The following is a 56,668-nucleotide window of genomic DNA, read 5'->3' as shown; positions in this document are numbered from 1 at the left end:
GGACCTGAGCACAGCAGGGCTGTGGCGGCCAGGGCCGCGAGCAGGGGGCGGGGGACGCGGGTTCGCATGTGGCTCTCCTTGCGGGGTGGAGGTGCACTGCTGGTCCATGACACAAGCCAATGTCACGTACATGACATAAATGGGGTTGCGCGGGCCGGTGGACACGGGCTCCCCGCTCGTGTCCACCGGCCGGCCGGGCCGGGCTCAGGCGGCCCGGCGGGTCTGGCCGCGGTGCACGCGGACGATGTCGGCGTACCGGCGGCCGCTGCCCTTGATCGTGCGGACCTGCGTGCGGTAGTCGACGTGGACCAGGCCGAACCGCTTGTCGTAGCCGTAGGCCCACTCGAAGTTGTCCAGCAGCGACCAGGCGAAGTAGCCGGCCAGCGGGGCTCCCCTGCGAACGGCCGAGGCACAGGCCGCGAGGTGGCGCTCCAGGTAGTCCTGGCGCTCGGGGTCCTCCACACTGCCGTCGGGGCGCACCACGTCCGGGAAGGCGGATCCGTTCTCGGTGACGTAGATCCTGCGGGCGCCGTACTCCTCGGTGAGCCGGAGCAGCAGCGTCTCGATGCCGGACGCGTCGATCTCCCAGTCCATCCCCGTACGCGGGACGCCCTCGCGCCGGATGGAACGGACGTACGGCGCGGGCCCCTCGGGGTCGTCGGCGACGTACGCCGGGAAGTAGTAGTTCAGGCCCAGCCAGTCGAGCGGGGCGGCGATGGTGGCCAAGTCCTTTTCGTCCAGCGGCAGTTCCACACCATAGGTCTCCACCATGTCGGCCGGGAAGCCGCGGCCGTGCACCGGGTCGAGCCACCAGCGGTTGACATGGCCGTCGTGCCGGCGGGCCGCCGCCACGTCCTCGGGGCGGTCGCTGGCCGGGTGCACGGTGGAGAGGTTGTTGACGATGCCGATCCGCGCGCCGGGAGCGGCCGCCCGGATCGCCTGGGTGGCGAGGCCGTGGCCCAGGAGCAGATGGCAGGAGGCGCGGACGGCCGCGGTGAGGTCGGTGAAGCCGGGGGCCATCTTGCCTTCCAGGTGGCCGATCCAGGCCGAGCACGAGGGCTCGTTGAGGGTGGCCCACAGGCCCACGCGGTCGCCGAGCCGGGTCGCGACGGCCTCCGCGTACTCGGCGAACGCCAGGGCGGTGTCCCGCTCCGGCCAGCCCCCGCGGTCCTGGAGCGCCTGCGGCAGATCCCAGTGGTAGAGGGTGACGGACGGGGTGATGCCCGCCTCCAGCAGGGCGTCCACCAACTCGTCGTAGAAGCCGAGCCCCTTGGGGTTCACCGGTCCGGTGCCGCCGGGGATCACGCGGGGCCAGGCCACGGACAACCGGTAGCCGTCGACACCGAGTTGCCGCATCAGGCCGATGTCCTCGCGCCAGCGGTGGTAGTGGTCGCAGGCGACGTCGCCGTTGTCATCGTTCGCGATCTTCCCGGGGGTGTGGGAGAAGGTGTCCCAGATCGAGGGCGAACGGCCGTCCTCGGCCACGGCTCCCTCGATCTGGTACGCCGCTGTGGCCGTGCCCCACAGGAAGTCGTGCGGGAAGGCGGCGAGGTCGATGCGTTCGGACACGGAAGTTCCTTCGTGATCAGGGGTGGTGGTCACTTGACCGCGCCCGCCGTCAGACCCGTGACGAGATAGCGCTGGAGCAGCAGGAAGCCGGCCACCACAGGCACGCTGACGACCAGCGAGGCGGCCATGATCTGGTTCCAGTAGACGTCGTTGAGGGTGGAGTAGCCCTGGAGGCCGACGGCGAGGGTGCGGGTGGTGTCGTTGGTCATGACGGACGCGAAGAGCACTTCGCCCCACGCGGTCATGAAGGCGTAGACGGCGACCGCGACGATGCCGGGGATCGCGGCCGGCACCACGATCCTGAGCAGGGCGCGGAGCGGGCCGCAGCCGTCCACCAGTGCCGCCTCGTCCAGGTCGCGCGGCACCGAGTCGAAGTAGCCGATCAGCATCCAGATGGAGAACGGCAGCGAGAAGGTGAGGTACGTGAGGATCAGGCCGCCGCGGGAGCCGAACAGGGCGATGCCGGTGGTGTTGCCGATGTTGACGTAGATCAGGAACAGCGGGAGGAGGAAGAGGATGCCGGGGAACATCTGCGTCGACAGCACCGTCACCGTGAAGACGCGCTTGCCCCGGAAGTCGTAGCGGCTGACGGCGTAGGCCGCGAACACGGCGATGACGACCGAGAGGACCGTCGCCGCGCCCGCCACGATCAGCGAGTTCATGAAGTACTCGGCGAGCGGGACCGTCGACCAGATGTCGATGTACGGGCGGGCGGTCAGACCGCTCGGCAGCCAGCGGAACCTGCCGGTGACGTCCGCGAGGGGCTTCAGCGAGCTGGAGACCATCACGTACACCGGGATCAGCACGAACCCGGTGAGCAGGGTGAGGAAGATCCGGCGCGACCACAGGAACGACCGTGGCGGTGCCATCGGCGAGCGGGTGCTAGACATCGGCGGCCCTCCGTCCGCGCGAGGTGAACAGCAGGTACACGCCGGTGACGACGAGCAGGAAGAACAGCAGCAGGACGGACATGGCGGACCCGGTGCCGAAGTTCCAGGTGACGAAGGACGCCTGGTAGATGTGGACCGAGATGAGGTCGGCGGCCTCGGGGGCGGACTTGCCGAACAGCACGTACGGCGTGTTGAAGTCGTTGAACGTCCACAGGAACAGCACCAGGACCAGGACCTGGTTGACCGGACGCAGCGAGGGCAGGGTGATGCGGCGGATCTGCTGCCACGTCCCGGCGCCGTCCAGCGCGGCGGCCTCGTACAGCTCCCGGGGGATGTTCTGCAGTCCGGCCATCACGATGAGGAAGGCGAACGGCCAGCCCTTCCATACCGACACGGTCAGCAGGGCGTAGAAACTGTTGTCACCGATGAGCCAGAAGGAGCGTTCGTCGGTGAGGTGCAGCTGGTCGTGCAGGACGTGGTTCACCAGGCCGTTGTCGTGCTGGAACATGAACACCCAGGTGATGACGGCCGCGTAGACGGGCAGCGCGTACGGCACCAGGAAAAGGGCTCGGAGCAGTCCGCGGCCGCGGAAGGTGTCCTGCATGAAGACCGCGGCGGCGGTGCCGATCAGCCAGCACAGGCCGACCGACAGCAGGGTGAAGCCGACGGTGACGAAGAAGGAGTGCAGCAGGGCCTCGCCGACGGGGGCGTCGAAGTCCACCGACACCTTGTAGTTGCCGAGACCGGACCAGGGGGCGGTGCCCCAGTCACGGATGTAGAACTGCGTGAGTTCCTTGAAGCTCATCACGATGCCGATGACCATCGGCACCAGGTGGACGAGGAGTTCGAGCAGCAGGGCGGGCAGGAGCAGCAGATACGGCAGGGAGACGCGGCGCAGCCGCCCGGGGCGGCGGCGTGTTTCGCGCGCCGCCCCGGGGACTGCCTGCCGCACCGGCTCCTTGAAGGCGGTGGTCGTCATCTTCTGGCTCACGCCGCCGGCATCTGCTGCTGGGCCTTCTCGAGCTTCGCCTTGACCGAGTCGGCGGTCACCGCGCGCCCGGCGGCGACGTCGGCGAACAGGTCCTTGACGGCGGTACCGACCGCCGTCTCGAACTGCGACTCGGACGCGACCTGCGGCAGGGCCGCCGCGCTGGTGGCGAGGGTGTTCTTCAGCACCGCGGTGGCCGGGGTGCTGAACGCGGCGTCCGACTGCGCGGACTTGACCGGCGGGATGGAGCTGTAGGCCGTGTTGAGGATCTTCTGCTCCGCGTCGGAGGTCATGAACTTCACGAACCGCGTGGCGCCGTCGACGTTGTCGGTGTTCTTGAAGACGGCCATGTTGATGCCCATGACCGCCGAGTTGACCTGTGTGCCGGAGCCGGGCGTACCGGAGATCACCGGTACCGGCGCGATGCCGTAGGCGTCCTCGCTCATGCCCTGGGACTTGAGGTTGGCGGCGGCCGACTGCCACAGCAGCATCGCCTGCTTGCCCTTGGCGAAGTCGCTCACCGACTGGTTCTGCGCGTACTCGGCGTCACCGGTCGGGATCGCCTTGTCCTTGGCCATCAGGTCGACGTAGCTCTTGACCGCCTCGACCACCTTGGGGCTGGTGAAGTCGGGCTTTCCGTCGGCGGTGAAGAACTCGGCGCCGTGCTGCTTGGCGAAGACGAAGACGTGGTGGATGTTCTCCGACAGGTTCGAGCCCTCGGCGCCGAGCGCGGACTTGCCCTTGGCCTGGATCTTCTTGCTGTCGGTCCGCAACTCGTCCCAGGTGGCCGGGGGCTTGGAGATGCCCGCGTCGGCGAAGATCTGCTTGTTGTAGTAAAGGGCGTACGCCATCGAGTACAGCGGGACCGCGGCGGGGTCCTTCCCCTCGGCGCCGGTCGAGCCGAGCGCGGTGTCGGCGAACCGGTCCCTGCCGCCGATCTTGGCGAAGTTCTTCGCGTCCCACGGCAGCAGCGCGCCGGTCGCCTGCAGGGAGGCGCTCCAGGTATTGCCGATGTTCAGCACGTCCGGCCCCTGGCCCGAGGTGGTCGCGGTCAGGATCCGGTTGAGCAGATCCGACCAGGGCACCACCTCCAGCTTCACCTTGATGCCGGTCTGCTTCTCGAACTTGTCGAGCTCGGGCTGGAGAACCTTCTTGTCCACCGCCACACTGGCACCCTGGTTGGAGGCCCAGTACGTCAGCGTCTTCGGGGAGTCGTTCGACCCGCCGCCGGCGGACGAGCCGCCCCCGCAGGCCGTGGCCGCGAGGGCGAGTGACAGGGTGACGGCCCCTACGGCCGCGGCTCGGATGCTGCGCATGGCTCCCGGTGTCCCTTCGGGGGTTGCACTCATGACTTAATTTAGGACGTGAGTTAATCCGCACGAGAGGCACTCGTCAAGGGATTCGACAGCCCGATCCGCTCCGGACCGGCCGCGGGCGCCCGTCCGTGGTCGGCGTCCAGCACGCCGAGGTCTTCCCGAGGAGACCTCTGCGCCCCTGCACGGCCTCCCGGTCTCAGCCATGTGCGCGCGGCGGGTCCGCCCCCGGGACGCTGTGGCCCCGGACGACGGCGTGAACGCTCGGAGGCCGCATGAACCGCGCTTGTGCGGCCGTCAATGGCACGCCGGTCGTCCGAGCGTGGGCGCATCCGCGATGGGTTCGCCGAGCAGGAGTGCGGCGACCGCCTCCGGGGCCTCGTGCATCGCGTCGTGGCCGGTCGGGAGGTCGTGGACCCGCCATTCGGGATCGGCCAGGAGCCGGGTGCGCAGTTCGGCGAACGGCGTCCGGGCCTCCCATCCCGAGCAGTAGACGAACTCCCGGCGGGGGACGTGGGCGAGCGTGCCGGTGAGCCGGATCGTCTGCAGGAACGAGGCCAGGGGATGGGGACGACGGCGGGGATCGCCGCCGTCCGGCGGTCGGACGGCATAGCCGGTGGTGGCGGCGCCGGCAGCGAACGCTTCCCGGTAGCGCTCGGTCGTTGACGACCAGCACGACTCGCCGTCGCGCGGTACGTAGGCGTCGAGATGCACCAGTCGCGAGATCCGGCCGTCAGCGCGATCGGCGGCGGCGGCGATCACCATCCCGCCGTAGCTGTGGCCGACCAGCGTCGCGCTGGTGACGCGGGAGCGGTCGAGGAGCCGCAATACGTCGTCGGCGTGCGTGTCGAGGTTGGCGGTCGCGACCGTCGCGTTGTCGTCGTCCGGCCGCAGACCGGTCAGGGTCAGGGCGTGAACGGCATGGCCGGCCCGCTCCAACAGCGGAACCACCGCCTCGAACGACCAGGAGCCGTGCCAACCGCCGGGCACGAGGACGAACGTCGCCATGCGTTTCTCCCTCTCTCGAACCGTGGCATCGAAGCACGCTGCCTCGACGACATGTGGTGCGGTCGGGCGCTTGGCGCGACTGAAGACCACTCCACATGGAGGCAGTGTCACCAGATCAAGGTGTGGCTTCCTACCGCTACGATGCCAACCGATGCCCGTTCGCCGCCAACCTCGCCGGACCGCCGGTGTGACGTCACACGTGTGGCCGTCCGGCGGCCGCCACCTCTGGCCGTCCGGCGAAACGAGCGCAGTGCAGTCGCATGCACGGGGCCACCTGGTATACGCAGCCGGCGGCGTCCTGACGGTTCACACCGAGCGCGGCACGTCGATCGTTCCCGCCGACCGGGTCGCCTGGACCCCCGCCGAGTTCACGCACTACCACCGCGCCCACGGCGACACCGACATGCGGATCGTCTTTCTCGCGCCGTCCCTCGCCCGGCTCCTATCGGACCATCCCGCCGTGTTCCATGCCTCCGGCCTCGCCCGCGAGGTCCTGCTCGCCCTGACCGGCCCCCGCAACCACGGCGGCGCCTCCCCTGACTACAGCCGCTCCGCGCGTTCGCGCCTGATTCGCGTCCTCGTCGAGGAACTCCGCGAAGCACACGAACAGCCACTGCACCTGCCGGAGCCACGGGACGACCGGCTGCAAGCCATTGCCCGGATGCTGTACGAGACGCCGGCGGACAACGCCACGCTGGCCGAACTCGGAAAGGCGATCGGAGCCAGCACCCGTACCCTCAGCCGACTGTTCCGCAACGAACTCGGCATGACCTTCTACGAGTGGCGCACGCAGCTACGCATCTACCACGCGCTCGTACTCCTCGCCGACGGCCACGACACCACCCGCACCGCCTATGCCTGCGGATGGGCGAACCCGAGCAGCTTCATCTCGGCGTTCACCGACATCATCGGAACGACCCCGGGCCGTTACCGGAACAGTCGCCGCACCACCGCCCCCGCGTCTCGACTCCCGACGGTGGTCAAGTCCTCGGGGTGATGCGGGCACTACCGGGCGGCCATGGCGGCACCCCCCGGAAGCGGCCCGCACCACGGGCCACGGCGGCTCGTGGTGCGGGCCGGCGCGAGGGTCTCACGCCTCACGGGACGCGGTCGCCGGAGCCGGCCCCGTACCGGACCGCAGCCGGCTCCTCACCGGACCGCAGCCGGCTCCTCACCGGACCGGTGCCGTGGCCGGTGCCTGCGCGTAGCCCGCGGGCCGGCTGGTGAAGGTGCCCCGGCCTTTGGTGCGCCCGCGCAACCGGGTGGCGTAGCCGAACAGTTCGGCCAGCGGCACCGTCGCGGTCAGGACGGACGCGCCACCGCGGGTCTGCGAACCGCCGACCCGGCCGCGCCGGGCCGCCAGGTCCCCGAGGACCCCGCCGACCGCGTCCTCCGGCACGGCCACCGTGACCTCGGCGACGGGTTCCAGCAGCACCACCGCGCACGCCCGCAGGGCCGCGCGGAGGCCGAGCCGGCCGGCGGTGCGGAACGCCGTGTCGGAGGAGTCCTTCACATGCGTGGAACCGTCGGTGAGCGTGACCCGCAGCCCGGTCACCGGGTGCCCGCCGAGCGGTCCCTCGGCCAGGGCGTCCCGGCACCCGGCCTCCACCGCGCGCACATACTCCTGCGGTACCCGCCCGCCGACCACGGCGGACCGGAACTCGAAGCCGGTGACGCCCGGTCCGGGGCCGAGCGGCTCCACGTCCAGGACGACATGCGCGAACTGCCCCGCTCCGCCGTCCTGTTTGACGTGACGGAACACGAAGCCGCGCACACCGCCGGTGACGGTCTCCCGGTAGGCGACCCTGGGACGGCCCACGGTGACCTCCGGCCCGCCGTCGCGGCGGACCTTCTCCACCGCGACCTCCAGGTGCAGTTCGCCCATCCCGGACAGCACGGTCTGCCCGGTCTCGGCATCGGTACGCACCACCAGCGAGGGGTCCTCCTCGGCGAGCCGGGCGAGGGCCGCCGCGAGCCGCCCGGTGTCCGTGCCGCGCCGCGCCTCGACCGCCACGGACACCACCGGTTCGGCGGTCACGGGTGGCTCCAGCAGCAGCGGGGCGCCGGGGTCGCACAAAGTGGTGCCGGTCCGGGCCGACTTCACGCCGACGAGCGCGACGATGTCCCCGGCGACCGCCCGGTCCAGCTGGACGTGCCGGTCCGCCATGACCCGCAGGATCCGCGCCACCCGCTCGGTGCGCCCGTTGCCCGGGTCTTGCACGGTGTCCCCCTTCTCGATCGTGCCCGAGTAGACGCGCACATGGGCCAGGCGCCCGGTGGAGTTCGCGCTCACCTTGAACACAAGCCCCGCGAAGGGCGCTTCGGGATCGGCGGCCCGCCGCTGTTCGGCGCCCTCGTGGACACCGCGCACGGCGGGTACGTCCAGCGGCGACGGCAGGTAGGCCACCACCGCGTCCAGCAGCGGTTCGATACCGCGGTTGCGGTAGGCGGAGCCGCACAGCACGACCACGCCGTCCCCGCTGCGGGTGAGGTCGCGCAGGGCCGCGGTGAGGGTGGCTGCCGAGAGCGTCTCGCGGTCGCAGAACTCCTCCAGGGCGGCCGGATGCCGTTCCGCCACCGCCTCTTCCAGTGCGCGCCGCCGCCGTACCGCCTCCTGGCGCAGTTCCTCGGGCACCGCGCCCGCCACGGCCGTGCTCTCCCCGTCACGCCACACCAGCGACCGCATCCGCACCAGGTCCACCACACCGATGAAGCCGTCCTCGGTGCCGATCGGCAACTGGACGACGAGCGGGGCGGGATGCAGCCGGTCACGGATCGAGGCGACGGCCCGGTCGAGGTCGGCGCCCGCGCGGTCGAGCTTGTTGACGAAGGCGATTCTCGGGACGCCGTACCGGTCGGCCTGGCGCCACACGGACTCGCTCTGCGGCTCGACCCCGGCGACGGCGTCGAACACGGCGACCGCCCCGTCGAGGACGCGCAGCGACCGCTCGACCTCGTCGGCGAAGTCGACGTGCCCGGGGGTGTCGATGAGGTTGATGCGATGGCCGTCCCAGGCACAGCTGACCGCGGCGGCGAAGATGGTGATGCCCCGGTCGCGTTCCTGCGGGTCGAAGTCGGTGACGGTGGTGCCGTCGTGCACCTCGCCCCGCTTGTGGGTGGTGCCCGTCGCGTACAGGATCCGTTCGGTGACGGTGGTCTTGCCGGCGTCGACGTGGGCGAGGATGCCGAGGTTGCGTATGACGGCGAGGGTGTCGATGCGGTTGCGCACGGCCCGGTGCCTTTCGGGAAGTGGTCCTGGAAGAGGGCAGCGCGATTCCCCGTGTGCCGAGCGGGGCGGACGGTACGGCGGCCGGGCCGGTGCCGGGCGGGCCGCAGGGGTCAGCGGGTCGTCACGGGTATCCGGTGCCGGCCGCGCAGCGGGCACCGGACGGACGAGGACACCAGGATCACCTCGGTCCGCGCGGGGGGAACGACGACGACGGTACGGTCACGCACGGTCCGGCTCCCCTCGCTTCGAACGGCTGACGAAGCGCGCCGTCATGGTGTCGGTACGGCGCGCGGTTGCGTGGCGAGTCTAGGAAACGGAGCGGCGGGACGCGTACCGAATTTCTCCGGCGCGCTCGTGCCGGCGGCAGGCGGGCGGGCAGGCCCTGTCGGAGGTGATCCCTCGCCCGATGCCCTGCCCGTTCCCGGCCGCTGTCGGTCAGGCACCGGATCGTGGCGCCGACCCGGTCCGGACAGCGCAGCGCCCCCGTCGTGCGCCACGGGGAGGGCACACGACGGGGGCGGACCGTGGACGCGGCGGCGCAGGCCCCGGTCCCTCACCCCTCAGGCCCGGTCCGGTATCCGGGCCAGGGTACGGATCGGGTGGGCGATCAGCAGGGCGGCGGCGGTGAGGAGGGCGACCACGATGCCCACTTCGAGGACCCGGTCGGTGCCGAACGCCCCGACGGCCGGACCGGCCAGCGCGCTGCCGACCGGGAACATGCCGACGGAACCCGCGACCTCGTAGGCGTGGACGCGGTTGAGCACCTCGCCCGGCACCTGGGTCTGCACGCTGGTGGCCCACATGACGCCCCAGAAGGTGATGCCGACGCCGACCACGACCTGGGCGACGGCCAGCAGCCAGACCGGCCAGTCGAGCACGATGCCCAGCGGGTAGAGCGGATAGGCCAGCATCGCCACGGCCCCGGCGGCGAGCGGACGTTCGGGCTTGTACCGGAGCGCCAGTACCCCGCCGGCCACGGTGCCCGCGCCGAACGCGCAGTTGAGCAGGCCGAAGGCGGTGGCACCGTGCGCGGGCACGATCACCCCGGCGGCGATCGACAGCTGCGGCCCCCAGGAGAGCACGGCGAAGAACATCCAGATGACGATCACGCCCCAGAGCCAGCTGCGGCCCCGGAACTCGTGCCAGCCGACCACGAGGTTGTGCCACAGGCTCTCACCGGCCGGCGGGGCGGGCACCACCCCGAGCCGGAGCGCGAACAGGCAGAACGCGCTGGTCCCGTAGGCGACGGCGGATATCACCATCACCCAGCCGGTGGCGGCGGCCCCCACCAGCACACCGGCAAGCGCCGGGCCGCCCAGCGCGGTGAGCGCCTCGGAGATGCGCAGCACCCCGTTGGCGCCCTGTACGTCCCGGGCCACCAGCGGGACGGTCGACGAGGCGCCCGGCTGGAACATGGCGTTGGCGATACCGGCCACCACCAACAACCCGTACAGCTGCCAGAGATGGTCGATGCCGTGCAGGAAGAGGAAGGCGAGCAGTACGTGGGTGGTGAGGTTGGCCAGGTCCGAGGCGATCATCATCCGGCGGGCGGTGAACCGGTCGGCGAGCACCCCGCCGAACAGCACCAGCCCGGCGAAGGGGCCCACCAGGAAGGCCATCGCGTACCCCGCGGTGCTCACGCCGTACCCGGCGCTGAGCAGCCCGGCCGCGACCGCGACCGGCAGCATGGCCCAGCCGAGCAGGCCCGCGCTGCGGGCGGTGAAGTAGTACTGGAAGTTACGGGACCAGATCGCCGGTTCCCCGGTCGGCGGCGCCTCGACGGGCCGGTCCCGGTTGGGCGAGGACGTCACCGCCGCGGTGTGGTCTGCCGAGCGATCCTTCATGTCTGTTCGATGCTCCAGCCGTAGATCGTGATCTTCGTGGTCGGGTGCTGATTGCCGTGGGGCCGGAAGGCGCGGACACGGTGTCCGCGCGGTCCATGCGGTGTGATGAGGCCACGGTTCGGGGGCTCGCGGTCCGTGACGGGTGATGCGGTCACGATCCGGGGGCTCGCGGTCCGTGACGGGTGATGCGGTCACGATCCGGGGGCTCGCGGCCCGTGACGGGTGACGTGGGATGCGGTGCCCGCGGTCCCTGATGGGGGGCCATGGGAACTCCTCGGCGCCGGCAGCCGGTCCGGGGCCGGGGTCAGGGCCGTTCAGCGGGGGCCGGCTGACGGCTGCTTTCGGTCCGGGCGGACGGCGCCGCGGACAGTTCGCCCACCGTGACCGGTTCCAGGCCGCGTTCGAGCAGGCCCTCGATGATCGACGGAAGGGCCCGTACGGTCTGGCCGCGATCGCCGGCGCCCTCGTGCAACAGCACCACCGAGCCTGGCCCGGCGGACTCCAGGACGGTCGCGGCGATCCGCTCCGGCCCCGGCCTCGACCAGTCGCGGGAGTCCACGTCCCACATCGTCATGGTGGTCGGGTGCCCCTCCAGGGTGGCCAGCACCTCCGGGGTCAGCGCGCCGTACGGCGGCCGGAACCAGGTCGGGGCCTCGCCGGTCACCCGGGCCACCGCCTCCGCCGTCCGGTCGATCTGCTCACGCAGTTGATCCGGTGTCAGGTCGGGCAGGAACGGGTGTGACCAGGAGTGGTTGCCCACTTCGTGGCCGGCCGCCACGATCCGGCGCACCTCGTCGGGCAGCGCCGCGACATGGTGACCGACGCAGAAGAAGGTCGCCCGGACGCCGTAGCGGTCCAGGATCTCCAGGATCCGGCGCGTGTACACCGGATCGGGGCCGTCGTCGAAGGTGAGCGCGACCTGCGGCGTGTCCCGGCGGCCGTGCTCGAAGCAGCGTCCGGCCGCCGTCAGCGCCGCCTGGATCGGCTCGCTGCGCCGCACGCCCTCGAAGTACTCTTCGGCGCGGCCGGTCAGGGTGCCCCCCTCGGCCGTCACCCGGGCCAGCTCCCCGGGCGTGCGCAGAGCCTGCTCCGCCAGCCGGTGGGCCGGCACGGAACCGAACCGCGGCCTGGGCGGCAGCAGCCAGGGGTCGGCACGACAGACCGCCAGACCGGCCGCCGTCATCGGCCCGTCGAGCAGGCCGTTGGTGCTGTCGAGCACCGCGGCCAGCGGATGTTCCTGGGCCAACTCCACGAGCCAGGCGATGAGTTCGGAAACCTGGGCGGCACCCCAGCTGCTCGGCTCCACCACCCGCCTCCCCGCGCCGTCGAGGACCTCGACCCGGTAGCCCGCGTCCGTCCAGGCGATTCCGGCGTACCGCATCGTCATCTCTCCTCCCCGGCGAGGGCCTCGGCGACGACCAGCCCCTCGACCCCTCGCAGGAACCGCTCCATCCCCTCGCGGCTGAGCACTGCGGGGTCGGCGGTCATGCAGAGTTCCAAGGCGCCGGGGGCGGTCAGCACGTCCACCGCCACGGAGACGTTCACCCGCGGCAGGAACTGTGTCGGCCAGCTCAGTTCGGTCCGGCCGATCAGCTCGCTGAGCGCGGACCGCGGTCGCTCGACGGTGTCGAACGGCCCCATGCCCGGGTCCCGTGTGTCGTTCCACCAGCACGAGTGGTCGGCCGCCTCGCCGCGCTCGACCAGCCGCGCCACCTCCCGGTCCAGCGCCCACTTGTCGTACCCCGCGTGGCGGAACGCGGTGAACGAGACGGACCGCGTCCGCCGTACCGCGTCCTCGAAGTCCTTGTCCGCGTCCGTGAGGAGGAACACGGCCTCCTGCGCCATCGTGCTGACCGACTCGGCGGCGGCCGGCTGGAAACGGTTGCTCACCACCACCTGGAACAGGACGTCGCTGCTTCCGGACATCCTGGCCAGCTGGTGGGAGGCCGCTCCGAGCAGCACCGCGGCATCGCTGACTCCCAGTTCCGCCGCCACCCGCTCGACGGCGACCGCCAGCGCGGGCGAGCGGAGCAGCGCATTGGGGAACAGCCGGCCCGGATCGGTCACCGCGAGTTCCGGCGCCGCCGGGTCCAGGAAGATCCGCCGGGGCCCGTCGGTCAGTCGCTCGCACCAGTAGCGCCGGGCCGCCTCGTCCCGGCGACGGCCGAGCGGCGACGCCTGGACCGCCGCCGCCTCCAGGGGCTGGGCGGCGGGACGTGCGCGGAGCAGCGACTCGGCGGACTCCCCCGACTCGATCAGCCGGAGGTCGCGGAGCATCCGGCCCTCCCCCCAGAGGTCCATCGCGGTGTGTGACGCCGCCAGCACCAGCCGGTGGGCCAGACCCCCGCACTCCACGAGGCCGACCCTGAAGGGCCACTCCCGCGCATGGTCGAAGGGGCGCCCCGCCAACTCCTCCATCAAAGCCTCCCCGACGGCCGGCGCCTCGGCCGCGGAGCACGTCCGGACCTCCACCGGGAGCTCGCCGGCCCCGTCCACGACCTGTTCCAGGCCGTCCTCGCCGTCCGGCAGGAGCCTGGTGTGCAGGCTGTCGTGCATCCGGAGCAGCTCCGCCAGGTCCGCGACTACCCGGGAGGCGGGGCGGGGCGGGCTCAGGGGGAGGTCGAGCCGCAGGTTGTACCTGGGGGCGTCGTCACCGAGCCGCGTGACGACACCCCAGATCGCCCGCTGTCCCCAGGTGGCCGGGCCTGTCCCGGCCCTCGCGGAGTGCAGTCTGATGGTCCGCTCCTCGACCGTGGTCATCGTGTTTCCGAACCTTCCCTTCGGTTGCCTCGTACGCCGCCTGCTGAGATCGGGCCGAACGCGCCGCAACGGCTAGTCCAGGCCCTGGGAGATGACCAGGCGCTGGATCTGGTTGGTGCCCTCCACGATCTGCAGCAGCTTGGCCTCGCGCATCCACCGCTCCACCGGGTGGTCGGAGACGTAGCCGGCACCGCCGAGCACCTGCACGGCGTCGGTGGTCACCTTCATCGCCACGTCGGTGGCGAACAACTTCGCCTTCGCCGCCTCCAGCGAGTACGGCCGGCCGGCGTCCTTCAGGCGGGCTGCCGCCAGGGTGAGCGCCCGTGCCGCGGCGATCTGCGTGGCCATGTCGGCCAGCATGAAGCCGACACCTTGGAAGGAGATGATCCGCTGCCCGAACTGGCGGCGTTCCTTCGCGTACCGCACGGCGTAGTCGGCGGCGGCCTGGGCGATGCCGACGGCGCAGGCCGCGATGCCCAGTCGGCCGCAGTCCAGTGCGCCCATCGCGATCAGGAAGCCCTTGCCCTCCCGGCCGATCAACCGCCCGGCCGGCACCCGGACGTCGTCGAAGCCGACCTGTGCGGTGGGGTTGGACCAGACGCCCAGCTTCCGCTCCGGTTCGTGCATCACCATGCCCGGCGTGCCACTGGGGACCACGAGACAGGACAGACCGCGGGCTCCGGGCCCGCCGGTGCGGCTGAACACGTTGTAGAAGTCCGCGTGACCGGCGTGGGTGACCCAGGACTTGGTGCCCGTGATGCGGTAGCCGTCGTCGTCCCGCACCGCCCGAGTGGCGAGCGAGGCCGCGTCCGAACCGGCCTCCGCCTCGGACAGGCAGTACGCGCCCAGGAGTTCCCCGCTCAGCATGCCGGGCAGCAGCTCCTCGCGCTGAGCCGGGGTGCCGTACGTGGCGGTGCCGAAGCAGGCGAGGTTGTGCACGTTGACCGCCTCGGCCACCCCGAACCAGTGGTAGGCGATCTCCTCCAGCGCCTGGAGGTAGACCTCGTACGGCTGTCCGCCACCGCCGAACTCCTCGGGGTACGGCAGGCTCAGCAGCCCCGCCCTGCCCAGGGTGCGCACGATTTCCCGGGGGAACTCGTGGGCCGCCTCGAACTTGTCGACGTTCGGCGCGAGTTCCCCGGCCGCTATCTCCCGGACCAGGCCGAGCAGATCGGCCGCCTCCTCCGTGGGCAGGATGCGCTGGACCTTCATCGGACGACCTCCGTGTGTGTCGGATTCGGTGAGCGGAGCAGGCGGTCCGGGTCCAGGTCCGGCGAGGGCGCGATGGCCCGCCTGCTCGGTGGCGACGGATTGTCCACCTGTGGAGACCGTTCGTCCGGCGCGGTCAGCGACGGTCCCAGTCGGCGGTCTCCGGCCAGTGCCGGCCCACCCGGCGCACGGCGTAGTCCCAGTACGAACGGACGGAGAGGTCGGCGTAGATGAAGTCCTGCTTGGCGGCCACGTCCTGCTCGGTGGACCAGGTGTAGGGGACGCCGGTGCTCTCGGCGGTCAGCTGGAGGCGGCAGGCCCGTTCCAGGACCTGGGCGAAGACGGAGGCGTGCCGCACGCTCTTGCCGACGATCACTCCGCCGTGGTTGCGCAGCAGGACGGCGGGGTGCTCGTCGAGGTCCTTGGCGATGTGCTCACCGGTCTCGATGTCCAGGACGGTGTTGCTGGTCTCGGTGAACAGGCCGATCCGGTCGCGGAAGTAGGCGCCGTCGTGCGAGACCGGACGCATCGGCAGGTCGGTGGCGCCGAACAGCAGGGTGTACGGCGCGTGGCTGTGGACGATGCCGTTGACGTCCGGGCGGGCCCGGTAGATGGCCTGGTGCAGCGGCAGTTCCGGCGGCGCCAGCGGCGGCGCGGGCAGCGTGTGGTCCACCGAGCAGCGGACCACGTCCGGTGGGGCGGCCTCGTCGAATCCGACCAGCGCGCCCTTGATGAAGAACTCGTCCCGGCCGGGCATCCGGGCGGAGATCTGGCCCTGGTTGAAGTCGTCGTGCCCGTCGAGGGAGAGCATCCGGGCGCCGATCGCCACCTGAACGACGAGCCGGCGTTCGGCCGGGTTCAGCGACTGCGCTTCGTCGGGGGTCATGTCCTGCTCCTAGCTGTCAGGTCGTCGTAGACGGTCCGCATGGTGACCATGCCGGGGGACGCGGTGCGGGCCCAGTCGGCGGCGGCCAGCGCACCCCACGCCGGCACCGTCCAACTGGCGACGTGATGCCGCACGTGCAACGACTCGCCGTCCCAGGTGTGGGTCACCTCGTGTTCGCTGACCGGTAGTCCGGCCCGCTCGTCGGAGATGTCGGCCACCGCTCGGCCGCTCGCCGCGGCCCAGGTGTCCGCCAGTGCCAGCGCGGTGGCGCTGGGACGGTGGGCCTTGCCGAGCGGGTGCCGCTCGCGGACGGTGGTGGTCGCGCCGAACCGGCCCGTGGTGAAGGCGGCGGTGAACTCGGCGATGCGTGCCTGGAGGTAGTGGGCGAAGGAGAGGTTGGTGGCCCGGACCACCGGCACCACGTCGGCCAGCGCTTCCAGTGCCTTCCACTGGGTGTCCGTCAGGTTGGAGACGCAGGCGACGAGTGCCACCCGGTGTGTGGCGCAGTAGTCGAGGACCTCGGTGTGCGCCTCGGGTGCGCTGGCGTCGACGAGCACGTCGGGCACCGTCTCGACGGACCAGCCGCCACGGCGGGACGCGGTGAGGGAGACCCTCGTGCCGTTGGCCCGGCAGACCGATCGCACTGCCGAGCCGAGCCGTCCGAGACCGACGATGCCGATCGTGGGGCCGTCGCTCACGGGTCTTTCAGGCATCGGCGCCTGTTCCGCCGGCGAGCACCAGGGCCGTGACGGAGTCGATGGTCTCGTAGTGCTCGATGGCGGCCTCCGGGTCCAGGTAGACACCGACCTCGTTCTCGATGCTGTCGATCAGGCGCATGTAGGAGAGCGAGGAGTAGCCGACGTCACGCAGCGAGTAGTTGGCGGCGGCGAAATCGTCGGCGGTGACGCTGCCGTCCCCCGCCGCGATGGCGAGGTCGAGGATCTTGCTGCGGAGAGCGCTGCTGTCCATGGAAAGTCCTGTGTCTCGAAGGAAAGTTCAGTGGGTCTCGGGGTCGCTGAGCAGGCGCCGCAGGCGTTCGATGGACGGCTTGCCGATCGAGTTCGCCGGTATCCGGTCCACCAGACGGAGGATTCCGGGCACTTTGAACGACGGGAGTGTCGCCGCGCAGTGCGTGCGCAGGGACTGCGCGGTCACGCCGGGTTCGACGGCGACGACGGCGGCCAAGGTCGGTTCACCATGCTGGTTCTCGGCCTCGAAGGCCACCGCGTCCAGCACCCCGGAGGCCGTGCGCAGCACGTCGGCGATCTCGATCGGGTCGATCTTGCGGCCGCCCACGTTGACGAGCCGGCTCGTGCGCCCGGTCAGGTGGAGCGTGCCGTCGACCAGATGGCCCTGGTCGCCGGTGTGGTAGTAGCCCTCGGCGTCGACGCGCTTCTCGAACAGGCCGGGAGCGTTGAGGTAGCGCGAGCCCATCGATTCGCTCTTGACCCGGATGCCTTGCTCCTCCGCGAGCAGGTGCACACCGGGCAGGGGCGCTCCGAGTCCGCTGCCGGCCCCGTCGGCGGCGTAAGTCAGCGGTCCGGTCTCGGCGACACCGTAGTAGTTGTGGACCGGTACGCCGGTGAGCCGGGTGAACTCCTCGCGGACGGTGTCGCGCAGCGGGGCACCGGAGGAGATCGCGGTCCGGACGGCGGCGAAGCCTTCCTTCGGGGAGCGCCGCACGATCGACTCGTACAACGCCGGGAATGCCACCAGCCGGGTGGCGGCGGTGCTCTCCAGGAGCCGCACGACCCGGGAGGCCGTGGGCAGACCGTGCGACAGGTGCAGTGCGGCGCCCGGCAGGAAGGCCGCCAGCAACGACGTGTTGAAGGCCAGGCCGTTGGAGAGTGCGGCGAAACAGGCGATGCGGTCCTCGGCCGACAGACCGGTGCCCTTCGCCCAGTTGGCGGCCGCCGCGGACACGGCCGCGCCGGAGAACTCGATGCAGTTGGGCCGGCCGGTGGAGCCGGACGTGAAACGGCACACCTCGGTGTCGTCCAGCAACCGGGGACGGGGAGCGTCGTGGCGACGTACCCGGCTGACCGTGAGGTAGCCGAACTCGCCGTCATCCGTGAGGGTTTCGTCCGCGACAGCCCGGACATCGGCGCTCGGGGCGTGGATCAGCAGATCCAGTCCGCAGTCCTCGGCGATCCGGGAGAGTTCGAACGGGCCGAAGGCCGAGTCGGTCAGGAAGGGCACCGCGCCGGCGAACAGCGTTGCCAGGTATGCGACCACGTATTCGACGGAGTTGGTGGCGTACAGGCCCACTCGCAGTGGCTCGTCCCCCAGGTTGTACCGGGTGAGCCTGTCCGCCGCGGCACGGGCCCGGTCGGCGAGCTCGGCGTATCCGAGCAGGCCGTCCGCGTCGGTGACCGCGACGCGGTCGCCGTGACGGGCGAGAACGTCGGTGAAGGCATCGGCAAGGACGGTGCGCATCGGGTTCACCGCTCGTTCTGGGCGTGCGCCATGGCAAGCCGGTCGAGTTTGATGCCCGCGTCGTCCGGGCAGCCGAGCAGCAGGGCGTACAGGATCTCGTCGTCCTTGGGCAGCCCCGCCAGCGTGCGCCACAGCGGCGTGTCGAAACCACCGATGGCGGTCACCCCGACCGTCGCGCGGTTCGCGCCCAGGTAGAGCAACTGCCCCAAGGCACCGCAGCGGAAGGCCAGTTCCCGCAGGTTCTCGGCATCGGCGGTCGAGCCGGGCCCGGCGAGCGAGGCCCGCGGCACGTGCAGCAGCAGGACGGCGGCGGCCCCGGCGAGGGCGCGCTGCTGCATGCAGGCGCGGGCCACCTCGTCGGTGGTCGGCAGGGGTCCCGGTTGCCGCTCGCCGGTGCGCAGCCGGTAGACCGCGTCCTGCTCGGGTTCCGTCGTCGACCGCAGGACCAGGGTCGCCGACAGCGGTGAGGCGTCGGGAAGGTCGGTCTCCAGCGGGGTCGACAGGGCCGAGACGGCCTGCCAGACCGCGGCGGCGGAGACGGGCTCACCCGTGAACGCCTTGCTGGAGACTCGCGTGCCGATCAGTTCCGACCATCCGGACGGGTCACCCAGGCCGCTCCGTCCTCCGAGCGCTTGTCCACCGGTGCGGACTCGTGCCAGCGGTGCGGGTGCGGTCTCGTCGGTCGGAGAGCCGGAGTGCCCGGTCCACCCGGTGAGGGAGTCCCAGCAGGTGCTTTCCAGCCAGGACCGCCAGACGGGCCCACGCGTCTCCCGGTCGGTGTCGTCATGTACGGTCCAGCGGGTCCACGACTCGTCGGCCGTGCCGGCCGGCACCACAATTGCGGAGTGAATCTCCCGGCAGTTCTCGCCCGCCTCCAGCAATTCCGAGAGGGATTCCCTCGGGAAACGCAGCCGTAGCACCCCCGCGGCGCCACGGCCGGCCGCGGCCAGCAGAAGATTCCCTGCCGCATGCCCGGCATCGAGTTGGGTATACAGGTATCCACGGTCGCCGTATTTACGCATGGAAAGCCAGGGGCGGGTCAATGTGACCACCAATGCCCCGCCGTCTTCCGGGATGGCCAGCACGGACGCGTCCAGTGCGGCGCTGACACGGGCGCCGGCGGCCAGCCGGGCGCAGGTACGGCGATCGGCGTCGACGCGGAATGCGGTCGGCACACCGTTCTCCATGGCGAGGACGGCGAACTCGTACGGGTACACGGCACCGGCCGACGGCACCGCCCGCGCCACGTACGAACCGCAGGAACGATTGGCACGGCTGGTCAACGCGCCTTCTTCCAGCAGGCACAGGGCAAGGCGGAGGCCGGGTGCGACAACGGGCTCGGCGGGCGGCTCGGGTGCCGCCGCCGGCAGGGCCACCCGGTCCCACAGATCGGCGACGCGTCCCGAGGATTCCCGCTCGGGCAATGCGGCCGATACGGTTCTTTGTGTGGTGAGATTTCCTTGCACGTCTGACGCAAACCTCCTGTTGCCCGACAGTCCGCGAAATGCGCACGAGGGCGACAATGACCTCTGCACCGATGGTGCGGACCTAATGCATCAACGTGGGGGGCACATCATTTGCTGTCGCAACGACTCTTGGACCGGACTTCCGATTGTCCGGAGTTCGGGACCAGCGCGATCCCGGATCGAAGGACGAGCGATTTGAGCTTCTGACGTCAAGACATGACACGCATCCGACGAATGATTCGCACTATGCGAACACATGATCGGTTGCGGCCATTTCCAGCATGCCAAGCACCCGAGTATTGGTCAAGACCAATGAAACAAGGCTGCTTAATTAATCCCGACGAACCGAATGAATGACGCGGATCGGGCATATGGCTCGGAATGCACAGGGCTCGGCGGGCCCCCGCGCGCAGGCCCGGCCGACGTCATCGAGCCGCGGATCCGATGCCGGCACACATCGGCCGGCGATCGCACGGGGAGCACGCGGCGGTCCGGAAAACGCGAAAGACCCCTGATGAACAGGGGTCTCAGCTGGTGTCCGAGGGGGGACTTGAACCCCCACGCCCGATAAAGGGCACTAGCACCTCAAGCTAGCGCGTCTGCCATTCCGCCACCCGGACCAGGTGTCTGCGGGGCGTTCCCCGCGGCGACATGGACAACAATACCAAGCTTTCGGAGTGCGTTTCACCTGCGTATCCGCCTCGTGGGTGGCGGCCCGGGCCGGGCCCGGACCGCCACATCGCCGACGGTGTACGGATGGCGAGAACCCGCGCACCTACCGTGAGGATCACGGCATGAGCTGGTACTCAGGGAAGTTCCCGGGCGGCCGCTCCCCCGCCGGGCCATGGGTGACGGCCCGTACCAGAAGGTCGCCGCCGACGAACGCGCCGCGCCAGGACGCCCCGAACCCGCCGAACAGCTCGTCCCGGTCACCGCGGGAGCGCGGAACGCCGTGGCCCGTCTCGAAGGCGCGGATCTGCGGGGCGAGCCGGTCGTAGGTGGCCCGGTCGTCCGTGGCGAGCGTGGCCACCAAGGCGCCGTTCGACGCGTTCATGGCAGCCAGCACTTCGGCCTCGATGTCCACCAGGACGATGGTGTCGACCGGTCCGAAGGGCTTCGCGTGATGCAGCGGAGAGGACGGCGGCGGGCTGAGCAGGGTGACCGGATGGACGTAGGCCGAGGTGTCCTGGCCGGGCAGGAAGCGCGCCTCCTCCGGCCGTCCCCGGTACAGCGGTACGGCGCCCCGGTCGACGGCCTCGGCCACCTGGTCGGTGAGCTCCTTGGCCTTCGCGGCGTTGATCAGCGGACCGAAGTCCAGCTCGGGAAGCGGATCGGCGGGGCTCGCCACGGCGAGCGGATGGCCCACGCGGACGGCCCGGACCGCCGGCAGATACGCGCCGAGGAACGCGTCGAACAGGGAGCGCCGGACGACGAAGCGCAGGTAGGCGGTGCAGCGCTGTTTGCCGTAGTCGAAGAGTCTGGGGATGACGGCGGCGAGCGCCGCCCAGTCCGAGAACGACGCTCGTGTTCGTTGCCTGTTCGGCGGTGGCCTCGGCTCGATGGTGGTCGGCGCCTGGGGGTACGACGGCGCCTACGCCCTGGCCGGCGGTGTGTCGATGATGGCCGCGGCGCTCGCCCTGCTGCTGGGCCAGCCGGGCCGGGCCGACGGAGGGCCGCTGCCGGCGGCGAAGCCGCAGCAAACATCCTGACGGCCCTGCTCCGGCTCCCCGCGCCCCGCTTGCCGTTGCCCCCTCCGCCGACCGGCCACCGGAGGGGGAACGTCGTGACACCGGTGGACGGCCGGCGTCGCTCAGGTCGCGTTGCGCTCGTGGTACGACCGCCGGGTGTGCTCGGTGTGCTCGCGCATCAGCCGGGTGGCACGCTGCTCGTCCTGGGCGGCGATCGCGGTGATCAGCGCTCGGTGCTCGATCCAGGACTGGTTGCCGCGCTGGCGGGCCACCGGCGTGTAGTACCAGCGCACGCGGCGGTCGACCTGGGCCGCGAGTTCGGCGAGGACGGTGTTGCCGGCCAGTTCCATCACCTTGGCGTGGAAGGCCGCGTTGAGGGCCACCGCGCGGTCCACGTCCTCGGCGGCGACCGCCTTCTCGCCCTCGGCGCACAGCTCCTCGAGGACGGCGATGCCGGCGCTGTCCGCGTGTGCCGCGGCCAGCCGGGCCGCCTCCGCCTCCAGCAGGGTGCGGACCGTGAGCAGCTGGTCGGCCTCCTCCTCGGTCGGCTCGTGCACGAACGCGCCCTGCGCGGGCCGCAGATCGACCCAGCCCTCGGTGTTGAGCCGCTGCAACGCCTCGCGCACGGGCTGCCGGGAGACGCCGAGGTGCCCGGCGAGTTCGCTCTCCACGAGGTGCTGACCGGGCTTCAGGGCGCGGGTGGTGATGAGTTCCAGCAGAGCGTCGTACACCCGCTCGCGCAGCGGGCCGGGCCGTTCCAGCTTGGGTACCGCCCCCTGCGGCAGTCCGGTCGACAACATCGCGGTCCCTCCTGGGCAGGTCTGAACGCATGCGCGCTGGAGGCTCAGTATCGATTGCTTTTCGTCTACAGCCTACGGTGCACAGGATCCAGGCGAGGGGCGCGGGGAAGCCCGGGACACCCGCGGGACTCCGCGGTCGAGCGCCCTGGGGCGGCTCAGGGCCTCGCGCGTCTCAGGGCCTGGCGCGTCTCAGGGGCAGCGTACGACCTGCCCGGCGTACGACAGGTTGCCGCCGAAACCGAAGAGGAGCACGGGGTCGCCGGTGCTGAGCGCTCCCTGTTCGACCAGCTTGGAGAAGGCGAGCGGGACGCTGGCGGCCGAGGTGTTGCCGGACTCCGCGACATCGCGGGCGATCACCGCGTTGACGGCGCCGAGCTTCTCGGCCAGCGGCTCGATGATCCGCAGGTTGGCCTGGTGCAGGACGACGCCGGCGAGGTCCTCGGGTGCCGCCCCGGCCTTCTCGCAGGTCCGGCGGGCGATGGCCGGCAGCTGGGTGGTGGCCCAGCGGTAGACGCTCTGCCCCTCCTGCGCGAACCGTGGCGGGGTGCCCTCGATCCGCACCGCGTGCCCCATCTCCGGCACCGATCCCCACAGCACCGGCCCGATGCCGGGCTCCTCCCCCGGGCGGCACGCCTCGACCACGGCGGCCCCGGCCCCGTCGCCGACCAGGACGCAGGTGCTGCGGTCGGTCCAGTCGGCGACGTCGGACATCTTGTCGGCGCCGATGACCAGGGCGCGGGTGGCCGCGCCGGCCCGGAGGGTGTGGTCGGCCGTCGCGAGCGCGTGGGTGAACCCGGCGCAGACCACGTTGATGTCCATCGCGGCGGGCCGCGGGACGCCGAGCCGGGCCGCGACCCGGGCGGCGGTGTTCGGGGAGCGGTCGATGGCGGTGGAGGTGGCGACGAGGACGAGGTCGATGTCACCGGGGGTCAGACCGGCCGCGGCGAGGGCCTTGGCCGCCGCGTGCGCGGCCAGCTCGTCGACGGGTTCGTCGGGGCCGGCGATGTGCCGGGTCCGGATGCCCACCCGGCTGCGGATCCACGCGTCGCTGGTGTCGACCATGCCCGCCAGGTCGTCGTTGGTGAGCACCTGGGCGGGCTGGTAGTGACCGATGGCGGCGATGCGCGAGCCGTTCATGCCGGGAGTCCCTCGTTGGCGTGGGTTGCGGGAGCCACCAGTCTGGTCAGTGACCGGCGGGTACGGCGGCAGGTGAAGCCACAGGAATCCCGCGCCGTGGTTGTCGGCTCCGGTCAGACCGTCGGACGTCCGAGTACCGCCCGAATGTCCGGGTACCACCCGGCCCTCCGGGAACCGCCCGGGCCCGGCCGTCGTGGGCAGGCGGACGCGGCCCGCGACAGGGCGGACTTTCGTCGGCACCCTTGTCGGCCCCTTCCATACTGTAGACAATATTTCGTCGACAGGATTCGGCGAGCGTCCGGCGGATCCTGGTCCCCTCCGCGGTATCCCTCAAACCGGACGGAGTGCCCCCGTGAAAGTCGCAGTCCTCGGCGCCGGTGCCATCGGCGCTCCATGTGCAGGACAATGAGATCGTCAAGGTCACCTCTCCGCACGACAACCCGGTGACCCACGGCAACCTCTGCATCAAGGGCCGTTTCGGCTACCAGCACGTACAGAACCGGGGCTGATCAGGACATGGGACGAGTCACGGAACGACGCAAGGTCCTGCGTATCCGGGACGGGGCGGTCTCCACCCGGCCGGACACGCTCGTCGCCGAGGAACCCCTGGAGATCCGGCTGAACGGCAAGCCGCTCGCGATCACCATGCGCACCCCCGGCGACGACTTCGCGCTGGCGGCCGGCTTCCTGGTGAGCGAGGGCGTCCTGGCCACGGCCTCCGATCTGCGGAACATCGTCTACTGCGCGGGCGCCACGGTGGACGGCTCGAACACCTACAACGTGGTCGACGTGCAGACCACGCCCGGCGTCCGCCTCCCGGACTTCACCCTGGAGCGCAACGTCTACACCTCCTCCTCGTGCGGACTGTGCGGCAAGGCCAGCCTGGACGCCGTACGGACGACCGCGCGCTGGCCGATCGCCGACACTCCCCCGCTCCGGCTCACGCCCGAGCTGCTGGCGGACCTCCCCGACCGGCTGCGCGGCGCCCAGCCGGTCTTCGAGCGGACCGGTGGCCTGCACGCGGCGGCCCTGTTCGGCGAGGACGGCGAGCTGCTGGACACCCGGGAGGACGTGGGCCGGCACAACGCGGTCGACAAGCTGGTCGGACGCGCGCTCCAGAACGACGCGCTGCCGCTGTCCCGGACGATCCTCATGGTCTCCGGCCGGGCCTCCTTCGAGCTGGCGCAGAAGGCGGTCATGGCGGGCATCCCGGTGCTCGCGGCCGTGTCGGCGCCGTCGTCGCTGGCGGTGGACCTGGCGACGGAGACCGGTCTGACCCTGGTGGGCTTCCTGCGGGGCAGCTCGATGAACGTGTACGCGGGCCAGGACCGGATCGCCCTGCGGGAGGCGGCCGCCCAGGGCTGACCGGTCCCCCGCGGCACGGCGGGGACCCCGACCGGCGGGGAGCGCCCCCTGCGCCGCGGGGCCCCGTCTCGGTACGCCCCGCCGTATCCGGCCCGGCCCACCCCCTCCCTCAGTCAGCGGCGAGGCGCACCTGGGAGGCGGTCACGACCGTCCCGAGTCTGGGGAAGTCGAGCCGGACGGATGCCTCGTGCTCGGCCGCGGTGAGCGCGGCCATGGCGTCCTCGGCGAAGACGAGGTCGTAGCCGAGGTCGGCGGCGGCGCGGGCGGTGGACTCGACGCCGAGGTTGGTCGCGATGCCGCCGAACACCAGGGTGGTGATGCCGCGATCGCGCAGCCGCCCGTCCAGACCGGTGCCCTGGAAGGCGCCGAGTGTCCGCTTGACCACCTCCAGGTCGCCGTCCCGGAGCAGGCCGGCCACCAGTCCGCTGCCGGGCGGCTGCTCGGCGACGGCGGGGCGCTCGACCCGCACGAGCACGACGAGGGCGCCGGCGCGGCGGAAGGCGGTCGCCAACTCCTCGGCGCAGGCCAGCACTTCGCTGCCCTTGCGGGGTTCCAGGGGCAGCGCGACGACGCGGTCCATCAGGTCGACGAGGACGAGGGCGGTGCGCTGCGGATCGAGCACGGGAGCTGCGGTCATGACGGAACGTTAGCCGCCGTCAGCCGTCCGTGCCGGAAATCCGGATCAACAGGCTCATGAACTGATCGCGTTCGGCGGCCGACAGCGGGCCGAGCAGCCTGTCGTTGGCCTCGCGGGCCGCCTCTTCGCAGCGCAGGAGGAGACGGGCGCCGTCGTCGGTGAGGGAGACGGCGTTCTTGCGCCGGTCGCGGGGGTCGGGGGCGCGGTCGACCAGGCCGGCGGACTGCAGGTCGTTCAGGACGCCGACCACGTCCTTGGGGTCGAGACCCACGCCGCGGCCGAGGTCGGCCTGCGCGACGGGGGCGAGGTCGCGGACGGCGGAGAGGACGACGTGGTGCCACATCTTCAGCCCTTCGACCGCGAGGGCCTCGGCGACCAGGGCGCGGCCCCGCGCGGCGGCCCGGCCGAGGAGCCAGCTGGGCAGGGAACGGATAGCGGGCAGGGGTGCTTCGGCCATGACGGCAGACTATCCGAAGAATCGTTGGACTTCCCCACGAACCGCCTCCATCGTTGGTACCCCCAATGATTTCATGGGTGCCTCCCACGCCGGCGAGGCCGGGCGGAGCTGTCCGAGCAGTGGCGGCAGAAGCCGTGGCGGCGGTGAGGCTGTGACGGCAGAAGCCGTGGCGGCGGTGAGGCTGTGACGGCAGGAGCTGTGGCGGCAGGAGCTGTGGCGACTGTTCGTCGAGGGCGCCCTGAAGGCCCGTGACGCACGCGGAGTCCGCCCTTCAGGACGCGGCGGCGGTACATGAGGTGATCATGGTCCCGGCCACCCTCGGCAAAGTCGTCCCGCGCCCGTGAGTGCACGCTTCTTGTGAGCCGCCCGCCCCCCAACTACCTTCGGTGAGACGCACGTTGGACGTGGGATGTCCGGATGACCAGATGTCCGGCCGACGAAGGGCAGGTCGCACCGTGCCGTCATGTCTTCGCGCCCGTCTCAGATCCGTTCTCGCGGCCACCGCCGTCACCGCGGCCGCCCTGCTCGTACCGTTCGTACCCGCCCATCCGGCGCACGCCCAACCAGCCTCCGGATCACCGCAGTTCGAACAGCAGGTGCTGTTCAAGGCCGCCCAGGACCCCGGGTACGCGTGCTTCCGCATCCCGTCGGTCGTCCGGACGACCGACGGCACCCTGCTGGCGTTCGCCGAGGGACGCGTGCTCAACTGCGGGGACGCGGCCGACATCGACATCGTGGTCAAACGTTCCACCGACGGCGGACGCACCTGGGGACCGCTCCACGTGGTCAACGAGGGCGCCGGTGACACCCACGGCAACCCGGCACCGATCGTCGACCGCTCCACGGGCCGCGTCTGGCTCGCGGAGACGTACAACACGGGCCGTACGGACGGCGCCGGTTGTTCGGTCCCCTGTGACCGGACCCCGCATCTGCAGTACAGCGACGACGACGGCCTCACCTGGTCCCGGCCGCGCGATCTGAGCCCCGAGATCCTGCCCGCCGACTGGAACTCCTGGTACGCCACCGGGCCCGTGCACGGCATCCAGCTCACCCACGGCCGGTACGCGGGGCGCCTGGTCTTCGGCGTCAACACCGAGACCTGGGACGGCAGCCGGATCTCCGCCAACCACGCTGCCCTGATCGTCAGCGACGACCACGGCGGCCACTGGCGGATCGGCGCCACGGACACCTGGCCCATCGCCTCCGACGGCACCTTCCGGCAGAAGCCCTCCGAGCTCACCCTCGCCGAGCGGGACGACGGTTCGGTCCTGGTCAGTGGCCGGGAGCAGGACGGCACCGACCTCGGGCACCGTACCCAGGCCGTCAGCCGGGACGGCGGCACCAGCTTCACCGCGCCCTTCCGCGGCCTGCCGGACCTGTACACCCCGCAGGTGCAGGGCTCGATGCTGCGTCTGGGCGACCGCATCCTGCTCGCCTGCCCCGGCGACCCGGACCGGCGCCGCACGATGATGATCCGCTCCTCCTACGACGGCGGCCGGACGTGGGACAGCGTGGACCGCGGCACCGTCGTCACCACGGACTGGTCCGGCTACTCCGATCTGGTGCGCATCGGCTCCTCCGCGATCGGCCTGCTGTACGAGGGCGGCGCGGTGGACGCCCGCGACGAGATCCGCTTCGCCCGCTTCACCGAGGACTGGCTCGCCCCGCGCCGCGGCCCCGACCCGGTCACCCCCGACCTCGCCCGGCACGGCCGCCCGGCGGCGGTGCTCGGTGCCCCGGAGGCGACCGACGGCGTGTCCGGGGACGCGCTGGAGTTCGACGGCACCGGCGACGCCGTCCGGCTGCCGTACCGGGCCGGGCTTCCCCTCGGCGCGAAGGACTTCACGGAGTCGCTCTGGTTCCGGTACACGGCGACGGCCGGGGAGCAGCCGTTCCTGTGGATGGGCGGGATCGGCACCAGCCAGCCGCAGGTGTGGCTGCGCGGGGAACCGGCGAGCAACCGCGTCCAGGCGCTGATCACCGCGCGGGACGGAGCCGGTGCGCCGCGGACCGTGTCCGTGCGCACGGGCGCCGCGTACAACGACGGCCGGTGGCACCATGCCGTACTGCGCCGGGGCGGAGGGCGGCTGTCGCTGTCCGTGGACGGTACGGAGTCCTCCGTGGCGGACGTGCCGGGCTCGGTCAGCCGTAACGCGCCCTTCGGCGTCCATGTCGGTCAGCGCATGGACAGCCGCGCCTTCCTGACCGGCGCGCTGGACGAGGTGCGGGTGTGGGACCGGGCGCTCACCGACGAGGAGCTGACGGACCCGGACGTGCTGCGCTCACCGCAGGACACGGTGCTGTGGCTGCCCTTGAACCGGGTGCGCGGCTGACCCCCCGGTCGCCGCGTCCCCCGTCCCCTCGGGCGCGTCCGTGGTCGCCTCCGGATCGCGGGCCCGGCGCTTGGCGATGACCGCGCACACCATCAGCTGCATCTGGTGGAAGAGCATCAGCGGCAGGACGGCCAGGGAGGCGTGGCCGGCGAAGAGGACGCTCGCCATCGGCAGTCCGGAGGCGAGGGACTTCTTCGACCCGGCGAACTGGATGGCGATCCGGTCCTCCCGGCCGAAGCCGAGCGCCTTCGCGCCGTACCAGGTCAGGGCCAGCATCACAGCCAGCAGGACGGCCTCGACGCCCAGCAGGGCGGCCAGGCGTACGGGGCTCACCTGGTGCCAGATGCCCTGGTTCATGCCCTCGCTGAAGGCGGTGTAGACGACCAGCAGGATGGAGCCGCGGTCGACCAGGCCGAGCACCTTCTTGTGCCGGGTGACGAATGCGCCGATCCAGCGCCGCAGCACCTGACCGGCGAGGAACGGCACCAGCAGCTGAAGCACGATCTTCACCAGCGAGTCGGTGGAGAACCCGCCCCCGTCGCCCCCGAGCAGCCCCGCCGCGAGCAGCGGGGTGACGACGATGCCGATGAGGGAGGAGAAGGACCCGGCGCAGATCGCCGCGGGCACGTTGCCGCGGGCGATCGAGGTGAACGCGATGGACGACTGGATCGTGGACGGCACCAGCGTCAGGAACAGCAGGCCCTGGTACAGCGGCTGGCTCAGCAGGACCGGCACCAGCCCCCGCGCGGCCAGCCCGAACACCGGGAAGACGACGAAGGTGCAGATGAGGACGGTGACGTGGAGCCGCCAGTGCTTCAGTCCGTCCAGCGCCTCCCGGGTGGACAGCCGGGCGCCGTAGAGGAAGAACAGGAAGGCGATCGCGGCCGTGGAGGCGCCCGACATGACGTCGGCCGACGTGCCCCGGGCGGGCAGGAGCGCGGCGAGACCCACCGTCCCGAGCAGCACCACGATGTACGGGTCGATCGGCATCCAACTCGGCCAGCGCAGGCGTTTCACGGTGCTCCGATTGCTGTGTGCGTCGTACGGTCCGGGGCCCGCAGGGGCCCCCTCCATCGTCCTCCTCCCGTCATCGATCGGGAATCCCGTACACCGCTCTGACTGCCATCATGTTGCGCGATCACCGGCTAGGCTCGGGCGTGTGTACGAACCGACGCAGCTGCGTACCTTCCTGGCGGTCGCCCAGACGCTGAGCTTCACGCAGGCCGCCCGGCGGCTGGGGCTGCGGCAGTCCACGGTGAGTCAGCATGTGCGCCGGCTGGAGGACGCGGCCGGCCGGCAGCTGTTCTCCCGGGACACCCATTCGGTGGAGCTGACCGAGGACGGCGAGGCGATGCTCGGGTTCGCCCGCCGGATCCTGGAGGTGCACGAGCAGGCGACGGCGTTCTTCACCGGCACGCGCGTGCGTGGCCGGCTGCGGTTCGGCGCCTCGGAGGACTTCGTCCTGACCCGGCTGCCGGAGATCCTGGAGGGCTTCCGCTACGACCATCCCGAGGTCGACCTGGAGCTGACGGTGGAGCTGTCCGGCACCCTGCACGACCGGCTGGCCGCCGGGAAGCTCGACCTGGTGCTGGCCAAGCGGCGCCCGGAGGATCCACGCGGTGATCTGGTCTGGCGCGACGACCTGGTGTGGATCGGCGCCGAGCGGCTGCGGCTGGACCCGGAGCGGCCCGTTCCGCTGATCGTGTACCCGCCGCCGGGCATCACCCGAGCCCGCGCGCTGGAGGTTCTGGAGCAGGAGGGCCGGCAGTGGCGCATCGTGTGCACGAGCGGCAGTCTCAGCGGGCTGATCGCCGCGGCCCGCGCGGGCCTCGGGGTGATGGCCCACTCCCGGCGGCTGATCCCGCCGGGTCTGTTCCGGCTGCCCATGGTGGCGTCCCCCGGCCGGGCGGAGCCCAGAGCCCGGGGGAACGCCGGCCTGCCCGACCTGGGCAAGGTCGACTTCGTCCTCATCCACGGCCGCAACCGGGGCCCGGCCGAGGCCGCCGCGAACGCGCTGGCGGCGGCGATCCTGGCGGGCGGCGAGCGGCTGCGCCGGAGCGGCGGCTGACAGCGCCCGTCGCACCCACCCCTGAACGCCCGCGACCGCGCCGGCTGACGGCGGCGGCCCACTCGGCACCCCTGGACAGGGCCCGCGACCGCGCCGGAGCGGCGGCTGACGGCGGCGGCCGTCCCGGCGTCCGTCGGCGCGGGCCCGTCACCGCGCCGGGCGGTAGGTCAGCTGCTTCACCCGGCGCAGGAAGGGCGTCGCCTCCACGTGCTGGACGCCCTCCAGATGGCCCAGGGGGCCGCTCAGGTAGGCGTACAGGGCCGCGGTGTCGCGGACGACGGCGGTGACGACGATGTGGGAGGGGCCGGCCGTGGCGGACGCGAAGGCGATCTCGTCGTGGGTGGCGAGGGTCCGGCCGACGGAGTCCAGGGCGCCCGGGGACGTGGTGATCCACAGGATGGCCGCCTTGGGATAGCCGAGGGGCTCGCAGTCGTACTCGATGTCGGTGTACACCGCGCCGGAGGCGAGCAGGGCGGACAGGCGGCGTTTGATCGCGGACTCGGAGCGGCCGGTGGCGCGCCGGAGTTCGGGGTAGGTGGCGCGGCCGTCGCGTTCGAGGGCGGCGAGCAGCGGTGTGTCCTCGGGTTCCAGGCGGGCCGGCCCGGGCTCGGGCAGCACCGGGCGCAGGGCGGTGATCTGCTCGTCGCTCAGCGCCCCGAACTTGGGCAGCCAACCGTTCGGGCCGCCGTAGAAGCGGTGCAGGAGTTGCTGGGCGCGGATCTCGACGACGCTCGGGGTGCGGGGCAGCTTGCCGAGCAGGAGGTCGTCGTGATCGCCGGGGCTGCGCGGCCGGGTGATGCAGGCGATCTCGGTGCCGCCGGAGGCCAGCCCGATCCAGTAGGTGTCGGGGCGCCGGGCGAGCGCCTCGGCGATGACGGTGGCCCCGTCGGGCGCGCAGCGCAGCCGCAGCATCCACTGGTCCTGGCCGAGGCGTACGGCGTCGCGGAGGACGACGACGCGGAGGCCGGCCTCGGCGCACAGGCGGCGATAGCGGCGGGCGACGGTCTGGTCGGAGACGCCGAGGGCCGCGGCGATCCGGCTGAAGGGGGCCCGGCCGTCGACCTCCAGGGCGGAGAGCAGCTGGAGGTCCAGCAGATCGAGGGTGTCGGATTCCATCCGCAGCATGTCTTCCCCCATCGGATGCCGTCGCATGCGGCTCTCTGTCACGTCCGATCGGCCGGCACCCGGCCATCGTACGCAGCGATACGCAGCCCGTTCGTACAGGGGAGTTGAGGACATGCGTAGGTGGGGGACGCTCACGGCCGTGTGCCTGGGCACATTCATGCTGCTGCTGGACGTGACCATCGTGTTGGTGGCGCTGCCGGACATGGCGGATTCGCTGCACGCGTCGCTGGGCGATCTTCAGTGGGTGGTCGACGGGTACGCGCTGGCGCTGGCCGCGCTGCTGCTCGGGGCCGGTGCCGCGGCCGACATCCTGGGACGGCGCCGGGTGCACGTGGTGGGGGTGGCGCTGTTCGCGGCGGCCAGCCTGCTGTGCGGGCTGGCCTCCGGGCCCGAGCTGCTGGTGGCGGCGCGGGCGCTGCAGGGCATCGGCGCGGCGGCGATGTTCGCGACGACGCTGCCGCTGCTCGGCTCCGCCTACCAGGGACGGCAGCGCTCCGCCGCGCTCGGCGTGTGGGGCGCGGTCAGCGGCGGGGCCGCGGCGGTCGGGCCGGTGCTGGGCGGGCTGATCACGCAGGGCCCGGGCTGGCAGTGGATCTTCTATGTGAACCTGCCGGTGAGCGTCGTGGCGATCTGGCTGACCCTGCGGGAGGTCCCGGAGTCGCGCGGGCCGCGCGGGATGAGCGTCGACTGGGCGGGTACGGCGGCCTTCGCACTGTTCGCGGGCGGTGTGACGTACGCCGTCGTACGCGCCGGTGAGGACGGCTGGACGGCGCCCGCCACGCTGATCCCGCTCGCCGTGGCCGGGCTCGCCCTGGTGGCCTTCGTGCTGGTGGAGCGGCGGGTGGCGCATCCGCTGCTGGATCTGTCGCTGTTGCGGAGGCCGGCCTTCGTCGGGGTGATGCTGGGCGCGTTCGCCTTCAACGGGGTGGCGTTCGGCGGGATCGCCTATCTGTCGATCTGGATGCAGACGCTGCTCGGGATGTCGCCGGTGCGCGGCGGGCTGACGATGCTGCCGCTGACGGCGGTCTCCATGGTGGTCGCGGTGCTGGTCGGCCGGCTGCTGCACGGGGTGCCGGCCTGGCTCACGGTGGGCGGCGGGCTGCTGCTGATCGCCTCGGGCACCCTGTGCCAGGCGGTGCTGGACGCGGGCTCGGACTGGACGGCGCTGCTGCCCGGGTTCGTGCTGGTCGGGATCGGCACCGGGTTCGTGTCGCCGACGGTGGCCGGTGCGGCGCTGGCGACGGTGCCGGCGGAACGGTCCGGAATGGCGGGCGGCGCGGTCAACACGGTCCGACAACTGGGGTACGCGCTGGCCGTGGCCGTCTTCGGCACCGTGCTCACCTCGCGGATGACCGGGCGGCTCCCGAACGGTGCGGCCCACACGCTGGCCGGCGGTGGTGCCGGGGCGCTGCGCGGCGGCGTCCCCGAGCACACCCTGCGTGCCGCGTTCGCCTCGGGCCTGAACGGCGCGCTGGTGGTGACCGGCCTGGCCGGGGTGGTGGCCGGCGTCCTGGTGCTGGTGCTCGTGCGGGCGGGCCGGCCGGCGCCGCCGTCGAAGACCCCCGGCGCGGCACCGGAGAAGGCGACGGCGGCCCGCGGCTGAGACAACGCCGGCCTGCGACCGAGCGCGCGAACGGCCTGCGGCGGACACGGCGAAGCAACGGCGGTGACGGCCGGGGCGGAGACGACGAAGCAACGGCGGTGACGGACGGGGCGGAGGCTCGGCGGAGCAACCGCGGCCACGGACGGGGCGGAGGCTCAGTGGGGCCACGGCGCGACGGACGGGGCGGTCACGGAGAGGGTTCCGGGGCCGCCCCCGCGGGCGCGATGTGCGGTAATGAGCGCGTACAGATTCGGTGGAGATTACGGCACCGTAAGTTACTGACCCGTCAGTATTGTGTCCGGCCCTTCCCCATGTGCGGGCATTTCCTGGTCACCGGCGGGGAAGAACGAGAGGATTGCTCGGTTTCCGCACCCCTCCCGTGCGCCGACGGCGTGGGGTAGCTTTCACCGCGCTGTGCGGTGCATGGGCCAACGACGATGAGGCGCGAGAGACGGGGAGCGAGGTTGCGCGAGTTCACCAACCCTCCGCTGGCGTCGCCACCGCCGGTGGGCGGTCTGGCAGACGTCGTCTTCGAGCATGCCCGGACCGACCCGCTGCACATAGCCCTCGGCCGCAAGGACGACTCCGGGCAGTGGCGGGACGTCACCGCCGCCGAGTTCCGCGACGAGATCCTGGCGCTGGCCAAAGGACTGCTCGCCCGTGGCATCCGCTTCGGCGACCGGGTCGCGATCATGTCCCGCACCCGCTACGAGTGGACCCTGTTCGACTTCGCGCTGTGGGCCATCGGCGCCCAGGTGGTGCCGGTCTACCCCACTTCCTCGGCCGAGCAGTGCTTCTGGATGCTGTACGACGCCGAGGTGTCCGCGGCGATCGTGGAGCACGAGGACCACGCGATGACCATCGCCACCGTCATCGACCGGCTGCCCCGGCTGCGCGAGCTCTGGCAGCTGGACGCCGGCTGCGTGCGGGAACTGTACGACGCCGGGGCGCACCTGGACGACGAGGTGGTGCACCGGCACCGGCAGGCGGTCACCCCGGAGTCGGTCGCCACGATCATCTACACCTCCGGGACCACCGGCCGCCCCAAGGGCTGTGTCCTCTCGCACGCCAACTTCATGTTCGAGGCGGACACGATGATCGAGCGGTGGCAGCCGGTGTTCCACACGAAGAAGGACGACGAGGCGTCCACCCTGCTGTTCCTGCCGCTGGCGCACGTCTTCGGGCGGATGGTGGAGGTCGCCGCGATCCGCGGCCGGGTCCGCTTCGGGCACCAGCCGCAGCTGCACGCCGCCGCACTGCTGCCCGATCTGGCCGCGTTCCGTCCGACGTTCATCCTCGCGGTGCCCTACATCTTCGAAAAGGTGTTCAACGCGGCCCGCCGCAAGGCCGAGAAGGACGGCAAGGCGGGGCCGTTCGAGAAGGCCGTCGACATCGCCGTGAAGTACGCGGAGGCGGTGGAGGCGAAGGCATGGGGGACGGGGCCGGGCCCGTCGGCGGGGCTGCGCATGCAGCACCAGCTGTTCGACAAGCTCGTGTACGCGAAGGTCCGCGCCGCGATGGGCGGCCGTATCCGCAACGCGATGTCCGGCGGATCGGCGATGGACCGCCGGCTGGGACTGTTCTTCGCGGGTGCCGGCGTGCAGATCTACGAGGGCTACGGGCTGACCGAGTCGACGGCCGCGGCCACCGCCAACCCGCCCGAGCGCACCCGCTACGGCACCGTGGGCCAGCCCATCCCCGGCATGACCGTGCACATCGCCGACGACGGGGAGGTCTGGCTGCACGGCGGCAACGTCTTCCAGGGTTACCTCAACAACCCGAAGGCCACCGACGAGACCCTGCACGACGGCTGGCTCGCCACCGGCGACCTGGGTGCGCTGGACGAGGACGGCTATCTGACCATCACCGGCCGCAAGAAGGAGATCCTGGTGACCTCCGGCGGCAAGAGCGTCTCCCCGGGCGTGCTGGAGGAGCGGGTCCGCGAGCACCCACTGGTCAACCAGTGCATCGTGGTCGGCAACGACCGTCCCTACATCGCCGCCCTGGTCACCCTGGACCAGGAGGCGGTCGAGCACTGGCTGCAGATGCGCGGCAAGCCGAGGATGACCCCGGCCCGTCTGGTGAGCGACCCGGACCTGGAGACGGAGGTGCGGCGGGCGGTGGTCGCCGCCAACACCCTCGTCTCGCAGGCCGAGTCGATCCGCACGTTCCGCATCCTGGCCCAGCCGTTCACCGAGGAACACGGCCTGCTGACGCCGTCGTTGAAACTGAAGCGGAAGGCGATCGAGAAGGCGTACGTGAACGAGGTGGAGGCCCTCTACCAGTCCTGACGCCCGCCGACCGGCCGGAACGGATTCCGCGGTCAGGAATGCGGGGCGGCCCGAGATCGTTGACGATGGGAGTACCACCTGTCGACAAGCGAAGGATCGAAGGCTCGTGAGCAGCAAGGTCCCCCCGATCATCCTGAACAACGGCGTCGAGATGCCCCAGCTGGGCTTCGGCGTCTGGCAGGTGCCGGACGACGAGGCCGAGCGGGCCGTCGTCACGGCGCTGGATGCCGGATACCGCAGCATCGACACCGCCGCGATCTACGGCAACGAAAAGGGCACGGGCAAGGCCATCGCCGCCTCCGGCCTGCGCCGCGAGGACATCTTCGTCACCACCAAGCTTTGGAACAGCGACCAGGGCTACGACTCCACGCTGCGTGCCTTCGACGCATCGCTGGAGAAGCTGGGGCTCGACTACGTCGACCTGTACCTGATCCACTGGCCGCTGCCGTCGCATGACAAGTACACCGACACCTACAAGGCGTTCGAGAAGCTGTACGCCGACGGCCGCGTCCGGGCCATCGGCGTCTCCAACTTCCTGCCCGAGCACCTGCGCCGGCTGCTCGACCAGACCTCGGTCGTCCCGGCGGTCAACCAGATCGAGCTGCACCCGCATCTGCAACAGCGCGAGGCGCGGGAGTTCCACGCGGAGCAGGGCATCGCCACCGAGGGGTGGTCGCCGCTCGGGCAGGGCAAGGGCCTGCTGGAGGTGCCGGCGCTCGTCGCGATCGCGCAGAAGCACGACCGCACCCCGGCCCAGGTCGTGCTGCGCTGGCACGTCCAGCTCGGCAACATCGTGATCCCGAAGTCGGTGACTCCGTCCCGGATCAAGGAGAACATCGAGGTGTTCGACTTCAACCTGGACGACGAGGACCTCGCGGCGATCAGCGCGCTCAACGAGGACCGGCGCCTGGGCCCCGACCCCGCCACCTTCGACATGGTCTGACACCGGGCAGGGGGCGCCGCCCCCGTCCGACCCGGCCGTGCGTCCCGCCGACACGCGGGCGCACGGCCGGGTGCGTTCCCGATCTCGCGGACCGAGGTCTCGGCAGTCCGCACCTCGCCGACCAAGGTCTCGGCAGTCCGCAGCTCGCGGACCAAGGTGCCGGCAGTCCACCGGACGACTCGGTCAGGCCCGGAACGGCCCGGCCGAAGCCCGCACGCCGCACGCCTCAGTCGAACCGCACGTCCGCGTGCACCACTTCGAACTCCTCCAGGCCGACCACGTCCACGTGCGCCTTCGCCGACGCCTCGTGGCGCACGGCCGCCACGGCCGCGCGCGAGGCGGCCAGCGAGGCGCGGTCGACGAACAGGACGCCGGCCACGGCCACCCCCCGCTCGCGGTCGATCAGCAGGAACGTCCCGGCCAGTCCCGGGAGCGACTCGACCCTCGGCACCACCGTGGCCCGGAAGGTGTCGACGACCGGATCCGCGTCCCGCGGGTCGAACTCCATCCGGGTCGCGCGCAGTCCGCCGCCCTGGCGCGGGTGCCCGACCTGATGGAACACCGCGACCTCGTAGTCGGCGACCGACACCGAGCCCGCGAACGGCTCCAGCAGCTCCCCGCGCCGCTCGCGCATCACGTGGTCGCTGTTGCGCCGCGCCGTCTCGCTCTCCCACCAGCTCACCGCGAGGAGTTTGCCGAGTTCCCGGTCCGCGAACACGCCCGCTCCGCGGTACCCGGGGCGTTCCTCCAGCAGGTCCCGCCCCTCGCTGTTCAGCGACCTGAGGGCCGTGTCCAGCAGGGTCGGATCGCCGGTCGCATACACCGCGCGCACGAACATGAGCCTCGCCTCCGGAGGACGGTGACCAAAGACAGATCCGGACGAATGTCACCCATCTGGCCCAACCAGTCTCTCCAGCGATCGAAATCACCGCAATACGCGCGCGTTTCAGCCGTTCGCAACCCCGGGGTTGACGAGGGCATGCCCATGAGGTCACCGTGGACGCACCCGGTAAGGAAACTTTCCTAACAGAAGGGTGCTCCCCCACATGCGCCTGCGCACACTGACCCTCGCCGCGGCCTCCGGCACCGCCCTGCTCGCCGCCGGACTCCTGCCCGCCCACGCCTCGGCCGCCGCCTCCCCGAAGTCCGCCCAGGAGGGCTCGGTCGGCGCCGCCGCCCTGCTCGCCAAGGTGACGTCCTGTTCGCAGATCTCCAGCGGCAAGTACAAGACCGACGACGAGACGTCGGCCACGATCCCCGTGTGCGGCAAGAACGGCGCGGTGTTCTGGAAGGCCGACATGGACATCGACTGCGACGGCCAGCGCACCACCAACTGCAACGAGGACCGCGACCCCTGGTACCAGGACGACACCGCGTTCCACCAGTCCGACGGCAAGCCGCTGAAGGCGGAGACCCTGCCGTACGTCGTCGTGCCCAGCACCAGCAGCATCTGGAACTACTCCGGCGCCGGGATCAAGGGCGGCGGTGTGGTCGCCGTCATCTACAACAACAAGGTCGAGTACGCTGTCGTCGGCGACACCGGCCCCACGAAGATCATCGGCGAGGCGTCCTACGCCACCGCCAAGGCACTCGGCATCGACCCCGACCCGGAGACCGGCGGGGTCGACTCGGGCGTGACCTACATCCTGTTCAAGAACTCCAAGGTCTCCCCCATCGAGAGCCACAGCGCCGCGGTCTCCCTCGGGGACCAGCTGGCCCAGCAGTTCATCGCCGACAACTAGCGCACCGCATAGGTCAGTTGGGTTGTCCCAGCGGGCGGATGACGACGGTGTCGACATCGACCCCGGCCGGCTGCCGGATCGCCCCGCCCGCTGCAACTCGGCGCCGTCCGGCCCGGTCGCTAAACGGGGCGTACCGCCGTGTGGACCGTGTACGCGCCCAGTACGAACACGTCCGGCCGTACGTGCACGCTCGCCGGGTCGGACGGGTCGAGCAGGCGGTCCAGGGTGGCGCGGTCGCCGGCGTCCAGCGTGGCGGCGAGGCCCTCGCGCACCCGGGACAGGTGCGCGGCGACGTAGGCGCGGGCCCGGTCGCCGGCCGGGGCCGGCAGGTCGAGCAGGAAGGTGCGGGTGCGGGTGTGCCTCAGGCCGGCGGCGGTCAGCAGGGCGGGCCAGTCCTCGGTGGCGGCGACGGAGTTCGGCAGGTCGGCCCGCATCCGGGCGAACCAGTCCTCCGCCAGCGCGTCCAGCCGCGCCTGCAGTCCGGGGCGGCCCATGCCGATGTCCCGGGGCAGGAAACGGGAGGGCAGACCGCCTTCGAGGAGGGCCAGGGTGCCGCCGGGAGCGAGCCGTGCGGCGAACGCGGCCAGTGCGGCCCGCTGGTCGCCGAGGTGGTGCAGACTGCGGCTGGCCCACAGCAGGTCGGCCGGGTAGTCCAGCTTGTCGAGTGCCTCGGGCAATTCACCGGCGACGGTGTCGAAGCGGTCGCCGACGCCCTGGCGCACGGCCCGCGCGCGAGCCCGTTCCAGCAGTGGCGCGGCGCTGTCGACGGCGACGATCCGGGCGGCGGGAAACGCCTCGGCGAACAGGCAGGAGACGACTCCGGGGCCGCTGCCCGCGTCCACGACCAGCCCCGGTTCGGTCACCTTCTGCGCGAGCCAGGCCATGGCCCGCTCGTAGACCGGGCTGAACAGTTCCGCCTGGGCCTCCAGCACGGAGCCCATCTCGCTCCAGTCGATGTCCGCGCCGTGACCGCGCCCGTGGCCGTGGCCATGGCCGGTGTGGTGCTGGTCGTGGTGGTCGTTCGCCATGGTGTCAGCCTCTCGTCCGGATGCCGTCAGCGTGCGACGGCACCACGGCCGTGGGCCACTTTCGTTGCCGTCACCGCAACACGTGATGCCGGTCCGGTCCGCCGGGGCCCGGGGGGCGGTGCCCGGGCCCCGACGGGGTCACCGCACTAGGGCAGCGGCGGGTAGGCGTTCTGCACCAGCTGCTGGAACTGGGCGGAGAACCAGTGGCCGGCCAGCGGCGAGTTCGCCAGCGCCCCCGTGGGGTTGTTGCCGTTGCGGGCGTTGCCGCCGTAGGTGGGGTCGCACATCCGGTCGAAGCCCTTGCCCTCGTCGTTGTCGACGGCGGAGCTGGCTCCGTCCGACTCCCCCGGGGGCTTCACCCACACGTAGGCGTCGATCCCGGCCGCCGGCGCGGCGGTCGGCCGCTCGCCGAGGCCGGCGCCGCTCTGGTTGCACCAGTTGCCCACGTGGATGCGCCGGTCGACGCGGCTGCCGTTGACATAGTCGTCCACCGACGTCAGCGGGCCGGCCTTGGCGGGCCGGGCGGAGCCGCCCCAGCCGTTGCGGGAGGTGTCGATCAGCATGCCCAGGCCGGAGTTGAAGCCGGCCGCGACGAGCTTGTCACGCAGCGCCTGGGCGTAGGACTGCTCGTCCACGTACTGGTTCCAGTCCACCCACTTCGACTGGCGCACGGTCTGGCCGTTCACGCTGTCGGTGACCTTGAAGTAAGGCTCCTTGGTCGGGCTGTAGTTGGCGGTGTTGACGATGAACCCGGTGACGTCGTTCACGCTCGCGCCGTTGCTCGTCGCGACCTTGGAGAACTCCTGGACGGAGGGACCGAGGTTGGAGTCCCAGCCGAGCCAGCCGTGGTGTCCGGCGTCGATGTAGTTGTAGACGTTCGGGATGGCGCCCAGCTTGTCGAGGGCGTAACTCACGCCCTTCTCGTAGTTGCCGTTGGACTTCATGGTCACGCAGGCGTCGGTGGTGGTGTTGGTGCCGCCGGCGTTGGTGACCAGGTTGGGCAGCGAGTCCGGCTCGATGACGGTGGCGATCCGCAGGCCCGCGTACTTCGCGTCGGACAGCACGGACGCGATCGGATCGATGTACTGCGACTTGTACTTGTCGATGTCGTTCGGTCCGAGTTCGCCGTTGGAGGCGAGGGCGGCACAGTCGCGGCCGGGAAGGTCGTAGATGACCAGCTGGACGACCAGTTCGCCCGAGCCCTTCTGCTTCAGGGCCTCGTCCAGGTGGGCGCGCAGACCCATGCCTCCGTGGACGCCGTTGATGGCGGCGATCCGGTCGAGCCAGACCGCGGTGGGCTGGTTGGCGACGCGGCTGCCACCCGGTTCGGCGGCGGCCTTGGCCGACCACTCCGGGTTCACGTAGACCTTGGCGCCGGTGTAGGGGTTGTCGGCACGGCTGCCGGTGTCGCCGCCACCGCCACCGCCGCCCGTCCCGCCCCCGGTGTCCCCGCCGCCGGTACCGCCGCCCGTCCCGCCGCCGGTGTCCCCGCCGGTACCGCCACCCGTGCCGCCGTCGACGTTGCAGGTCACGCCGTCGAGCGTGAAGGTGGCGGGGACGGCGTTGGTGCCGCTGTAGGAACCGTTGAAGCCGAAGCTGACCGTGCCGCCGGACGCGAGCGTGCCGTTGTAGCTCTCGTTGGCCGCGGTGACCGCCGTACCGCTCTGGCTGATCTTGGCGTTCCAGCCGCTGGTGACCTTCTGGTTGCCGGCGTACGACCACTTCAGCGACCAGCTCGACTTGGCCGCTCCGTTGTTGGTGAGGGTCACGGCGGTGGTGAAGCCGGTGTCCCACTGGTTCTGGATCTTGTAGTCGACGCTGCAGGGGACCGCCGCGTTCGCGGCCCCGGCCGGTGCCAAGAGCAGGGCCGTGCCCGTCGTTCCGGCGACCAGCGTCAGGGCGGTGAGCAGTGATGTCCTGGTACGACTCATGAGTGCGGGTTCCTTCTGGTTTCCGTGGGATCTACGGGTTGAGGGCGTGCAGGTGGTCGCGCAGCCCGATGCCGTACGCGGTGGGTGTGCCGTCATAGGCGGAGATGAGGGACGGCCCGGTGGAGCAGTCCCAGGTGTTCCAGGTCCAGCCCAGGTAGGAGAGGTTCCGGTCGTCGAACCACTTCATGACCCGGTCGGTGAACGCGTGCGAGCAGGTGTTCTCGCCGATCTCCCCGGCGATGAGGGGTACGTGTTCGGCGACCGGGGCGAGCGTGGAGTTCCAGCAGCTCTCGCTCGCGCAGGTGTTGAAGTTGTAGACGTGGTAGGCGGCGGCGAGATTGTCGGCCGGGTCGGTGGGCCTGTACGCGGTCCACTGGCTGAGGTCGTTCGCGTACGCCAGGCCGCCGGCCATGACGACGTTCCTGGCGCCGGCGCCACGGATGGCGTCGACGAGGTCCTGCATCCCGGCGACCTCGTAGGAGATCCCGGGGCAGGTGCCACCGTCCCGCCAGCACTTCCAGGCGTCCGTGACGCTGGATGTCGCGCGGTCCGGGTACGGCTCGTTGAACAGGTCGAACACGGCCGCCTGGTCGTCCTTGAAGGTGCTCGCCACCGATGCCCAGAACGAGGGGCTGTACCGCATGTCGGGCATCGGCTTCTGACAGGTGGCGTGCACGTCGGAGCAGCCCGCCGAGTTCCCGGTGTACTCGCCGTTGGACCAGTGCAGTTCGATGATCGGCGTCATGCCGTGCGCCTCGACGCGCGCCACCAGGTCCTTGACCGCGGCGATGTAGTCGGCGCCGCCGTACTCGGGCTTGATGTGGGACAGGCCCAGCCAGCACTCCTCGTTGAGCGGGATACGGACCGCGTTCGCCTTCCAGTCGGCGATCGCCTGCACGGCCGCGTCGTCGACCGGGCCGTCCCAGATGCCGTAGCCCTGCACGCACATGAACTCGCCGCCGGAGCGGTTGACGCCGAGCAGGCGCCGGGGGGTGCCGGCCGGGTCCACCAGCTTGTTGCCGACCACGTGCAGTGCGGGCGCGGTGCCGTCGGAGGGCGGCGGGGTCGTGGGTGGGGGCGGGGTCGTGGGTGGGGTGGTCGGCCCCGAATCGACGTTGCAGGTGGTGCCGTTGAGCCGGAACGTGGTCGGCACGGCGTTGCTCCCCGCCCATGACGCGAGGAACCCGGCGCTGACGCTCGCGCCGGTGCCGAGCGTGCCGTTCCAGCTCTCGTTGGCCGCGGTCACCGTGGTGCCGGACTGGGACCACTTGCCGTTCCAGCCCTGGGTGACCTTCTGGCCGCCGGCGAAGTCGAAGGTGAGACGCCAACCGGTCAGGGCGGCCTGGTTGTTGGTTATCCGCACCGAGCCCTGGAAGCCGTCAGCCCACTGGCCGGTGACGGCGTACTCCACCGTGCAGGCGGGCGTGGCTCCCTGGGCCGACACGACCGGGACGACCACGCTCGCGACGAGAGCGACCGCACCGGCGGCGGCTAAAAGTACTGAACGCGGGGGGTGTCGCATGAGCGACTCCTTGCAGCTTGGCGCGCCGTGACGGACGCGTCGACTGAACGGAACCGCTCCCACTGGTGCGAAGGAAGGTAGCGCCAACCGGCCGCATTGCACAGGGGAGTTGCCCGACTTTTCTGTGTGCGTCCCGTCGAATCATTTCGAGTCTTCAAGCGTCTTGACCGCCAGGGGCCCCATCCCCACTATGGGAGCGCTCCCACTGGTTCAAGCCTTGACTTCCCCGAGCCGACGCCCGCAAGGAGGAACCAGCACATGGATCCCGGACGGAGACGCACAGCCCTGCGACGGATGTGGACGGCGGTGGCCGCCGCGTTCGCCCTGCCCCTGACGATGCTCGCCACCGGCACCCCGGCCGCCCACGCGGCGTCGGTGCAGTGCAGCGTCGACTACAAGACCAACGACTGGGGCTCCGGCTTCACCGCCGACCTCACGATCACCAACCGCGGCACGGACACCCTCGACGGCTGGACGCTGACGTACGCCTACCCGGGCAGCCAGAAGCTGACCAACGGCTGGAACGGCACCTGGTCCCAGTCCGGCCAGACGGTCACCGTGAAGAACGCCTCGTACAACGGCACCATCGGCGCGGGCGCCGCCGTCTCCACCGGCGCCCAGTTCACCTACAGCGGCAGCAACACCGCCCCCACCTCCTTCGCCGTCAACGGCACGACCTGCGCCGGCGCGCACCAGCCGCCGGTGACCGTGCTGACCAGCCCGAGCGCGGGCGCGGTCTACACGCAGGGGCAGGCGGTGCCGCTCGCGGCGACCGCGGCGGCGGCCGACAACGCGACGATCGGCAAGGTGGAGTTCTACGACGACACCACACTGCTGGGCACGGACACGAGCGCCCCGTACACGCTGTCGGTCTCCAGCCTGACCGCCGGCGGTCATTCCCTGGTGGCGAAGGCGTACGACAGTCTGGGCGCGTCCGCCGCGTCCACCCCCGTCGGCATCACCGTCGCCTCCGGTCCCGCGGTGGTCGCCTCGCCGTCCCAGCTGGGCGTCCAGCAGGGCAGGTCGGGCACGTTCTCGGTGAAGCTGTCGACCCAGCCGAGCGCGAACGTGACGGTGAGCACGGCCCGCACGGACGGCAACACCGGCCTGTCCGTCACGGGTGGTTCCTCGCTGACCTTCACCCCGGCGAACTGGAACACCGCGCAGAACGTGACCATCACGGCCGACTCCTCCGGCACCGGCAGCGCGACCTTCACCGCGTCGGCCACCGGCCACACCAAGGCGGCGGTCACGGTCACGGAGCTGCCCGCCTCGAAGGCGTACGACGCCCGCTTCCTGGACCTGTACGGGAAGATCACCAACCCCGCGAACGGCTACTTCTCCCCCGAGGGCATCCCGTACCACGCGGTGGAGACGCTGATCGTCGAGGCCCCCGACCAGGGCCACGAGACCACGTCGGAGGCGTACAGCTACCTGCTCTGGCTCCAGGCGATGTACGGCAAGGTCACCGGCGACTGGTCGAAGTTCAACGGCGCGTGGGACGTCATGGAGAAGTACATGATCCCCACCCACGCCGACCAGCCCACGAACTCCTTCTACAACGCCTCCAAGCCGGCGACGTACGCGCCCGAGTACGACACCCCGAACGAGTACCCGGCCAAGCTGGACACCTCGGTGCCGGTCGGCTCGGACCCGATCGCGGGTGAGCTGAAGTCGGCCTACGGCACGGACGACGTCTACGGCATGCACTGGATCCAGGACGTGGACAACGTCTACGGCTACGGCAACGAGCCCGGCAGGTGCGAGGCCGGCCCCACGGCCACCGGACCGTCGTACATCAACACCTTCCAGCGCGGCGCGCAGGAGTCCGTCTGGGAGACGGTCCCCCAGCCGACCTGCGACGCCTTCAAGTACGGCGGCAGGAACGGCTATCTGGACCTGTTCACCGGCGACTCGTCCTACGCCAGGCAGTGGAAGTACACCGACGCCCCGGACGCGGACTCGCGCGCGGTACAGGCGGCGTACTGGGCCGACGTGTGGGCGAAGGCCCAGGGCAAGAGCGGTGACGTGTCCGCGACGGTCGCCAAGGCCGCGAAGATGGGCGACTACCTGCGGTACGCGATGTACGACAAGTACTTCAAGAAGATCGGCACCTGTGTGGGGGCCTCGTCCTGCCCGGCCGGCACCGGCAAGGACGCCTCGCACTACCTGCTGTCCTGGTACTACGCCTGGGGCGGCGCGAACGACACCGGTGCCGGCTGGGCCTGGCGGATCGGCTCCAGCCATGTCCACGGCGGCTACCAGAACCCCCTCGCCGCCTACGCGCTCAGCTCGGTCGCCGACCTGAAGCCCAAGTCGGCGACGGGCGCCACCGACTGGGGCAAGTCGCTCCAGCGGCAGCTGGAGTTCTACCGGTGGCTCCAGTCGTCCGAGGGCGCCATCGCGGGCGGCGCGACCAACAGCTGGCAGGGCCGGTACGCCACCCCGCCGGCGGGCACCGCCACCTTCTACGGCATGTACTACGACGCTGCGCCCGTCTACCACGACCCGCCCTCCAACCAGTGGTTCGGGTTCCAGGCGTGGTCGATGGAGCGGGTCGCCGAGTACTACCAGCAGACCGGGGACGCCGCCGCGAAGGCGGTCCTCGACAAGTGGGTGAAGTGGGCGCTGTCCAAGACCACGATCAACCCGGACGGCACCTACCGGATCCCCTCCACCCTCCAGTGGTCGGGCCAGCCCAACACCTGGAACGCGTCGAGCCCCGGCTCCAACAGCGGGCTGCACGTCACCGTGGCCGACTACACCGACGACGTCGGCGTGGCCGCCGCGTACGCCAAGACGCTGACGTACTACGCCGCCAAGTCCGGTGACACGACGGCGAAGTCCACGGCGAAGGCGCTGCTGGACGGCATGTGGAGCCACGACCAGGACAGCCTCGGCATCGCCGTCCCCGAGACCCGCACCGACTACAGCCGGTTCGGTGACAGCGTGTACGTGCCGAGCGGCTGGACCGGCACCATGCCCAACGGTGACGCGATCACCTCCTCGTCCACCTTCGCCTCGCTCAGGTCCTTCTACAAGAGCGACCCCAACTGGTCGAAGGTCGAGGCGTACCTCAAGGGCGGTGCCGCGCCCGTCTTCACGTACCACCGGTTCTGGGCCCAGGCGGACATCGCCCTGGCCATGGGTTCGTACGCGGAGCTTCTCGAATAGCCCCCGCGAGACGCTCCGCGGGTCAGGCCGACACGGAAACCGCGGGACGTCCGTGGCCGGTCGCGCAGTTCCCCGCGCTCCCCTCCGGGGCGCGACATGGCTCCGGAGCCGGGGCGGCCCCCACCCGCACTGGGGGCCGCCCCTTCCACGGGAGGACACCGCGATGCGAAGAACCCGCAGCACCACCGCCGTGCCGGCCCCTCGCCACCGGACTGCTCGCCGGCACCCCGCCGGCGCCGGCCGCCGCCGCGCCGCACACGACCCTGGCCGCGGACACCTACACCTGGGTGTGGCGGTCACGGCGAGGAACGCGGCCTGGAACGGCACGGTGGCGGCGGGCTCGTCGGTGGCCTTCGGCTTCACGGGGAGCTGGTCGGGCGCCAAGAGGGAACCGACGTCGTTCGAGCTGAGCGGCCGGACCTGCACGGTCGCCTGATCCGGCGGGCGGGGGCGCCGTCCCCGAGCCGCACCCCCGTGATGCCTCGCCCTAGCGGACGTCTCCGGTGAAGATCGCCGCCTCCGAGTCGAAGTCGGGGGTGACCTCGATCTGGATCAGCTTCTCCTTCTTGGGGAGTTCGCAGCCCCAGGGCACGTCGAGGGAGCGGCCGGCGAGGAGCTTGGTCTCGGGGCCTCCGTCCAGGCCCGCGTCGGAGTCGAAGACCGAGTCGCTGCTCTTGCCCTGCCGGCCGTAGGAGCAGTTGACGGTGAGCTGCGTGGCGTCCAGGGGCTTGCTGCCCTTGTTCGTGAGCCTGACGGTGAACTGGAGGTAGGGCGTGTTCTCCGGGTCGCCGGACTCACCGGTCACGGCCCGCTTGAGCCCGGTCAGAGCGACCTCGATGCCCGGCTCGTAGACGACGGTGTCGTCCAGCGCGTAGACCCCGTCCTCGTCGTCCGCGCCGGCCTCCTCGTCCTCGGCGGCCTGCGTGGCCTCGTCGTCGGCCGGGGACTGGCCGTCGTCCGCTGCGGCGGTCTTCGTGACGGTCACCGTGGGGGCCGGTTCCGCCTCGGCGCCTCCGGTGACGCCCACCGTGATCAGGGCGGACACCACGGCAGCCGCGACGGCAGCCGCGGCGGCGACGAGGGCGGTGCGGGACTTCCCCGGCGGTGCGGGCGGAGGGACCGCCGGTCCGTAGTCCGGCATGGGCGGTGGTGTGGTGTCGGTGCTCATGGCCCCTCTAGGACGTTCTGTTGATCTTTGAATGATCCCTTCTCGAAACGGAATGTGAAGACCCCGTGATGCAATCGTGTCTTCGGCTCCCGGGGGGCGCGGACCGGTCGCTCGTCAGTCGGTGTGGTGCCCGGCGGAGTCGCCCTGCTCGCCTGTCAGCGGTTTCCGGAAGGCGCGGACGCCGAAGCGCGGGTCGGGGCGCGGGCGGTCCTGGTCCGGGAGCTCGGCCAGGCGCGCGGCGAACTGCTCGGTGCGCGGCTCGCCGGGCGGCAGCTGGGTGAACCAGCCGCGGTGCAGGTCGGCGATGGTGTCGCGCGGACTGCGGCCCTGGCCGGTGCCGCGGAAGACGGCATGACCGGCGGGCCGCAGCCCGTACCGGGTGGCGTGGGCGGTGACGGTTCCCGCGGCGTCGGGGACGGGGCGGCGCGGACGGGCGGCGAGGACGACGTCTATGTCACTGCCGACGTCGTGCGCGGATGCCTTGTCGACCGTGGTGACGTACACCCCGCCGGGGCGCAGTACGCGGGCGCACTCGGCGACCACCGCGCGCACGTCCTCGGCAGCGGGGAGCAGGTGCAGCAGCCAGATGGAGGTGACCGCGTCGAACGTGCCGTCGGGGAACGGCAGTCGGCGGCTGTCGGCCCGCACGATCGCGCCGGGCAGCCGCGCCGACGCCATGCGGACCATGGCGGGGGTGAGGTCCGCGCCGGTCACCCGCAGCCCGGGACGCGCGGCGGCGAACCGCCGGGTGACGATCCCGGTGCCGCAGGCGAGGTCGAGGAGTCGGCCCGGCCCGCCGGGGATCAGTCGGAGGACGGCGTGTGCGGCGGCTTCGGCGCGGGCCTCGCCACCCCGGGAGGCGTCATAGCCGTCGGCTTCCTTCTCGTAATCGAGCACATCGCTCAGTGTGCGCCGTGACCTGGGGCGATGTCCTCCACCCTGTGGGCGAGGGCGAAGTCCTTCCCCGTGACGACGCCGCCCGCGCTGTGGGTGTTCACGCTGAGGGAGACGGTGTTGTAGCCGAGGGTGAGGTCGGAGTGGTGGTCCAGCTCGTCCTGGATCCCGGCGATGTGCACGACCAGCGCCGCCGCCGCGAAGTGCGAGCCGAGCCGGTAGACGCGGGTGAGACGGTCGCCGTCCACGGACCAGCCGGGGAGTTCGGCCAGCCGGTCCTCGATCTCCTTCTGCGACAGCGGTTCGACGGCCATGGCGGGGGCTCCCTTCGGTACGTGTGTGTCCCCGTGCGGGGAGCGACGGGTACGGATGCAGCCTGCCACGGCGGCGGTGCGCGCGGCGCTTCGACGCGTGCCCGGCATGCCCGCCACGGGCTCGTCGCCGCGCTCCGTCCTCGACTAGGGTCGGCCGTATGACGATTGCCGCGTCCGACCCCACTGTCTCCACCGCCGTCACCGGCAAGGGAGTCGGCCCGCTGCTGCGGGCCTGGCGCGAGCGCCGCCGGATCTCCCAGCTGGAGCTGGCCCTGCGCGCCGACTCCTCCGCGCGGCACATCAGCTTCGTCGAGACCGGACGCTCCCGGCCGAGCGAGGAGATGGTGCTGCGGCTCGCCGAACGGCTCGACGTGCCGGTGCGCGAGCGCAACACCCTGCTGCTGGCGGCCGGTTACGCCCCGCGCTACCCCGAGACCCCGCTGGACGACCCGGCGCTGGAGGCGCTGCGCGACGGCATGGAGCGGCTCATCCAGGGCTACGAGCCCTACCCCGCGTTGATCGTCGACGCCGGATACACGGTCGTCGCCGCGAACCGGGGCATCGCCATGCTGCTGGAGGGCGTCCCGGAGAAGCTGACGGCCCCGGCGCCGAACGCGATGCGGCTGACGCTGCACCCGGAGGGACTGGCGCCGCGCATCCGCAATCTGCGCGAATGGCGCGGGCATCTGCTGGCCCAGATGGAGCGGGAGATCGCCCTGCACCGCTCGGACCGGCTGCGCGCCCTGTACGAGGAGGTGGCGGCCTACCCGGTGCCCGAGGAGCGGCCCGGAGCGGAACCGGCCGAACCCGTCGCCCACTTCGCGCTGCCGCTGCGCATCGAGCACGCCGGCCGGACCCTGTCGTTCGTGTCCTCGATCGCCACGTTCAACACGCCGATGGACGTGACGGTCGCGGAACTCGCCGTCGAGACGTTCCTTCCGGCGGACCCGGCGACCGCCACATACCTGCACACCCTGGCCGGTTGATCCGGCACCGGCGCGATTCGTTGCCTCGGGCACGTGTGCGAGACGACGACACATGACAGACTGCCTTCCGCGTATCGGCGCGTAGGGGAGGGCGTGGCGTGAGTGAGCGGCGAGCTGCGCCCACCGTGGGCCAGGTGGTGCTCGGCAAGCGGTTGCAGGAGCTGCGTGAAGCGGCCGGGTTCAGCCGCGAGGAGGCCGCCCGGGTCCTGCGGGTGGCGTCGGCGACCGTGCGGCGGATGGAGATGGCCGAGGTCGCGCTGAAGATCCCCTACGTGCAGGTGCTGCTGACCACCTACGGGGTGGCCGAGGAGGAGGCCGACGCGTTCGTCCGGCTGGCCGAGGAGGCGAACCAGCCCGGCTGGTGGCAGCGGTTCCATGATGTGCTGCCCGACTGGTTCAGCCTGTACGTCAGCCTGGAGGGCGCCGCCCGGATCATCCGCTCCTACGAGCCGCACTTCGTGCCCGGCCTGCTGCAGACCGAGGCGTACGCACGCGCGGTGATGGAGGCGGGCACGATCGGCCAGACCTCGCCGGAGTCGGTCGAACGACACGTGTCGCTGCGCATGGAGCGGCAGCGGCTGCTGGAGCGGCAGGACCCGCCCCACCTCTGGGTGATCATGGACGAGACGGTGTTCAGGCGCCCGGTCAGCGTGCGGCCCGAGGTGCTCCGGGACCAGCTGGACCGGCTGCTCGCGTACGCCGGACGGGACCGGGTGACGCTGCAGATCGCCGAGTTCGCGGCGGGCCCGCACCCGGGGACGTACGCGCCGTTCACGCTGTTCCGCTTCGCCGAACCGGAGCTGCCGGACATGGTGTTCACCGAGTACCTGACCGGCGCCCTCTACCTGGACTCGCGCCAGGAGGTGGCCGCCCACCTGGAGGTGCTGGACCACATGACGGCCCGCGCCGCCTCCGCCCAGCGCACGCAGAAGCTGCTGCGGGAGTACCGCGAGAGCCTCTGATCCGGGACACGCCCGCCGCATGACCCGTACGGGTCTGCGAACAGGTGGGTTCCCGGGGCCGCCCCTAGGTTCTGAGTACGGGGTGAACCGAGGGAGCGGACGTGACCGGCACGCAGATACCGCCGAGGGAGCCCGGTGCGGCCCTGCTGGCCGCCGGCCGCTTCTTCCGGCCGTTCGGCCAGGACTCCGGGGGCCGCAGGAACCTTCCGCTGGTCTCCGTGGAGACCTTCCATCGGCTGCGCGGACGGCAGACCTCCGACGACGCGAAGGAGGCGTGATGCCCTCGGACGCGGTGCTCTACCAGGCGGCGGCCCTCTGCCTGACCTACCCGGACGACGACCTGATCGACCGGCTGCCGCTGCTGCGCCAGGCCGCCCCGCAGCTGCGCGAGTTCACCGACCACGCGGCCGTGACCCCGCAGCCGGAACTGGCCGCCCACTACGTGCAGGTCTTCGACGTCAGGAACCGGCACAGCCTGTACCTGAGCTGGTGGCACGAAGGCGACACCCGGCGACGCGGGATGTCCCTGGTCCGCTTCAAGGACCTCTACCGCCGGCACGGCCTGGAGCTCAGCGGCGAGGAGCTGCCGGATTTCCTGCCCGCCGTCCTGGAGTTCACCGCAAGAACCGGTGACACCAGTCCGCTGACCGAGTACCGCGACGGTCTGGAACAGCTGCGCGCGCGGCTGACCGCCGACGGCACACCGTACGCGGGCGTCCTGGACGCGGTGTGCGCCACCGTGCCGACCGCACCCACCGGAGTACGCCGATGACCGTGCTGCTCCGGGGCGATCGTGCTCGGTATGGTCGCCGGGCTGTCGCACACCGGCGGCGACGGATACGCCTACCGGGAGACCGTCGGGCCCTGGGCGCGCAGCCTGTTCACGCTCCGGCCGGGAACGCACCTCATGGCGGCTGCGCCGGTCCTGTACCGGGCGCACGCAGTGATCGGCATGGTGCCGATCGCGTTCGTGCCGTACAGCCGGCAGGTGCACATGTACAGCGCACCGGTGCAGTACCTCGTCCGGCCGTACGTGGCCGGGACCCCCGGCAGCTCGGCCCGCGTCCGGAGCGGCGGGGCTGGGAACGGCTGGGCGGCTGAGAGTCCGGTGAGGTCGGTGCCGCACCCCTCGGCAAGGGGCGCGGCATCCGGGGGCGTCCGAGCGTCAGGCCAGCTCGGCCGTCAGGGTGATCGTCGTACCGGTCAGGGCCTGGCTGACCGGGCAGTTCTTCTTGGCGTCCTCGGCGGCCGAGGCGAACCCCTCCGCGTCGAGACCGGGCACCTCGCCGCGCACGGTGAGGTGGATGCCGGTGATGCCCTCGCCGGGCTGGAAGCCGACCTCGGCCTTGGTCTCCAGCCGGGTGGGCGGGGTGCCCGCCCCGGCCAGGGCGTGCGAGAGCGCCATGGAGAAGCAGCTGGAGTGGGCGGCGGCGATCAGCTCCTCGGGGCTGGTCTTGCCGTTCGCCTCCTGGGCGCGCGAGGCCCACGTGACCGGCTGCTGGCCGATGCCGGAGGAGTCGAAGGTGACGACACCGTTGCCTTCGAGCAGGTTGCCTTCCCAGGCGGTGTGCGCCGTACGCGTGGTTGCCACGTTGCTTCCTTTCGTGCGTGTCCGCGGTTCCGGGGTTCTTGTGTCTCCCTATCCGATCACATCCGGGCTCATCGCACTCCGCAGACCGGCCCACGCGGAGTGAACGGCAGGTGACTTCCCTGCGGGATCGAGTGGGCGGGTTCCCTGCGCACCCGCGGCACGTCGCACCGTCCGTGGTCCGGGCCGGTGTGCGCCGCCGGTTCTCAGGCGGCCTGCTCCTCCGCGTCCGCCTCGGCTCCGGCGCCGGCGTCCGCGTCCGCGCCGGCGTCTGCGTCTGCGTCTGCCTCGGCGTCCGGGGTGAGGGGTACCTGCGGGCCGTCCAGTTCGCGCAGCCAGCGGCGCAGTACGCGGTGGACGTGCTCGGCGCCGGTCAGTTCCTCCCCGTCCGCGACCGGTGCGGACAGCACCCGCGGGGAGAGCAGGAACGGGCGGGACTGGGCGCCGCCGAGCCCCCCGTGGGAACCGATCTGCTCCTCGAAGGCGAGGACCTCACCGTCGGCGGGGTCGTGAGCGGAGTTCACCATGATGTCCGCGGTGTGCGGGAAGGAGTGGGTGCGGCGGACGGCGTCGGCGGCACCGGCACCGAAGCGGGCCAGCGGTCCGGCCCCGTCGGTCAGCTCGGCCAGCGGGATCTCCGCGCCGTACGCCCCCAGCACCACACCGTCGTGCTCCTCGCTGCGCACCAGCAGGAAGCCGATGCCGGGGTGGTTGGCGAGGGTGGTGAGCAGGCCGGGGTGGCGGGCGTCGATCTCCTCCTTGGTCATGCGGTGCGGGACGTCCGGGAAGGAGACCAGACCGAGGTTGCCGGAGGCGAGCACGATCGGCTCGCTGCGGCGGTCGACAGCGTCGTGCCCGGTTCTTTCCTCCACGGGCCGGCGCAGGGCGGCGCGGACGGCGGCACGGGCCTCGGCCCCGCTGCGGGTCCGCTCGGCCCGGCGCGGGACGGGCAGTCCGCAGCCGGCCCGGACGAGGTCGGCGAGAGTGAGTCCGTAGCGGGCGCGGAAGGTCTCACCGGGGCTCTGCCCGTGGTCGGAGAGGACGACGAGCCGGTAGGGACGCGGGGCGTGCTCGGCGACGCGTTCCACCAGCGCGAGGGAGCGGTCGAGACGCCGCAGCACCTTCTCGGCGTCGCGGCTGTGCGGGCCGGAGTGGTGGGCGACCTCGTCGTAGGCGACGAGGTCGGCGTAGACCGCGCTGCGGCCGGCGAGCATGTCGCCCATGACGGCGGCGACGACGACGTCCCGTTCGACGACGGTGGCGAAGGCCCGGACGACGGGGTAGAGGCCGCCCCGGCCGACCCGGGGTCGCTGCCCCCGGAGGCGGGCGCGGGTCGACTCGCCGATCTCACGGGCCACCTCGGCGACGAAGGACAGGGCGGTGCGCACGGCGTTGGCCGGGTCGGAGAAGTAGGCGAAGTAGCCGGCGCGGGAGCGGTTCCCCGGGCTGCGGCGGCGGGCGGCTATCGACAGCACGAGGGCCTGTTCGCCGGCGCCGCCGCTGAACAGGTTGCCGCGGCTGGCTCCGTCGACGGCGAGCAGGCCGTCGTCTCCGGTCCGCAGTATGGCGCGGCGCTGCAGTTCGGCGGCGCTCGTGGGCCGGTTGCTCACCATCACCTCGCCCCGGTCCTTCTCGTACCAGCGGAACGCGGGTACGTCGAAGGTGCTGCCGTGCAGGATGCCGAGCTGGCTCGCGCCGGTCTGGCTGGACCAGTCGGTGCGCCACCGGGTGAGCCGGTGCGTGGGCCGTGCGCCGTGTCCGGCCGGGGCGGGGCCGCCGTCCGTCGGCCGCCGTCCCTGGCCCGTCGGGGGTGTGCCGCGATCCGTCACCGGTGGGCCGTCCTCCGTCACCCGGGTGCCGCCGTCCGTCACCGGTGGGCCGCCGTCGGTCGGCGCCGGAGCGCCGGCTGTGTCCAGCCAGCGGGCCACCGTCGGCATCACGCCCCTGCGGACCGCGTCCGTGAGGACGTCGTGGCCGACGCCGTCGAGCTGGACGCAGACCAGGCCGGGGGCGGTGGGACAGGGCGGGTGGGCCCGTCGGCCGCGGGTGGCCAGGCGGTGCAGGCGGCGCCGGTAGGTCTCGTCGTCGCGTACGGCGAGGGCCCCGCCGGTGGCGGAGGCGACGGCGGACATCACGGCGGCCACGATGACGGCCGTCTCGGGGGCCGCCTCGCCATGGCCGGAGGGGTTGATGCGCAGCGCGAGCAGCAGCAGGGAGCCGTTGAGGAAGAAGACCAGCAGCCCGAGGACGAGGGCGGGGACGAGGAGCAGCAGGCGGACCAGGAGCGGCCAGACCACGGCCGAGAGGATGCCGAAGGCTCCGGCGCCGCAGGCCGCGGTGACGGCGATCCGGGTGGCGCTGTCACCGTCGGCGGACTGGACCCGGAAGTCGGGCAGGAGCGCGGCGAGCACCAGCATGGTGAGCGTGGAGACCGCCCATACGGTGACGCTCCGGCCGACCTTGCTGGCGATCCGCCGCCACCATATGCCTCCCACGCCCCGTACACCTCACGTCCCGGCCCTCCCCACGCTCCGGGCGGGGCCTCCTTCACTTCGCCGGGCCCGGCCGGGCCCCGCTCCACCTTGTCACACAGGGCGCCCGCCACCGGGACGGGCCGTCGGGAGGGCGGCCGGGGTCAACGCCCGCCGGGGCGGGAGGGCGGCCGGGGTCAACGCCCGCCGGGGCGAGGGGCGGGGAGGCCGACGGGGGTCAGCGGCCGCCGGGACGAAAGGCCGGAAGGCCGACCGGACCGGCGGGTCAACGCCCGGGGCAGGGACGGCGGGAGGCCGGCTGGGGTCACCGGCCGTCGTATCCGGCCGTCGGCATCGACAGACGCCGGTGCACGCGGGCCTTCATCTGTGCGTCGTACGACGGCTCGGCCCGCCCCACCGTCTCCACACGCACGCCCCGGCGCGCGCACTCGGCGGTGAACTCCTCCACCGACGACAGGGCCCGGCGCAGCACCCGGAGGCTGGGCGCGACGAACACGTCCTCCCCGGGACGCACCCCGTCCCAGAGGGCGCAGTGGTCGAAACGCAGTCCGCCGACGAGAAGTTCCCGGGCGACCACGTACCCGCGCTCGGCGGCCCAGCGGGCGCACATGGCGTGCTGGCTGCGCGAGTCCACGAGGAAGGGGTCGGCCTCCAGTTCCTCCAGGGGTGTCAGGCTGGCGATGGCGGTGACCCGCACCGGCATGAGTGCTCCGAAGGTACCCCGCGGCTGTCCCATGGCGTCCCCCTCACCTCCGGGTTTCGCCGCAGACCCTACTCCTGCCCGTAGGCTTCGGGGAGTCGCGTGAAGGAGGCGAAGAAGGTGCCGGTGGAGATCACCTGGTGGGGTCACGCAACCTGCACGGTGGAGGATGCGAACGTCCGGGTGCTCACCGATCCCCTGTTCGCCCGCCGGCTGGCGCACCTGCGCCGCCGCCGGGGGGCCGTGCCGCCCGCCGAGGCCCGCCGTGCCGACGTGACACTCGTCTCCCATCTCCACGCCGACCACCTGCATCTGCCGTCGTTGGCCTGCCTCGCCCCGGGCACGCGCCTGCTCGTGCCCCGGGGCGCACCACGGGCGGTGCCCGGACTGCGCCGGCTGCGACAGCTGCGGATCACCGAGGTGGACGCCGGGGAGGAGATACGGATCGGGGAGGTACTGATCCGGGTGGTGCCGGCGCTGCACGACGGCCGGCGGCTGCCGGTGGGCCCGCAGCGTTCCCCGGCGCTGGGCTACGTCGTGGAGGGCGAGGCGCGCACCTACTTCGCCGGGGACACCGGGTTGTTCGACACGATGGCGGAGCGGGTCGGACCGGTGGATGTGGCGCTGCTGCCGGTGGGCGGCTGGGGACCGTATCTCGGGGAAGGGCACCTGGACGCGGGACGGGCCGCGCAGGCGCTGGCTCAACTGGCGCCGCGGGCCGCGGTGCCAATGCATTACGGGACGTACTGGCCGATCGGCATGGACGCGGTGCGCCCGCACGAGTTCCACACGCCGGGCGACGAGTTCGTGCGGCTGGCGGCGGTGGCCGCGCCGCAGGTCGCGGTGCACAGACTGGGGCACGGGGAGAGTGTGCGGCTGGAGGTCGCGCGGTGACGTGGATCGCCGAGGCGACGAGAACCGTGATGACGGGGTCCACGCAGCAGGCGGCCGGGTATCCCTCCCTGTTCCTGCTGGTGTTCCTCGGGGCGCTGGTGCCGGTCGTGCCGACGGGGGCGCTGGTGAGTTCGGCGGCGGTGGTCGCCTTCCACCGGACGGCGCCCGGCACGTTGGCGCTGGTGTTCGCGGCGGCCTCCGCGGCCGCGTTCCTCGGGGACATCGCCCTGTACTGGCTGGGACGGCGCGGGATGCGGTCGAAGAACGGGTCGCGGTGGCTTGAGGCGATCCGGTCGCGGGCGCCGGAGGAGCGGCTGACGCAGGCGCGGGGCAAGCTCGCGGAACACGGGGTGGCGGTGCTGGTGCTCTCCCGGCTGGTGCCGGCCGGTCGCATACCGGTGATGCTGGCCTGTCTGATGGCGGAGTGGCCGTTGCGCAGGTTCGCGCGGGGGAACCTGCCCGCGTGCCTTGCCTGGGCGGCCACTTACCAGGTGATCGGCATAGCGGGAGGGTCGTTGTTCCAGGAGCCGTGGGAAGGGGTTGTGCTGGCGGTCGTGCTGACGGTCGTGATCAGCGCGGCGCCGAGCGTGATGCGGCGGGTCCGGTAACGCCGTCGGAGTGGCCGGAGCGGTGACGCCGCCGGGGTGGCCGGACCGGTGACGCCGTCACTCCAGCACTCTCGAACCGCCGATCGGCAGGTCCCACAGGTCCTCCCGCTCCAGTCCCGCCTTCTCCCAAGCCGTTCGCACCCGGCTGAGCGGCTCCAGGACCGGCTCCGCCGAGAGGATGAACGTGCCCCAGTGCATGGGGGCCATACGCCGGGCCCCGAGGTCGAGGGTGGCCTGGACCGCTTCCTCGGGATCGCAGTGGACGTCGCTGAGCCACCAGCGGGGGTCATAGGCGCCGATGGGCATCAGGGCGAGGTCGATGCCGGGGTAGCGGCGGCCGATGCGGGAGAACCAGTGGCCGTAGCCGGTGTCACCGGCGAAGTAGAGGCGCTGCCCCTCGGGGGCGGTGAGGACCCAGCCGCCCCACAGGCTGTGGCAGGTGTCGGTGAGGGTGCGCTTGGACCAGTGGTGGGCGGGCACGAAGTCGAAGCGGACTCCGGAGAGTTCGGCTCCCTCCCACCAGTCCAGCTCGGTGACGCACGTGAACCGGCGTCGGCGGAACCAGGCGCCGAGGCCCGCCGGCACGAACACCGGGGTGTCGCGCGGGAGACGGCGCAGGG

48 protein-coding genes, 1 tRNA gene and 5 pseudogenes (2 of these 54 only partly in view) are annotated in these 56,668 nt (G+C 71.7%); 19 read left to right on the top strand and 35 right to left on the bottom strand.

Features of this window, described 5'->3' with window-relative positions:
• The 6 genes and pseudogenes from ACIGYR_RS02400 to ACIGYR_RS02375 form a co-directional block, all read right to left on the bottom strand.
• A pseudogene (locus ACIGYR_RS02400) lies at positions 1 to 68 on the bottom strand (discoidin domain-containing protein) (it extends 1,803 nt beyond the left edge of the window).
• A gap of 136 nt (positions 69 to 204) precedes the next feature.
• Positions 205 to 1,569 carry a GH1 family beta-glucosidase gene (locus tag ACIGYR_RS02395; protein ID WP_399604287.1) on the bottom strand — a complete coding sequence of 455 codons (1,365 nt, stop codon included), beginning with the start codon at positions 1,567 to 1,569 and terminating at the stop codon, positions 205 to 207.
• 29 nt (positions 1,570 to 1,598) lie between these two features.
• The gene (locus ACIGYR_RS02390; RefSeq protein WP_399604763.1) at positions 1,599 to 2,438 is read right to left on the bottom strand and encodes a carbohydrate ABC transporter permease; all 840 of its coding nucleotides are present in this window, start codon (positions 2,436 to 2,438) and stop codon (positions 1,599 to 1,601) included.
• A gap of 13 nt (positions 2,439 to 2,451) precedes the next feature.
• The gene (locus tag ACIGYR_RS02385) at positions 2,452 to 3,438 is read right to left on the bottom strand and encodes a carbohydrate ABC transporter permease (protein WP_399604765.1); all 987 of its coding nucleotides are present in this window, start codon (positions 3,436 to 3,438) and stop codon (positions 2,452 to 2,454) included.
• An 8-nt stretch (positions 3,439 to 3,446) separates the two neighbouring features.
• A complete protein-coding gene (locus tag ACIGYR_RS02380; protein ID WP_399604289.1) occupies positions 3,447 to 4,763 on the bottom strand; it encodes an ABC transporter substrate-binding protein in 1,317 nt (438 codons plus the stop codon).
• 294 nt (positions 4,764 to 5,057) lie between these two features.
• Positions 5,058 to 5,768, bottom strand: coding sequence for an alpha/beta fold hydrolase (locus tag ACIGYR_RS02375; RefSeq protein WP_399604292.1), 711 nt, complete (start codon positions 5,766 to 5,768; stop codon positions 5,058 to 5,060).
• Positions 5,769 to 6,018: 250 nt separating this feature from the next.
• Between ACIGYR_RS02375 and ACIGYR_RS02370 the strand changes: the two genes are divergently transcribed.
• Positions 6,019 to 6,765, top strand: coding sequence for an AraC family transcriptional regulator (locus tag ACIGYR_RS02370; protein WP_399604295.1), 747 nt, complete (start codon positions 6,019 to 6,021; stop codon positions 6,763 to 6,765).
• Between the two features lie 174 nt (positions 6,766 to 6,939).
• Here the strand turns inward: ACIGYR_RS02370 and fusA are convergent, their stop codons facing one another.
• The 12 genes and pseudogenes from fusA to ACIGYR_RS02310 form a co-directional block, all read right to left on the bottom strand.
• Complete coding sequence (gene fusA, locus ACIGYR_RS02365) at positions 6,940 to 8,997, bottom strand: elongation factor G (RefSeq protein ID WP_399604296.1); 2,058 nt, start codon at positions 8,995 to 8,997, stop codon at positions 6,940 to 6,942.
• Positions 8,998 to 9,557: 560 nt separating this feature from the next.
• On the bottom strand, positions 9,558 to 10,841 hold the full coding sequence (locus ACIGYR_RS02360) for an MFS transporter (protein WP_399604298.1): 1,284 nt from the start codon (positions 10,839 to 10,841) through the stop codon (positions 9,558 to 9,560).
• A gap of 304 nt (positions 10,842 to 11,145) precedes the next feature.
• The gene (locus ACIGYR_RS02355) at positions 11,146 to 12,222 is read right to left on the bottom strand and encodes a polysaccharide deacetylase family protein (RefSeq protein ID WP_399604301.1); all 1,077 of its coding nucleotides are present in this window, start codon (positions 12,220 to 12,222) and stop codon (positions 11,146 to 11,148) included.
• Positions 12,223 to 12,224: 2 nt separating this feature from the next.
• Positions 12,225 to 13,601 (bottom strand): condensation domain-containing protein, encoded by a 1,377-nt coding sequence (locus ACIGYR_RS02350; RefSeq protein WP_399604304.1) that lies wholly within the window; start codon positions 13,599 to 13,601, stop codon positions 12,225 to 12,227.
• A 72-nt stretch (positions 13,602 to 13,673) separates the two neighbouring features.
• On the bottom strand, positions 13,674 to 14,813 hold the full coding sequence (locus tag ACIGYR_RS02345; RefSeq protein WP_391841867.1) for an acyl-CoA dehydrogenase family protein: 1,140 nt from the start codon (positions 14,811 to 14,813) through the stop codon (positions 13,674 to 13,676).
• Between the two features lie 133 nt (positions 14,814 to 14,946).
• Positions 14,947 to 15,696, bottom strand: coding sequence for a class II aldolase/adducin family protein (locus tag ACIGYR_RS02340; protein WP_399604308.1), 750 nt, complete (start codon positions 15,694 to 15,696; stop codon positions 14,947 to 14,949).
• Positions 15,693 to 16,409, bottom strand: a complete 717-nt coding sequence (locus ACIGYR_RS02335) for a dihydrodipicolinate reductase C-terminal domain-containing protein (protein WP_399604311.1) — start codon at positions 16,407 to 16,409, stop codon at positions 15,693 to 15,695. The genes ACIGYR_RS02340 and ACIGYR_RS02335 overlap by 4 nt, the downstream gene beginning before the upstream one ends.
• On the bottom strand, positions 16,402 to 16,665 hold the full coding sequence (locus ACIGYR_RS02330) for a phosphopantetheine-binding protein (protein WP_391841861.1): 264 nt from the start codon (positions 16,663 to 16,665) through the stop codon (positions 16,402 to 16,404). The genes ACIGYR_RS02335 and ACIGYR_RS02330 overlap by 8 nt, the downstream gene beginning before the upstream one ends.
• Positions 16,666 to 16,692: 27 nt before the next feature.
• A complete protein-coding gene (locus ACIGYR_RS02325; protein ID WP_399604314.1) occupies positions 16,693 to 18,132 on the bottom strand; it encodes a class I adenylate-forming enzyme family protein in 1,440 nt (479 codons plus the stop codon).
• A gap of 5 nt (positions 18,133 to 18,137) precedes the next feature.
• Positions 18,138 to 19,556, bottom strand: a complete 1,419-nt coding sequence (locus ACIGYR_RS02320) for a nitroreductase family protein (protein ID WP_399604318.1) — start codon at positions 19,554 to 19,556, stop codon at positions 18,138 to 18,140.
• Positions 19,557 to 20,130: 574 nt separating this feature from the next.
• Positions 20,131 to 20,218 (bottom strand) — tRNA-Leu (locus tag ACIGYR_RS02315).
• 167 nt (positions 20,219 to 20,385) lie between these two features.
• Positions 20,386 to 21,114, bottom strand: a pseudogene (locus ACIGYR_RS02310) (aldehyde dehydrogenase family protein); the annotation flags it as partial.
• A gap of 19 nt (positions 21,115 to 21,133) precedes the next feature.
• On the opposite strand from ACIGYR_RS02310, the pseudogene ACIGYR_RS02305 reads away from it, so the two are divergent.
• Positions 21,134 to 21,307 (top strand): annotated as a pseudogene (locus ACIGYR_RS02305) (MFS transporter); the annotation flags it as partial.
• A gap of 101 nt (positions 21,308 to 21,408) precedes the next feature.
• Here ACIGYR_RS02305 and ACIGYR_RS02300 read toward each other — a convergent pair.
• Both ACIGYR_RS02300 and ACIGYR_RS02295 read right to left on the bottom strand, forming a co-directional pair.
• A complete protein-coding gene (locus ACIGYR_RS02300) occupies positions 21,409 to 22,086 on the bottom strand; it encodes a GntR family transcriptional regulator (RefSeq protein ID WP_399604321.1) in 678 nt (225 codons plus the stop codon).
• Between the two features lie 189 nt (positions 22,087 to 22,275).
• Positions 22,276 to 23,223 (bottom strand): beta-ketoacyl-ACP synthase III, encoded by a 948-nt coding sequence (locus ACIGYR_RS02295; RefSeq protein ID WP_399604324.1) that lies wholly within the window; start codon positions 23,221 to 23,223, stop codon positions 22,276 to 22,278.
• A 389-nt stretch (positions 23,224 to 23,612) separates the two neighbouring features.
• Here ACIGYR_RS02295 and ACIGYR_RS02290 point away from each other — a divergent pair.
• Both ACIGYR_RS02290 and fdhD read left to right on the top strand, forming a co-directional pair.
• A pseudogene (locus ACIGYR_RS02290) lies at positions 23,613 to 23,732 on the top strand (Fe-S-binding domain-containing protein); the annotation flags it as partial.
• A 7-nt stretch (positions 23,733 to 23,739) separates the two neighbouring features.
• Complete coding sequence (gene fdhD / locus ACIGYR_RS02285; protein ID WP_399604327.1) at positions 23,740 to 24,588, top strand: formate dehydrogenase accessory sulfurtransferase FdhD; 849 nt, start codon at positions 23,740 to 23,742, stop codon at positions 24,586 to 24,588.
• A gap of 109 nt (positions 24,589 to 24,697) precedes the next feature.
• Here fdhD and ACIGYR_RS02280 read toward each other — a convergent pair whose 3' ends face one another.
• Complete coding sequence (locus ACIGYR_RS02280) at positions 24,698 to 25,225, bottom strand: isochorismatase family protein (protein ID WP_399604329.1); 528 nt, start codon at positions 25,223 to 25,225, stop codon at positions 24,698 to 24,700.
• 19 nt (positions 25,226 to 25,244) lie between these two features.
• Positions 25,245 to 25,682, bottom strand: a complete 438-nt coding sequence (locus tag ACIGYR_RS02275) for a MarR family winged helix-turn-helix transcriptional regulator (protein ID WP_391841849.1) — start codon at positions 25,680 to 25,682, stop codon at positions 25,245 to 25,247.
• A gap of 455 nt (positions 25,683 to 26,137) precedes the next feature.
• On the opposite strand from ACIGYR_RS02275, the gene ACIGYR_RS02270 reads away from it, so the two are divergent.
• Positions 26,138 to 28,015: an exo-alpha-sialidase gene (locus ACIGYR_RS02270; protein WP_399604332.1), complete on the top strand. Its 1,878-nt coding sequence runs from the start codon at positions 26,138 to 26,140 to the stop codon at positions 28,013 to 28,015.
• On the opposite strand, the gene ACIGYR_RS02265 is transcribed toward ACIGYR_RS02270, so the two are convergent.
• Positions 27,965 to 29,032, bottom strand: a complete 1,068-nt coding sequence (locus ACIGYR_RS02265) for a bile acid:sodium symporter family protein (RefSeq protein ID WP_399604334.1) — start codon at positions 29,030 to 29,032, stop codon at positions 27,965 to 27,967. The two genes, ACIGYR_RS02270 and ACIGYR_RS02265, sit on opposite strands and share 51 nt — an antisense overlap.
• A 142-nt stretch (positions 29,033 to 29,174) precedes the next feature.
• On the opposite strand from ACIGYR_RS02265, the gene ACIGYR_RS02260 reads away from it, so the two are divergent.
• Positions 29,175 to 30,083, top strand: coding sequence for a LysR substrate-binding domain-containing protein (locus ACIGYR_RS02260; protein WP_399604337.1), 909 nt, complete (start codon positions 29,175 to 29,177; stop codon positions 30,081 to 30,083).
• 147 nt (positions 30,084 to 30,230) lie between these two features.
• On the opposite strand, the gene ACIGYR_RS02255 is transcribed toward ACIGYR_RS02260, so the two are convergent.
• The gene (locus tag ACIGYR_RS02255; protein ID WP_399604340.1) at positions 30,231 to 31,208 is read right to left on the bottom strand and encodes an Lrp/AsnC family transcriptional regulator; all 978 of its coding nucleotides are present in this window, start codon (positions 31,206 to 31,208) and stop codon (positions 30,231 to 30,233) included.
• 112 nt (positions 31,209 to 31,320) lie between these two features.
• On the opposite strand from ACIGYR_RS02255, the gene ACIGYR_RS02250 reads away from it, so the two are divergent.
• The 3 genes from ACIGYR_RS02250 to ACIGYR_RS02240 all read left to right on the top strand — a co-directional run bounded on the left by ACIGYR_RS02250 (position 31,321) and on the right by ACIGYR_RS02240 (position 36,045).
• Positions 31,321 to 32,811: an MFS transporter gene (locus ACIGYR_RS02250; RefSeq protein WP_399604343.1), complete on the top strand. Its 1,491-nt coding sequence runs from the start codon at positions 31,321 to 31,323 to the stop codon at positions 32,809 to 32,811.
• A 464-nt stretch (positions 32,812 to 33,275) separates the two neighbouring features.
• Positions 33,276 to 35,102: an AMP-dependent synthetase/ligase gene (locus ACIGYR_RS02245; RefSeq protein WP_399604346.1), complete on the top strand. Its 1,827-nt coding sequence runs from the start codon at positions 33,276 to 33,278 to the stop codon at positions 35,100 to 35,102.
• 106 nt (positions 35,103 to 35,208) lie between these two features.
• Positions 35,209 to 36,045, top strand: coding sequence for an aldo/keto reductase (locus tag ACIGYR_RS02240; RefSeq protein WP_399604348.1), 837 nt, complete (start codon positions 35,209 to 35,211; stop codon positions 36,043 to 36,045).
• A gap of 226 nt (positions 36,046 to 36,271) precedes the next feature.
• Here ACIGYR_RS02240 and ACIGYR_RS02235 read toward each other — a convergent pair whose 3' ends face one another.
• Entirely contained in the window at positions 36,272 to 36,883 is a 612-nt protein-coding gene (locus ACIGYR_RS02235) for a hypothetical protein (RefSeq protein WP_399604352.1), read from the bottom strand.
• A 208-nt stretch (positions 36,884 to 37,091) separates the two neighbouring features.
• Between ACIGYR_RS02235 and ACIGYR_RS02230 the strand changes: the two genes are divergently transcribed.
• On the top strand, positions 37,092 to 37,787 hold the full coding sequence (locus ACIGYR_RS02230; protein ID WP_391841832.1) for a glycoside hydrolase family 75 protein: 696 nt from the start codon (positions 37,092 to 37,094) through the stop codon (positions 37,785 to 37,787).
• A 119-nt stretch (positions 37,788 to 37,906) separates the two neighbouring features.
• On the opposite strand, the gene ACIGYR_RS02225 is transcribed toward ACIGYR_RS02230, so the two are convergent.
• From ACIGYR_RS02225 to ACIGYR_RS02215, 3 genes are all read right to left on the bottom strand, one after another.
• The gene (locus ACIGYR_RS02225; RefSeq protein ID WP_399604353.1) at positions 37,907 to 38,815 is read right to left on the bottom strand and encodes a class I SAM-dependent methyltransferase; all 909 of its coding nucleotides are present in this window, start codon (positions 38,813 to 38,815) and stop codon (positions 37,907 to 37,909) included.
• Positions 38,816 to 38,961: 146 nt separating this feature from the next.
• Positions 38,962 to 40,746 (bottom strand): glycoside hydrolase family 6 protein, encoded by a 1,785-nt coding sequence (locus tag ACIGYR_RS02220; RefSeq protein ID WP_399604355.1) that lies wholly within the window; start codon positions 40,744 to 40,746, stop codon positions 38,962 to 38,964.
• Positions 40,747 to 40,777: 31 nt separating this feature from the next.
• Positions 40,778 to 42,268: a cellulase family glycosylhydrolase gene (locus ACIGYR_RS02215; RefSeq protein ID WP_399604357.1), complete on the bottom strand. Its 1,491-nt coding sequence runs from the start codon at positions 42,266 to 42,268 to the stop codon at positions 40,778 to 40,780.
• Between the two features lie 258 nt (positions 42,269 to 42,526).
• Here ACIGYR_RS02215 and ACIGYR_RS02210 point away from each other — a divergent pair, with 258 nt between their 5' ends.
• Together ACIGYR_RS02210 and ACIGYR_RS02205 are read left to right on the top strand one after the other, a co-directional pair.
• Positions 42,527 to 45,442: a glycoside hydrolase family 48 protein gene (locus tag ACIGYR_RS02210; protein ID WP_399604360.1), complete on the top strand. Its 2,916-nt coding sequence runs from the start codon at positions 42,527 to 42,529 to the stop codon at positions 45,440 to 45,442.
• 289 nt (positions 45,443 to 45,731) lie between these two features.
• Positions 45,732 to 45,878 carry a cellulose binding domain-containing protein gene (locus tag ACIGYR_RS02205; RefSeq protein WP_399604362.1) on the top strand — a complete coding sequence of 49 codons (147 nt, stop codon included), beginning with the start codon at positions 45,732 to 45,734 and terminating at the stop codon, positions 45,876 to 45,878.
• Positions 45,879 to 45,929: 51 nt separating this feature from the next.
• Here ACIGYR_RS02205 and ACIGYR_RS02200 read toward each other — a convergent pair whose 3' ends face one another.
• From ACIGYR_RS02200 to ACIGYR_RS02190, 3 genes are all read right to left on the bottom strand, one after another.
• Entirely contained in the window at positions 45,930 to 46,610 is a 681-nt protein-coding gene (locus tag ACIGYR_RS02200) for a hypothetical protein (protein ID WP_399604364.1), read from the bottom strand.
• 114 nt (positions 46,611 to 46,724) lie between these two features.
• Positions 46,725 to 47,507 (bottom strand): class I SAM-dependent methyltransferase, encoded by a 783-nt coding sequence (locus tag ACIGYR_RS02195; protein WP_399604365.1) that lies wholly within the window; start codon positions 47,505 to 47,507, stop codon positions 46,725 to 46,727.
• 5 nt (positions 47,508 to 47,512) lie between these two features.
• Positions 47,513 to 47,818: a 4a-hydroxytetrahydrobiopterin dehydratase gene (locus tag ACIGYR_RS02190; RefSeq protein ID WP_391841818.1), complete on the bottom strand. Its 306-nt coding sequence runs from the start codon at positions 47,816 to 47,818 to the stop codon at positions 47,513 to 47,515.
• Positions 47,819 to 47,976: 158 nt separating this feature from the next.
• Here ACIGYR_RS02190 and ACIGYR_RS02185 point away from each other — a divergent pair, with 158 nt between their 5' ends.
• From ACIGYR_RS02185 to ACIGYR_RS02165, 5 genes and pseudogenes are all read left to right on the top strand, one after another.
• A complete protein-coding gene (locus tag ACIGYR_RS02185) occupies positions 47,977 to 48,804 on the top strand; it encodes a helix-turn-helix domain-containing protein (protein ID WP_399604369.1) in 828 nt (275 codons plus the stop codon).
• A gap of 98 nt (positions 48,805 to 48,902) precedes the next feature.
• A complete protein-coding gene (locus ACIGYR_RS02180; RefSeq protein ID WP_399604372.1) occupies positions 48,903 to 49,766 on the top strand; it encodes a helix-turn-helix domain-containing protein in 864 nt (287 codons plus the stop codon).
• Positions 49,767 to 49,867: 101 nt separating this feature from the next.
• Positions 49,868 to 50,044 (top strand): hypothetical protein, encoded by a 177-nt coding sequence (locus ACIGYR_RS02175; RefSeq protein ID WP_399604375.1) that lies wholly within the window; start codon positions 49,868 to 49,870, stop codon positions 50,042 to 50,044.
• A complete protein-coding gene (gene narJ / locus ACIGYR_RS02170; protein WP_399604377.1) occupies positions 50,044 to 50,538 on the top strand; it encodes a nitrate reductase molybdenum cofactor assembly chaperone in 495 nt (164 codons plus the stop codon). Before ACIGYR_RS02175 ends, narJ begins: the two co-directional genes overlap by 1 nt.
• Positions 50,539 to 50,550: 12 nt before the next feature.
• Positions 50,551 to 50,867, top strand: a pseudogene (locus ACIGYR_RS02165) (respiratory nitrate reductase subunit gamma); the annotation flags it as partial.
• Positions 50,868 to 50,931: 64 nt separating this feature from the next.
• Here ACIGYR_RS02165 and ACIGYR_RS02160 read toward each other — a convergent pair.
• From ACIGYR_RS02160 to ACIGYR_RS02150, 3 genes are all read right to left on the bottom strand, one after another.
• Positions 50,932 to 51,357: an OsmC family protein gene (locus ACIGYR_RS02160; protein ID WP_391841806.1), complete on the bottom strand. Its 426-nt coding sequence runs from the start codon at positions 51,355 to 51,357 to the stop codon at positions 50,932 to 50,934.
• A 203-nt stretch (positions 51,358 to 51,560) separates the two neighbouring features.
• A complete protein-coding gene (locus ACIGYR_RS02155; protein WP_399604381.1) occupies positions 51,561 to 53,849 on the bottom strand; it encodes a phage holin family protein in 2,289 nt (762 codons plus the stop codon).
• Positions 53,850 to 54,150: 301 nt separating this feature from the next.
• Complete coding sequence (locus tag ACIGYR_RS02150) at positions 54,151 to 54,582, bottom strand: hypothetical protein (protein WP_391841802.1); 432 nt, start codon at positions 54,580 to 54,582, stop codon at positions 54,151 to 54,153.
• 84 nt (positions 54,583 to 54,666) lie between these two features.
• Between ACIGYR_RS02150 and ACIGYR_RS02145 the strand changes: the two genes are divergently transcribed.
• Together ACIGYR_RS02145 and ACIGYR_RS02140 are read left to right on the top strand one after the other, a co-directional pair.
• Complete coding sequence (locus ACIGYR_RS02145; RefSeq protein ID WP_399604766.1) at positions 54,667 to 55,440, top strand: MBL fold metallo-hydrolase; 774 nt, start codon at positions 54,667 to 54,669, stop codon at positions 55,438 to 55,440.
• Positions 55,437 to 56,048 (top strand): DedA family protein, encoded by a 612-nt coding sequence (locus tag ACIGYR_RS02140; RefSeq protein ID WP_391841801.1) that lies wholly within the window; start codon positions 55,437 to 55,439, stop codon positions 56,046 to 56,048. Before ACIGYR_RS02145 ends, ACIGYR_RS02140 begins: the two co-directional genes overlap by 4 nt.
• A 57-nt stretch (positions 56,049 to 56,105) precedes the next feature.
• On the opposite strand, the gene ACIGYR_RS02135 is transcribed toward ACIGYR_RS02140, so the two are convergent.
• Positions 56,106 to 56,668 carry the 3' portion of an MBL fold metallo-hydrolase gene (locus tag ACIGYR_RS02135; protein ID WP_399604768.1) on the bottom strand. 553 nt of this gene lie beyond the right edge of the window, so only the last 563 of its 1,116 coding nucleotides appear in the window; the start codon falls outside the window, past its right edge — the gene reads right to left on this strand; its stop codon occupies positions 56,106 to 56,108.

Origin of the sequence: Streptomyces sp. NPDC053076, from assembly GCF_044546845.1 — a bacterium.
Taxonomy (GTDB): Bacteria; Actinomycetota; Actinomycetes; order Streptomycetales; family Streptomycetaceae; genus Streptomyces.
The sequence above is the reverse complement of the archived record's forward strand: the minus strand, read 5'-3'. Positions and strand labels throughout refer to the sequence as shown.

Bases quoted from the DNA above. Each gene is read 5' to 3' on its own strand.
- ACIGYR_RS02360 (WP_399604298.1), bottom strand. From the start codon at position 10,841: ATGAAGGATCGCTCGGCAGACCACACCGCGGCGGTGACGTCCTCGCCC.
- ACIGYR_RS02275 (WP_391841849.1), bottom strand. From the start codon at position 25,682: ATGGCCGAAGCACCCCTGCCCGCTATCCGTTCCCTGCCCAGCTGGCTC.
- ACIGYR_RS02355 (WP_399604301.1), bottom strand. From the start codon at position 12,222: ATGCGGTACGCCGGAATCGCCTGGACGGACGCGGGCTACCGGGTCGAG.
- ACIGYR_RS02380 (WP_399604289.1), bottom strand. From the start codon at position 4,763: ATGCGCAGCATCCGAGCCGCGGCCGTAGGGGCCGTCACCCTGTCACTC.
- narJ (WP_399604377.1), top strand. From the start codon at position 50,044: ATGCCCTCGGACGCGGTGCTCTACCAGGCGGCGGCCCTCTGCCTGACC.
- ACIGYR_RS02350 (WP_399604304.1), bottom strand. From the start codon at position 13,601: ATGACCACGGTCGAGGAGCGGACCATCAGACTGCACTCCGCGAGGGCC.
- ACIGYR_RS02330 (WP_391841861.1), bottom strand. From the start codon at position 16,665: ATGGACAGCAGCGCTCTCCGCAGCAAGATCCTCGACCTCGCCATCGCG.
- ACIGYR_RS02190 (WP_391841818.1), bottom strand. From the start codon at position 47,818: ATGGCCGTCGAACCGCTGTCGCAGAAGGAGATCGAGGACCGGCTGGCC.
- ACIGYR_RS02185 (WP_399604369.1), top strand. From the start codon at position 47,977: ATGACGATTGCCGCGTCCGACCCCACTGTCTCCACCGCCGTCACCGGC.
- ACIGYR_RS02280 (WP_399604329.1), bottom strand. From the start codon at position 25,225: ATGACCGCAGCTCCCGTGCTCGATCCGCAGCGCACCGCCCTCGTCCTC.
- ACIGYR_RS02300 (WP_399604321.1), bottom strand. From the start codon at position 22,086: ATGTTGTCGACCGGACTGCCGCAGGGGGCGGTACCCAAGCTGGAACGG.
- ACIGYR_RS02325 (WP_399604314.1), bottom strand. From the start codon at position 18,132: ATGCGCACCGTCCTTGCCGATGCCTTCACCGACGTTCTCGCCCGTCAC.
- ACIGYR_RS02340 (WP_399604308.1), bottom strand. From the start codon at position 15,696: ATGACCCCCGACGAAGCGCAGTCGCTGAACCCGGCCGAACGCCGGCTC.
- ACIGYR_RS02220 (WP_399604355.1), bottom strand. From the start codon at position 40,746: ATGAGTCGTACCAGGACATCACTGCTCACCGCCCTGACGCTGGTCGCC.
- ACIGYR_RS02215 (WP_399604357.1), bottom strand. From the start codon at position 42,268: ATGCGACACCCCCCGCGTTCAGTACTTTTAGCCGCCGCCGGTGCGGTC.
- ACIGYR_RS02345 (WP_391841867.1), bottom strand. From the start codon at position 14,813: ATGAAGGTCCAGCGCATCCTGCCCACGGAGGAGGCGGCCGATCTGCTC.
- ACIGYR_RS02225 (WP_399604353.1), bottom strand. From the start codon at position 38,815: ATGGCGAACGACCACCACGACCAGCACCACACCGGCCATGGCCACGGC.
- ACIGYR_RS02150 (WP_391841802.1), bottom strand. From the start codon at position 54,582: ATGGGACAGCCGCGGGGTACCTTCGGAGCACTCATGCCGGTGCGGGTC.
- ACIGYR_RS02335 (WP_399604311.1), bottom strand. From the start codon at position 16,409: ATGCCTGAAAGACCCGTGAGCGACGGCCCCACGATCGGCATCGTCGGT.
- ACIGYR_RS02390 (WP_399604763.1), bottom strand. From the start codon at position 2,438: ATGGCACCGCCACGGTCGTTCCTGTGGTCGCGCCGGATCTTCCTCACC.
- ACIGYR_RS02295 (WP_399604324.1), bottom strand. From the start codon at position 23,223: ATGAACGGCTCGCGCATCGCCGCCATCGGTCACTACCAGCCCGCCCAG.
- ACIGYR_RS02375 (WP_399604292.1), bottom strand. From the start codon at position 5,768: ATGGCGACGTTCGTCCTCGTGCCCGGCGGTTGGCACGGCTCCTGGTCG.
- ACIGYR_RS02230 (WP_391841832.1), top strand. From the start codon at position 37,092: ATGCGCCTGCGCACACTGACCCTCGCCGCGGCCTCCGGCACCGCCCTG.
- ACIGYR_RS02250 (WP_399604343.1), top strand. From the start codon at position 31,321: ATGCGTAGGTGGGGGACGCTCACGGCCGTGTGCCTGGGCACATTCATG.
- ACIGYR_RS02255 (WP_399604340.1), bottom strand. From the start codon at position 31,208: ATGCTGCGGATGGAATCCGACACCCTCGATCTGCTGGACCTCCAGCTG.
- fdhD (WP_399604327.1), top strand. From the start codon at position 23,740: ATGGGACGAGTCACGGAACGACGCAAGGTCCTGCGTATCCGGGACGGG.
- ACIGYR_RS02385 (WP_399604765.1), bottom strand. From the start codon at position 3,438: ATGACGACCACCGCCTTCAAGGAGCCGGTGCGGCAGGCAGTCCCCGGG.
- ACIGYR_RS02200 (WP_399604364.1), bottom strand. From the start codon at position 46,610: ATGAGCACCGACACCACACCACCGCCCATGCCGGACTACGGACCGGCG.
- ACIGYR_RS02210 (WP_399604360.1), top strand. From the start codon at position 42,527: ATGGATCCCGGACGGAGACGCACAGCCCTGCGACGGATGTGGACGGCG.
- ACIGYR_RS02235 (WP_399604352.1), bottom strand. From the start codon at position 36,883: ATGTTCGTGCGCGCGGTGTATGCGACCGGCGATCCGACCCTGCTGGAC.